Origin of the sequence: Roseibium sp. MMSF_3412 (assembly GCF_030733265.1) — a bacterium.
Classification (GTDB): Bacteria; Pseudomonadota; Alphaproteobacteria; order Rhizobiales; family Stappiaceae; genus Roseibium.
In genome coordinates this window covers 114,467-170,407 of sequence record NZ_JASHJI010000009.1, presented here as the reverse complement: position 1 = coordinate 170,407, position 55,941 = coordinate 114,467, and the positions used below count along the sequence as shown (strand labels likewise).

The following is a 55,941-nucleotide window of genomic DNA, read 5'->3' as shown; positions in this document are numbered from 1 at the left end:
AGTGCATTTAGAACTGACGCAAGGGCAGTTTTTACGGTCTCCAGACGGATGAACTGGCGGCCGTGGTCGGCAAACCAGCAATGAAAGTGCTGTGTCGGTTCACCTGTCGCAGCAACGGCGATATGAACGGTGCCGACCGGTTTGTGCTCGGACCCGCCGCCAGGTCCGGCGATGCCTGTCACGGAAACCGATATATCTCCATTCGATCGTTCCAGTGCACCTTCCGCCATGGCGATGGCAACTTCCTTGCTGACAGCGCCCTCACGCGTGATCAGACCCGCGGGAACACCGATGAGTTCTGTTTTCGCTTCGTTTGAGTAGGTTATGAAGCCCCGGTCGACCGCAACCGATGAACCTGCGATTTCCGTCAGGGCCGCACAGATCAGTCCGCCTGTGCACGATTCGGCCGTTGCGATCATTTTTCCCTGAGCCTTCAATTCTTCCAGAACATTGCCGGCGAGGGGAGCAAGGTCATCAAGGCTTTCCAGACGTCTGTCATTCATGGTCGACTACTCGTTTTCAGAAAGGGGCAACCGAATGGTTACGCTTGCAAGCGTGGCGATCCCCTCCTTGCGACCGGTGAAGCCGAGCCGCTCGGAAGTTGTTGCCTTGACGGATACGCGCGATGCGGGAATGTCGCAGATCTGAGCAACGTTCTGCCTGATCGCGTCCCGGTGCGGACCAATCTTGGGTTCTTCACAGATGATTGTGACGTCGATATGTGCAAGCCGTCCGCCCAGCTTTGTCACGCGCTCAACGGCATCAAACTGGAACATGTCCGATGATGCGCCTTTCCACTTCGGGTCGCTTGGAGGAAAATGGCTACCGATGTCACCATCGCCAATCGCTCCAAGCGTTGCATCGGTGATTGCATGCAGCACGACATCCGCATCGGAATGCCCCTTGAGCTTTCTGCCATGGGGAATTGCGACCCCTCCGAGGATGACGGCATCACCAGCCTCGAAGGCATGAACATCGTATCCAATACCGGTTCGGACATCCAAAAGTTCGGACAACGGTGGACGTGTGCGGTTTTGCTGGTTCATGGGTGCCTGTTTCACCTGTGTTTCGGCGCGGGACAAGTCCTGCCACGTGGTGATCTTGAAATTTCCTGGATCGCCTTCGCTTAATTTTACCGAAACGCCGGCCCATTCCGCCAGACCGGTATCATCGGTAAAGTCACTTCTTCTGGCTTCGGCAGCGCTCAGATGCGCGTCCAGAATCAGTTTGAACGGGAAGGCCTGCGGTGTCTGGGCTGCCCACAAACCGGATCGATCGATTGTCCTCAGCGGCTGGCCCGGCTCTTCGCAGTGTTTCAGCGTATCGACGACGGGAACGGCTGCAAGCACACCCTCTGCACCCGCGTCCAGTTGTAAGAGGAGACCGTTTATCACCGTTTCGGACACGAAGGGACGGGCGGCATCGTGAATGAGAACACATTCGCAGCCGGCATCCTCCAGGGCCTTCAGTCCGGCCAGTACGGATTGTTGACGCGTGTCTCCACCAAACGCCGTCAGGAGTTCCTTGTCCTTTACCGTGCACTCCGCCGCCGTAACGGCCGCGCCGTAAAGCGCGGTATCGTCGGGGTGTATCACGGTCATGATTTTCGAAATTCGAGGATGATTCAGGAAAGCGTCCAGTGTATGAGACAGGACAGGACGCCCGGCGATCAGCTTGTATTGCTTCGGTTGCCGATTTCCGGGGTCCGATAGGCGTGTTCCACGTCCTGCCGCGACGATCAATGCGGCGGCCGTTTTGTTCATTGTCGTCTCCTTGAAGGCGGCTGAGGCGAAAATCACTGACGGCCATTAACGATGAACCGTACCAATACGCAAATTTAGACTTGTTGCGATGCGCAAATTGGCTACAATATAGGCAATTAGCGTTTTGCACAGGTAATGAGCAGAAAAGAGAACTGTGTGTCGATATCGTCGAACTCTCTTTCCATAGGACCGCATACTCTTTCCAACAGGGCCGTTCTGGCGCCCATGTCAGGTGTGACCGATCTGCCGTTTCGCCGGCTTGCTGCGCGTTTCGGTGCCGGGATGGTCGTCAGCGAAATGATCGCAAGCGAAACCTTCGTGAAAGGGGACGCGGAAACGCAGATGCGAGCGGAGGCCCAGGACGAGGGTCTGCATGTCGTACAGCTTGCCGGCAGGGAAGCGCGCTGGATGGACGAGGCTGCAAGGGTCGTCGCCGGTCTGGGCGCTGATGTAATCGATATCAACATGGGATGCCCGGCAAAGAAGGTAACGTCGGGATACTCCGGTTCGGCATTGATGCGGGACCTCGATCATGCCCTCACGCTGATCGAGGCAACAGTCGCGGCAGTCGACATACCCGTCACTGTCAAGATGCGCCTCGGCTGGGACGACACGTCCTTGAACGCAGCCGAACTAGCGCGGCGGGCGGAAAACGCCGGTGTTCAGCTCGTAACGGTTCACGGCAGGACGCGGTGCCAGTTTTACAAGGGCACCGCCGACTGGAAAGCCATACGGGCCGTCAAGGAAGCCATCTCTGTTCCCCTGATTGCAAATGGCGACTGCAAGTCCATTGAGGATGCGGAGAAGATGCTGGCGGTGAGTGGATCCGATGGGATCATGATCGGGCGCGGTGCTTATGGCCGGCCCTGGTTGCCCGGCCATGTCGGGCACTATCTTGCGACCGGCGTTCGGCTTGCTGCCCCCGCAGGATCAGACCTCGCGGATCTTGTCGCCGGGCATTACGAAGACATTCTCGGCCACTACGGGGCAACGGCCGGCGTTCGTATCGCCCGGAAGCATCTGGGCTGGTATCTCGACGGTGCCATAGAGCGTGGTGCGGGCCAGATCCCGGCCAATGAGAGACGAACCCTGATGACGTCCAATTCTCCACCCGAGGTGCTGCGTTTGATCGCAGACTGGTTCTCAACGTCCAACGAACGGATAGCCGCGTGAGCGAAGTCACCGTTGAAAGCGGCCGTATTGCCATGCTTGCAAGCGACGGCCCGACCATTCTCGATGCGCTTCCGCACCCGGTTTTGCTTGTGGCGCCAGACGGCGTCATTGAGTCGGCAAACATGGCCGCCGAGATTTTCATGCGCTCCAGCGCTTCCGTCTTGCGACGGCATCCGATCAGCGACTTTGTCCCTTTCGGCAGCCCGTTGCTCACCTTGATCGAGCAGGTGCGCGAACGCGCGGCACCCGTCAACGAATACAAGGTGGATATCGGTTCGCCGCGAATCGGCGCGCCCAAGATGGTCGATATCAATGCGGCTCCGGTATCGGATCGGCCGGGGGCTGTCGTTCTGATGTTCCAAGAACGGACCATGGCCGAAAAGATCGACCGGCAACTGACGTCGCGGGGGGCGGCGCGAACCGTGACCGGGCTCGCGGCGATGCTGGCGCACGAAATCAAGAACCCGCTGTCTGGCATAAGGGGAGCGGCGCAGCTTCTGGAACAATCCGTGGTCGATGACGACCGGTCGCTGACGCGGCTCATCATGGACGAGACCGACAGGATCGTGAAACTTGTCGATCGCATGGAGGTTTTCTCCGACGAGAGACCGATCGAGCGTGAACCGGTCAACATCCACGTCGTTCTGGACAGGGTCAAAAGCCTGTCAGACAACGGGTTTGCGCGTAACAAGAGGATCGTGGAGATTTACGATCCATCCCTGCCGCCGGTCTTTGCCAACAAGGACCAGCTGATCCAGGTGTTTCTCAATCTGGTGAAGAACGCGAGTGAAGCGATCGGCGATGATCCCGATGGCGAAATCCGGATTTCAACCGCTTTTCGGCCGGGAGTCCGTCTGTCGGTGCCCGGTACAGAGCATCGCGTAAGCCTGCCGCTTGAATTCTGTGTGCAGGATAACGGTCCGGGTGTTCCCGATGATCTGCTGCCGCACCTGTTTGAACCCTTTATCACCACGAAGACCAACGGGTCGGGTCTTGGCCTGGCTCTCGTTGCAAAAATTATCGGCGATCATGGTGGCGTCATTGAGTGTGACAGCCAGCGTGAAAGAACCATTTTTCGCATCCTAATGCCTGCGTATACCGGTGACGCAAATCCGGATACCGACACGGCGAGCGAGGGAACTGAATAACGATGCCGACAGGTACGATCCTTGTTGCAGATGATGACGCGGCTATTCGCACCGTGCTCAACCAGGCTCTTTCCAGGGCCGGATACACGGTGCGGCTGACGTCGAATGCCTCTACGCTCTGGCGGTGGGTATCATCCGGTGATGGCGATCTTGTCATCACGGATGTCGTGATGCCGGATGAGAACATTTTTGATGTTCTGCCGCGCATGAAAAAGATGCGGCCTGAACTTCCGGTCCTCGTCATGAGTGCCCAGAACACGTTCATGACCGCGATCAAGGCTTCCGAAAAGGGAGCCTATGAATATCTGCCCAAGCCCTTCGATCTGAAGGAACTCACCAACATTGTGCAAAGAGCGCTGGAAGAGCCCAAGAAACGCCCGGCGCTTGATATCGAGGACGCCGGGGAGGGGATGCCGCTTGTTGGCCGCTCACCGGCCATGCAGGAAATCTATCGCATTCTCGCCCGGCTGATGCAGACCGATCTCACGGTCATGATCAACGGAGAATCGGGCACGGGCAAGGAACTCGTTGCACGTGCACTTCACGACTACGGCAAACGTCGAAACGGTCCATTTGTCGCCATCAACATGGCGGCGATCCCGCGGGACCTGATCGAGGCCGAGTTGTTCGGCCACGAAAAGGGAGCCTTCACCGGTGCGCAGAACCGGAGTTCGGGCCGTTTTGAGCAAGCTGACGGCGGAACGCTGTTCCTGGATGAAATCGGCGACATGCCGATGGAAGCGCAGACACGTTTGCTGCGCGTGCTGCAGCAAGGCGAGTATACCACTGTCGGCGGACGGACGCCGATCAAGACTGATGTTCGCATTGTCGCCGCGACCAACAAGGATCTCCGTCACCTGATCAACCAGGGACTTTTCCGGGAAGATCTCTATTTCAGGCTCAACGTCGTTCCAATCCGGTTGCCACCGCTGCGCGAGCGGGTGGAAGACATTCCGGACCTGGTCCGGCACTTCTTTTCTCTGGTGGAAAAGGAAGGCCTGCAGGCGAAACAGATCGACGTCGGTGCACTCAACATGCTGCGCCGTTACAGATGGCCGGGCAACGTGCGCGAACTGGAAAACCTCGTCCGGCGTCTCGCAGCGCTATATCCGCAGGACGTGATCAGCGAAAGCCTGCTCGATCAGGAACTCAGCCAGCCAAGTGCCGTTTCGGCCTCGGAGGACGTGAACGAGAACGTCAACCTGGGGGGCTCGGTGGAAAAATACCTGTCGGGTTACTTCGACACGTTCGGCGAAGCGCTTCCCCCTCCGGGGCTCTACCACCGCATTCTGCGGGAGGTCGAATACCCGCTGATCAGTGCTGCCCTTGCTGCGACAAGAGGCAATCAGATCAAGGCCGCAGAACTTCTCGGGGTCAATCGCAACACCTTGCGGAAGAAAATCAGAGACCTCGACATTCAGGTGATGCGCTCCGCCAGATGAGCGTTATCCTTCCGGTCGAAAGAAGACACGGTCGGCCGGGTCGTGCGGCGCTCCCCGGGACCGCGCTCCTGTCACCCTGCGTGATTTTTGCAAGGTCAAGATTCTGAATCTTCTGACGAATTTGGAACGAGACCAATCTCTTCCACTGTAAAATGTGGCGTCTGGACAGCTCTGTCGCAATTTCGCAACAATGTGTGATAAGTTTGCAGCAAATGGTCCAGCAAGCCGCAATTATTCCGTGGTTTGCCGTGTTTTAGAGGCTGCATGATACTGGAAACAGTTCAGCAATCCGTGGTGCAATCCAGCGCTTCGGGCAAGTTATGGCGTCGCGCCGGGCTTGCCGTCATGGTGGTTGCGCTGATTTCGATTGCGATCACATTTGTTATTCTCATGGGACTGACCTCCGTCGATCCCACACGGGAAGTCATCATGACGGCGATGGCCATCAATGGTGCTCTCGCGGCCGTATTGCTGGGCGTCGTCTCCGTTGAAATCTACAAGCTCTGGCAGGCGCGAAGGCGTGGGCGGGCAGCCGCGCGTCTTCACGTGCGTGTCGTTGCCCTGTTCAGCCTTGTTGCGGCTGTTCCTGCCGTCATGATGGCGGTTCTGGCTGCAGTCACGCTCGATCGGGGCCTGGATCGCTGGTTTGAAGACCGCACGCGGCAGATCATCGACAATGCCCTGACGGTTGCGCAGGCCTATCTTCAGGAACATGCGCGGGTTCTCAGGGGCGATCTGATCGCCATGACGAAGGATATCGATCGCGCCAAGGCGATCTATGAATTCGAGCCGACCCGGTTTGACCAGTTCTTTGCGACACAGGTTTCACTTCGCGGCATTCTCGGCGCGATGATCCTCGATGAGAATGGGGATGTCGTGACGCGCGTCATTCTCGATCCGAATGCGCAGATCCCGCTGCCGCCCGCCGACAGTTTTTTCAAGGCACAGTCGGGCGACCCGATCCTGATTGCCCCCGGCAGTTCGAATCTCGTCGGCGGTGTCATGAAGCTGTCGGCCTACGATAATTTTTATCTTTATGCCGTGCGGGTGATCGACCCCCGCGTCGTTGAGTATCTGCGCCTGGCGGAAACCGGCGCATCGCAGTATCAGCAGATGGAAAACAGCCGGTTCGGTGTCCAGGTCGCGTTTGCGCTGGTCTATCTGGGTGTCGCTCTCATCCTGCTCCTATCGGCTATCTGGATCGGCTTTGGCTTCGCAAACAGGCTGGTTTCGCCCATTCGCGTGCTGATATCGGCTGCCGACGAGGTCTCCAAGGGCAACCTTGCGGTCAAGGTGCAGACAGAAAAGTCGGGGGGAGACCTGACCAACCTCGGTCTGACATTCAACAAGATGACCGGCCAGTTGCTTGGACAGCGGGACGCCCTGCTGGCGGCCAACGAGCAGATCGACCGCCGCCGCAGGTTCAACGAGGCTGTCCTTTCCGGCGTGTCGACAGGCGTGATCGGAGTGGATGACGAGGCTTCCATCATGCTGATCAACCGGTCGGCGCTGGAACTGCTGCAACTCGATGAGGTGCAGATCCTCAACAGACCGCTGACGGAAGTTGTGCCCGAACTTGCCGACTGCATCGATGCCGTGCTTGAAAACTCGACGGATAAGCTCCCGGAAACCCAGATCGAGGTCACGCGAGCCGGCCGCCTGCGGACATTGAATGTGCGCATAACAAGCGAGCAGTCCACACGGCGCGAGCATGGTTTTGTCGTCACACTGGACGATATTACCGATCTCGTCTCCGCGCAGCGCAATTCCGCCTGGGCCGATGTCGCTCGCAGAATCGCGCACGAAATCAAGAATCCGCTGACACCGATCCAGCTGTCTGCGGAGCGCATTCGCCGGCGTTACGGCAAACGCATCGAGGAAGACCGGGAAGTCTTCGACCAGTGCATCGACACCATTGTCAGGCAGGTCGGCGATATCGGCCAGATGGTCGACGAGTTTTCCTCCTTTGCCCGGATGCGGAAACCGAACAAGATCAGTTCGGACCTGCGCGAAGCGGTCCGCGATGCCGCCTTCATGCAATCTGTCGCCAACCCGGAAATCTCGGTCACGGCCGATGTTCCCGATACGGCGGTAACGGCCGTGTTCGACCCGCGTCTCGTCGGTCAGGCACTTACCAACGTGGTCAAGAATGCCACCGAGGCGGTTGCAGCACGGACAGGTGACGACTTGCCGAAAGGCAAGGTTCTGGTCCGGCTGCGCGCAGAAAGTGATGAAACTCCGGGACGGATCGTCGTCGATGTGATCGACAACGGGGTCGGGCTGCCCGAGGAAAACCGCAGCCGGTTGCTGGAGCCCTACATGACGACGCGGGAAAAGGGCACGGGCCTTGGTCTTGCGATCGTGCGGAAGATTATGGAAGACCACGGCGGTGGCGTCGAATTGCTGGACGCGCCGAAATCAACCCCTGATGCAACAGGCACTCTGGTGCGGCTTACTCTGGCAGCTTCTGCCGAGGCCGAAACGGAGAGCGACGAACAAGAGCAAGCAGTGACAGCTCATGGCGCATGATATTCTAGTTGTAGATGACGAAACCGATATCCGGGAGATGATTGCAGGCATCCTGGATGACGATGGCTACGGGACGCGCACGGCGCATGATTCCGACAGTGCACTCGGCGCCGTCAAGGAACGCAAACCGTCTCTCGTGATCCTTGACATCTGGCTGCAGGGGAGCCGGCTCGACGGTCTTGCTCTGCTCGATGTCCTGAAGGAGACAGATCCCGATCTGCCGGTGGTGATCATCTCAGGTCACGGCAACATCGAAACAGCCGTATCCGCGATCAAGCGCGGTGCCTACGATTACATCGAGAAACCGTTCAAGGCCGACCGGCTCGTTCATATTGTCGAACGTGCGCTCGAGGCCTCCAGCCTCAAGCGCGAGATCCGAGATCTCAAGCAGCGCAGCGGTGAAACCAGCGAAGTCATCGGTGGGTCTTCAGCCGCGCATAATCTGCGCCAGACGATCCAGAAAATCTCCGGGACGAACAGCAGGATCCTGATTGTCGGTCCATCCGGTGCCGGCAAGGAACGTGCGGCGCGGATGATCCATGACCAGTCGCCACGAACCAAAAGTCCCTTTGTTGTTCTGAATGCCGCCACAATCACGCCCGCGCGCATGGAAGAGGAACTGTTCGGCATCGAGGACGAAAACGGCAATCTGAGAAAGATCGGCGCGCTTGAGGAAGCGCATGGCGGCACGCTCTATCTCGACGAAGTTGCAGACATGCCGGCAGAGACACAGGGGAAAATTCTCCGGGTTCTTGTTGAACAGAGCTTCGCGCGTGTCGGCGGAACCCAAAAAGTGCAGGTCGATATCCGGATCCTGTCCTCGACATCGAAGAACCTGGAAGAACATATCGCCTCCGGTCTCTTCCGCCAGGATCTCTATCACCGGCTCAGCGTTGTGCCGCTTCGGGTTCCGGGCCTTGCAGAACGGCGCGAGGACATACCTGTCCTGGTGCATCACTTCATGGAGCAGATATCCGCGGCCTCGGGCATTCCGCTTCGCCCCATCGGAGACGATGCCATGGCGGTTCTGCAGACCCACGACTGGCCAGGAAACGTGCGTCAGCTGCGCAACAATGTCGAACGGCTGATGATCCTGAGCCGCGGCGAACCGGATAGTACGATCACCGCCGACCTCTTGCCGTCCGAGATCGGCGAAACACTGCCGAACCTGCCGACATCGGGAACGGGCGAGCATCTGATGTCAGTGCCGCTTCGTGAGGCGCGCGAGATTTTTGAGCGGGAATATCTGCAGGCGCAGATAAAGCGATTTGACGGCAATATCTCAAGGACTGCAGAATTCGTCGGAATGGAACGGTCTGCCTTGCACCGCAAACTGAAAACACTGGGAATGACCTGAAAACGGCAAAGCCCATCAAGGGGAAAGAGGTCTTTCCATGAAAATCGTCATTTGCGGCGCCGGCCAGGTCGGGTACGGGATTGCAGAGCGGCTTGCCGCGGAGCAAAACGATGTTTCGGTCATCGATTCCTCACCTCAACTGATCAATGCGATCGGCGACCAGCTCGATGTGCGCGGCTTTGTCGGCCATGGCGCACATCCGGACATCCTGGCGCAGGCAGGCGCCGAAGAAGCGGACATGATCGTTGCGGTCACGCTTTACGACGAAGTCAACATGGTCGCCTGCCAGGTGGCGCATTCCCTCTTTAACGTGCCGACAAAGGTTGCCCGTATCCGGGCGCAATCCTACCTCCAGGGCCGTTGGCGCAATCTGTTCTCGCGCGACAACATGCCCATCGACGTGATCATCTCCCCGGAGATCGAAGTCGGAGAGATGGTGCTTCGGCGTCTGGCACTGCCGGGAGCGGTTGAAACCGTCCGGTTTGCGGACGATCATGTCGTCGTTGTCGGGATCATGTGCGAAGAGGACTGTCCGGTGGTCGACACGCCGCTCAGGCAGCTGACCGAGCTCTTTCCCGATCTTGGAGCCGTCGTTGTCGGCCTTTACCGGAACAACAGTCTGTTTGTGCCCAAGAGCAGCGACAGCATCCTGTCCGGCGACCTGGCCTACGTGGTCGCCCGGCGCGATCAGGTGCGCAGGACATTGAGCATATTCGGACATGAGGAACCGGAAGCCGCCAAGGTCGTCATCGCCGGAGGTGGCAATATCGGGCTCTATGTCGCCAAGGCGCTCGAACAACGTCAGAGCGGAACGAAAATCAAGCTCATTGAAGCGTCGCGTGAACGGGCAATGTCGGTTGCCGATGAACTCAAGCGATCGGTCATCCTGCACGGCAGCGCGCTTGATCAGATCATCTTGAACGAAGCCGATGCCGGTGATGCGGATACGATGGTCGCGCTCACCAACGAAGACGAAGTCAACATCCTGTCTTCCGTCATGGCCAAGAAACTCGGCTGTCGGCGTTCCCTGTCGCTGCTCAACAACCCGAGCTACCCTGCCTTCGCGAATGCGCTTGGTATCGACGCCTTCATCAATCCGAGGGCCGTCACGATTTCCAGGATACTTCAGCATGTGCGCCGCGGCAGAATTCGTGGCGTTCATTCGCTCCAGAACGGGGCTGCGGAGATTGTCGAAGCAGAAGCTCTCGACACGTCTCCGCTGGTCGGCAAGCCCTTGCGGGTCATTGATCTGCCCTCCGGAATTCGCGTCGGAGCCGTTTTCAGAGGTGGAGAAGTGCTCACGCCAAACGGGGAACTGCAGATCCAGGCGCAGGACCGTATCGTCATCTTCGCCGTTGCCAATCGCGTCCGGCAGGTCGAGCAAATGTTCCGCGTGAGCCTCGATTTCTTTTAGGCGATTTGCCTCTAATCTGAGCTTGCAATTATCTGACCGAACGTTCAAAAATGTGCCAAAGGCCCGTTTGACGGGCACGTTTCTTGTTTGCTTTGGAGTGTTCATGAGCCGGATTGCTTATGTCAACGGTCAGTACGTTCGTCATGGGGATGCCGCGGTGCATGTTGAAGACCGTGGGTATCAGTTTGCGGATGGTGTTTACGAGGTGTGCGAAGTCTGGCACGGCAAGATCGTGGACATGCCGAGGCATCTCGACCGTTTGAGCCGATCCTTGAGCGAACTCCAGATTGACTGGCCCATGAGCCGAAACGCGGTCGAGTTCGTGTTGAGGCAGGTAGTCCGCAGAAATCTGGTCAAAAACGGCCTGGTCTATATCCAGGTCACGCGCGGCGTTGCCAAACGGGACCACTTTTTCCCTTCAGACGACGTTGCACCGTCGATTGTCGTAACAGCCAAGTCAACCAATCCCGCCGCGGCGGAAGCCCAGGCCGAAAAGGGCATTTCCGTCGTCAGCTACCCGGAAAACCGGTGGCCGCGTGTCGACATCAAGACCGTCGCGCTGCTGCCGAACGTGCTGGCAAAGCAGCATGCGAAGGAAAATGGCGGCAAGGAAGCCTGGTACATCGATGCCGACGGTAATGTCACGGAAGGCGGATCGACCAATGCCTGGATCGTGACGAAGGATGGGGCATTGGTTACAAGACCGGCCGAGAACGGAATTCTCCGCGGGATCACGCGGGCGGTGGTGCTCGACCTTGTTGAAAGGGAAGGCCTGACGTTTGAAGAACGGCCCTTCAGCCTGGAAGAAGCGTTCGAGGCCAAGGAAGCGTTTGTTACCGCTGCGTCAACCCTGGTGATGCCCGTAACACGCGTTGACGGAAGGATTGTCGGCAACGGACATCCGGGTTCTGTTGCATTGCGATTGCGTGAACTGTTCCATACTGCTACTGATTTGCAGACGGCATGACTGAATTGGTCTTGTCTATGGATATAAATACGACGTAAAAGGAGCTGAGGCAGACAGCTCTTTGAGTGGGCAAAACAAAACGCGGGCAGAACTTCAAACCTTAATGTTTGAAATTCAATAGCTTTTTGACGGTAGGCTGCCGACAAAGCCGGATGCTCGGCCGCATCCGGGGGTAAAACAGGATAAAAACACTGATGGCTGAGCGCGCACAAAATCTCCAAGACACTTTCCTCAACCACGTTCGCAAACAAAAAACTCCCCTGACAATATTTCTCATCAACGGTGTGAAATTGCAGGGTGTCGTGACCTGGTTTGACAATTTTTGCGTCCTGCTTCGCCGCGACGGGCACTCTCAGCTCGTGTATAAGCACGCGATTTCCACAATTATGCCAAATGGCCCTGTTCAACTGTTCGATCAGGCTGAGGAAAACGCTGAAAAGGCTGGCTGATTGAAACCTAAGTCTCGCGCGGACGATTTTTCGAAATCAAACGGTCCCGAAGAACCGGGACACAAAACGCTCAGAATAAAGGATACTGGGGTGGATCGCCTGCCTCAGCCCTTCCGTGCGATGATTATCGAGCCGGTTCTGCAGCTGCGCGGCGACAGCGCGCAGACCGACCTGCGGGGGAACCGAAGCCCGGAAGCGCGCCTGGAAGAGGCGATTGGTCTGAGCGCAGCCATCAATCTTCAGATCATTCATTCCGGTGTGGTCAAGGTGAACAACCCGAAACCGGGTACCTTGTTCGGCGAAGGCAAGGTCGCCGAACTGGCGGGCATCGTTGCAAGCGAGGATTTTGATCTGGTGGTCATAGACCATCCTCTCTCACCCGTGCAGCAGCGAAACCTGGAGCGGCGCCTCAAGACCAAGGTTATCGACAGAACCGGCCTGATCCTGGAGATTTTCGGCGATCGGGCGCGCACGAAGGAAGGCCGCCTTCAGGTCGATCTTGCCCACCTGACCTGGCAGAAAAGCCGTCTTGTGCGCTCCTGGACGCACCTTGAACGGCAAAGGGGCGGGGCCGGTTTCATGGGCGGTCCGGGCGAAACCCAGATCGAAGCCGACCGGCGGCAGATCCAGGACCGCATCATCGCACTGCAGAAGCAACTGGAGAGCGTTCGCCGCACGCGCAATCTGCACCGCAAAAAGCGCAAGAAAATACCACAGCCGGTCGTCGCGCTTGTGGGCTATACCAATGCCGGCAAGTCAACGCTGTTCAATCGTCTGACCGAAGCCGATGTCTTCGCCAAGGATCTGCTTTTCGCCACGCTGGACCCCACGCTGCGCAAGGTGACCTTGCCGCACGGCAAGGAGGTCATTCTCTCGGACACGGTGGGGTTCATCTCGGACCTGCCGACGCATCTGGTCGCCGCCTTTCGCGCGACACTTGAAGAGGTCCTGGAAGCTGATCTGATCCTGCATGTGCGCGACATTTCACATCCGGACACCGATGCGCAGGCCGAGGACGTCAAGAAAACGCTTGATGAGCTTGGTGTCGATGCGCTGACCGGAGCGCCGGTTGTCGAGGTCTGGAACAAAATCGACTGCCTTGACGCTGCATACCGGGAAAAACTGCTTGCAGAGGCCGGAGAGGACGGACCAGTGTCCGTTTCTGCATTGACGGGCGCGGGCGTCGAGCAGCTTTCGTCCCGGATTGACCGTTTCATTGCCCAGCACGATGACATTCTGAATGTTCGTCTGCCTGTGGCGGAGGGCGCTCTTCTTGCCAAGCTTTACCAGATGTCCGAGGTTCTCAACCGGGTCGACAGCGAGGAAGCGGTGACCGCAGAGGTGCGTGTTTCCGACAAGCAGCGGGGACCTTTCCGCGATCTGTTTGCCGAATATGTTGAGGCCGACGGCTAAGGAACTTTCTTTAAGCGTCAGCGGAACCGGATGCGCTGCTGGTACTGCCTGATCGCGTCAGGAAGTAACTGAAAATCGCGGCACCGAAACTCGCCAGGGTTATGAACAGGATCGCCCAAGCCGTCTCGTGGAGATGGGCAACAGCGGCCAGTGTCGCCGAAAGACAGATCATCGCCACGCGCACAAACGATCTTGCAACCGCAATGCCATTCACGCGCTGTTCCTTGGGTGCAATGTCCATGTAATAGAGGCTTAGCACGGCCCCGATGCCTCTGACCGCGACGCTCACTGTGAATATGGCCACGGCATGTATCCTGACATCGTGATCAATATCCAGAAAATGCAAGGTGGCCAGGGTTGCTCCGGAAAAGCCGACCAGAACAGCGCAGGAAAACATCACCAGCCGGTGCGATATGTTGTTCAGGGTGCCCCAGAGCGGTCCGGCGACGATGTAACCCAGCGCATAGGAAATGATGAGGGCGGTCAATCCTTTGTCCGATGCATGGTGTGCTTCCGCGGAAATCAGCGAGAAGAACGGTACGGCCAGAATGACACTGGCAAAAACGATCCTCAGTGTCACGAACTTGCGGAACCAGTCGAATTTCAGCATTTGGATGGCATTTGAGACATAGGCCATCAGGGCTTTGTAAGGAGAAGATTTCGCCCGCTCCGGAAGCGCTGATTTTTCAGCGAAATCCCTTACCGCAAGGACGGCAAAAGCCGACAGGGCGAAGCACAGGACCCCGATCGCAACAATGATCGAGTGCCTGTGCAGCGGCGGCAGTTCCAGCGTCATCTCGTGCGCGAACCATGTCATTGCCACGGCGAAAATGCCCCCAAGTGCCATCTGTGCGTATTTCAGTTTCAAACGGGCGTGAGATTTCAGGTTGTCGCTTATGAAGTCCGTCAGCAGCAATTGCTGGAATTCATCGACGATCCCCATGATGAAGACGCAAATGACGAAAACGACCATCGCCTGTGACCTGTCACCAAACAGCACGACGACAATGGTTGCTCCAAAACAAAGCGCCAGTGTCAGATCGGTCACGGACAGCGCCCGCTTTCGGTTCTGGATCCTGGCAATCGCATTGAACAGAAAAACGTCCGTCAGCGAACTCGCCAGCTGCCGGATCGAGACCAATGCGCCGATCAGAAAGATCGGCATGTCCAGGGACACTGCCAGAAACGTGAGCACGATGGACGGGCTCGCCATCATCCAGGCAGCGGTCGCAAGCGTGCTCTGTCCGGTCAGAAGCGGAAGGTTTCGGTCATGTGAACTGTCGGCTTGGTGCGTCATTGATCTGCCAGGCGTCCTGTCGGGCGGTGTCCGGTTTTCATTGTTGTTTCAGCAACCGTTACTCAAAAGCTAAGGATCACCCAAAGTTAGTTTCATGCACTTGTGTTGAAATTGGTGCGCCAGAGAACAAAAAACACCGATCCGGTTCGAAACCGGGTATTCGGTATTCGATTCAGTTTCCGGATTTTCCAATGGATGATGAAAGACTTGATGGGTGCGATTCAACACCGTCTTGCACAAGGTGGCTTGATGCCCTGTTCAATCGGTCCTTGTTCGCAGGAGGTCATTGAGGCGCTCAAGCCGTTGCCGGTACCCGCCGGTTCTTGAGAATGCGAGCACAAGCGGGTGTTTTTCCAGCGTGTCTACGTCCGGGTCGATGCCGTTCAACTGAAGCTTGTCGGCAAGGTGCAACAGCACGGCGGGATCGCTCAGCGCTGCATCTATGCGTCCGGCCGCAAGCACACGCACGAGGTCTTCCTCGTTCTCAGAGCCGTCTTCAGGCTGATAGTGCTGGTAAATCAGTCGTTGGATCGGTGCCGGATAGACATGGCCGGCGACAAATCCCACGCGGTATTCTTGAAAGAGGCGATCGATACAGGATGTTGCGAGCGTCGTTTCCACGCGCTTGATGACGGCAATACGGGAAAAATCGACCGGATCTGAGGCCATGAAATGCTGGTTGACTTCGGTCGGCCAGGCCGGAAAGACGCCGATGTAATCCCTGGACATGGCAACGGCCCTTGCCCTTGACCAGGGCATGAAATCGACTTCAAGCGAAATACCCGCACGGTTCAGGACCGTCCGCAACTTGTTGATCGCGCGGCCGTTGTCCGGAAGATCCGACCCGGCATAGGGCGGCCATTCGGGGCTCGCGATTTTCCATGTCTCGGACTGCGCATGTTCGGCCGAAAAAATGGCCATCAGGAACCCGAGAATACAGGCTGCAAGACGTGTTTCAAAACGTGCGAACGTCAACATGCAACCACTATTGCATTCAACTAACGCTGCGGAAACTGATGTGCCAGGAAAAATTCAGGTTTTCAAAAATTTATTATTACTACCTGAACACATCTTTTGATTGTTTTGCGGCCTGCCAGGCTGCTTCCATCTCTTCAAGGGACATGGCAAGGAGCGTGGTTCCGGTCTTCTCGGCGTGATCTTCAATCGCGGCAAACCGCGACCGGAATTTGCGGTTGGTTTGACGCAACGCTTCTTCGGGATCAATGTCGAGATGCCGCGCCAGATTGGCGAGGGCGAAAAGCGTATCCCCGAGTTCATCTGCGATGCGCGTCTTGTCCGGTGCGCTTTGGGAGAGTTCCTCGTCGAGTTCGTGCGTTTCCTCGCGGATTTTTTCAAGCACGAGACGCGCATCGTTCCAGTCAAAGCCGACCTTGGAGGCCTTGCGCTGCAGTTTTTCCGCCTCCTGAAGCGCGGGGAAGGCGGTTGGCACCTCGTCCAGAAACCTTTGCCTGTGCTCTTCAAGCCCGTGCGCCTGCCTTTCGGCAAGCTTCTCAGCCTTTTCCTCGGCCTTGATCCGTTCCCAGATGCCCTTGACGTGTTCCGCCTTTTCGCCGTTTTCGTCGCCGAAAACATGCGGATGGCGGCGGATCATTTTCCTGGTGACGCCTTCAACGACGTCTCCAAAATCGAAGTGTTTTTCTTCCTCCGCCATGCGGGCGTGATAGACGACCTGAAGCAGCAGATCGCCCAGTTCCTCGCGTAAATCCAGCATGTCGTTCTTTGCGATCGCATCGGCGACCTCATAGGCTTCTTCAAGCGTATAGGGAGCAATCGTCGCGAAGGTCTGTTCCAGATCCCAGGGGCAGCCGGTGACAGGTGTGCGAAGCGCTGCCATGATTTCGATAAGGCGGGCAATGTCACGGCTGGGTGTCATGAGGGCGCTTTTCCCAATTGCTTCTCAATTCCTGCGAAAGCCCGAAACCAACGGGGCCGTGGTTCGGCAAGTATTACCGCCGCCGGCAGGTCGATTTGATCCCGGATGATGCCTTTTGGCATATCCGGGACGACAAGTGGAGAGGCAATCTATCCCCGAATGGACGGATGCCAGAAGGTGACGGCGCGTTCCAGGAGCGCGATGATGCCGTAGAAGAGCGATCCGGCCAGGGCGGCAATTGCGATCTCCGCCCAGACCATGTCCACATTCATGCGTCCGACTTCCGTGGAAATGCGGAAGCCCATGCCGACGATCGGCGTGCCGAAGAACTCGGCGACGATTGCACCGATCAGGGCGAGGGTGGAATTGATCTTCAGGGCATTGAAGATAAACGGCATGGCCATCGGCAGGCGCAGCTTGAAGAGGGTTTGCCAGTAGTTCGAGGCGTAGGTCCGCATCAGGTCGCGTTGCATCGCGTCGGAAGCGGCCAGTCCCGAGACCGTGTTAACCAGCATCGGGAAGAAGGTCATGATCACGACAACGGCGGCCTTGGACGGCCAGTCGAAGCCGAACCACATCACCATGATCGGTGCAACGCCGATGATTGGCAGCGCCGAGACGAGATTTCCGATGGGCAGCAGGCCACGGCGCAGAAACGGCACGCGATCCACGAGAATGGCGATGAGGAACGCGGAGCCGCAGCCCATGGCATATCCTGCCAGCACGGCTTTCAGGAAGGTCTGCTGGAAGTCCGCCCAGAGCGTCGGCACGGATGTGGCCAGACGCACCCAGATTTCGGACGGGGCCGGGAGCAGCACTTTCGGCACGCCTGCACCGGTGACGATAACTTCCCAGAGGAGCAGGATCGCAATTCCGAATAGCGCGGGAATGGCAAGGTTGACGAGGCGCGCTGCGGCGGGCGAAGCGGTCTTCCAGATCGCCAGCCTTTCAACAAACAGCCAGGACGCGGCCCAGGTGGCGGCCGTCAATGCCCAGAAACCGAGCGCGGCCTCGCCTTCGTAGCGTGTCGCAGCGCCGATCAACAGCCATGCGGAGATCGCAGTCACGAGCCCGAGGACCAGATCGCCAAACCGGTTGCGCATGAAGCCCAGTTCGTAGCGGACAGCGGCGATGCCCAGGATTACCAGGCAGATCGACAGGCGCGGAACGTCCATCACGCCGAGATCCGGTTCGAAGATGCGGCTGAAAAGACCGACGATGACCATGGCAACGATGAACCACGCCAGGATGGCAGGCATATCAAAACGCCGCTTGGAGACAGTTGCAGGTGTCATTGTGCCATCCCCATCCGCTTGAGCGCGACTTTTTCCATGATGCCGATCAGGGCCACGAGCGAGCCGGCGAGGATCGCCGCAACGATCAGCGCGGACCAGATCTGGATCGTCTGTCCGTAATAGGACCCGGCCAGCAGACGGGCTCCAAGACCCGCCACGGCACCGGTCGGCAGTTCACCGACAATGGCTCCGACCAGCGATGCCGCCATGCCGATCTTCATGGATGTGAACAGAAAGGGCACGGCGTAGGGCAGGCGCAGTTTCCAGAAGGCCTGGACCCTCGTTGCCGAATAGGTGTGCATGAGATCCATATGGATGACTTCCGGAGATCTCAGGCCCTTCACCATGCCGACAGTGACCGGAAAGAAAGACAGGTAGGTGGAAATCATCGCCTTGGGCAACAGTCCGGAAACGCCGATGGCGTTCAAAACCACAATGATCATCGGTGCAATCGCAAGGATCGGAATGGTCTGTGAAGAAATGATCCAGGGCATCAGGGACTTGTCGAGGACACGCGAGTGCACGATTCCGACGGCAAGCAATATGCCCAGCGTCGTGCCGATCAGGAAACCGAGCAGCGTCGAGGAAAGCGTGATGCTGCTGTGGTAGATCAGCGAGCGCTTGGAGGTGATCTTCTTTTCAACCGTTGTGTTCCAGATCTCGACAACGACCTGATGGGGGGCAGGCAGCACCGGCCGTTCCTGCGCCCAGGTATCGGCGATGAGCTGGGTGAATTGCACATGCTCCTGACCGGCGCGCTCGTACATATCCTGTTGGAACGGGGTGTTGAGTGCGGCTGCCGCGATGTACCAGATCGCGAGGATCGCCAGGACAACGACGGTCACCGGCCCGACCGTACCGGACATCAGCCCGGCGAAGGGGCTGAGATTGGTGCGGGGTGAGGAGAGGGTGGTGTCGGTCATGCGGCCACTCCTTCCGGTTGCCAGCTATAGAGTATGTCCGGCAGGTTTTCCTCGTTGTCTCCGTTCGTCCGGCGCTGTTCGGCAAAGCCCTCGCGCTCGTAGAACCTTTGCGCACCGGTATTGGCCACGAAGGTCCAGAGACCGAGACCCGACGGGTTCGCCTGTTTGACGCGGCTCAGCAATTTATGGCCAATTCCTTTGTTCCGGGCCTCCGGAGCGAGGTAGAACCCGGTGACGACGGCATCAGCGCTTGTGGCTGCAAAGCCCTGGACTTCGTTGCCATCGTTTTCCGCGACCAGGACAGCGCGATTATCAAAAACAAAGTCCGTGTGGTACCGGACAACGTCTTCAGGTGAATGGACGCGCGGCATCCAGGGCGTCTCGTCGATCCAGCCGTTCAGGATCTCGCCACATCTTGCCATGTCGCCACGGTTAGCGTTTCGGATCTTGATGGTATCTATCGGGTCAGTCTTCATAGGAATGCCCCGCGCGCAAGCCGTCGCGGACCCGGTGCGCAATCTTCAGGAATTCCGGGGACTCGCGGATGTCCAGGTTCCGATCGCGCGGCAGGTCGCTCTCGATAACGTCGTAGATGCGGCCCGGACGCGGGCAGAGCACGACGATCTTGGTGGAGAGGAACACGGCTTCCGGGATGGAGTGGGTGACAAAGACAACCGTCTTGTTGGTCTTGGCCCAGAGTTGCAGGAGCTGCTCGTTGAGGTGATCGCGGACAATCTCGTCTAGTGCGCCGAAGGGCTCATCCATCAGCAGAAGATCCGGCTCAACCGCCAGCGCGCGGGCAATTGACGCGCGTTGCTGCATGCCGCCGGAAAGCTGCCAGGGATATTTCTTTTCAAAGCCGGCGAGGTTCACAAGTTCCATGTTCCGCGCGATACGATCCTGCTGTTCTGCTCTGGACAGACCCATGATTTCCAGCGGCAACGCGACATTCTTGGCGATCGTGCGCCAGGGATAAAGTGCGGCCGCCTGGAAGACATAACCGTAGGCGCGGTTGAGGCGCGCCTCCTGCGGAGACACGCCATTGACGGTGATCGAGCCGGCCGTGGGCTGTTCCAGATCGGCAATGACGCGCAGGAGCGTCGTCTTTCCACAGCCGGACGGACCGATAAAAGATACAAAATCGCCCTCGTCGATCTTCAGATCGATATCGGACAGGGCATGGACGGGGCCATCATTCGTCTGGAAGGTCAGAGACAGCTTGTCGATGTCGATGACCCGCTTGACATGTTCCTTCATTGCATCGTCCAGTCCGTCTTCGATTTCTGCTGCTGTCAGCATTCTCTTATCCGTTGATTGTATTCAAACACACACACCACAAAGGTCCGGCGAAAGCACAAGTTCATTCACATATGGCCAAGGCAACGCCCTGAGTGTTCAAGCTCAGACCTATCCAACGTTACCTCTCCCGTCGGGAGAGGTCGGACCGCAGGTCCGGGTGAGGGGACAAGACTATCGGTCCCCACTCCCATTCGTTCCCTCACCCTAGCCCTCTCCCACGTGGAGAGGGAACAATTTGTGCCGGCAGAAGCTTCGTTCATTGGCAATCGCGGAGGACTTCCACCATCAGACCCCGCTGGCCGGGATGCCGGTGCGCTCCACCTTGCGGGGGGCGGTCAGTTCCTTCCAGGTGCTGAGCGCCTTGTTGACGGCGTGGAACGGCTCGCGGGATACGAACTCGCCGTGGCCCTGCTGGTGGTTGACCGTGCCGTCTTCCACGGCGACGCGGCCCCGGGTCAGCGTATAGCGCGGCAGGCCCTTGACCTTCTTGCCTTCGAACACGTTGTAGTCGATCGCCGACTGCTGGTTGCCCGCCGAAATCGTCTTTTCCTTTTCCGGGTCCCAGACCACGAGATCGGCATCCGCTCCGACAAAAACCGCACCTTTTTTCGGGTAGATATTGAGAATCTTTGCAATATTGGTTGAAGTGACGGCAACGAATTCGTTCGGCGTCAGGCGGCCCGTGTTGACGCCGTAGGTCCACAGCATAGGCAGCCTGTCCTCAAGACCGCCGGTGCCGTTCGGGATCTTGGTGAAGTCGCCGACGCCGGTGCGTTTTTGCTCCGTGGTGAAGGCGCAATGATCAGTTGCAACGACCTGGAGCGAGCCGGCTGCGAGACCCGCCCAGAGCGAGTCCTGATGCTTCTTGTCCCGGAAGGGCGGCGACATCACCCGGCGCGCCGAGTGGTCCCAGTCGTGATGGTAATACTCGCTGTCATCCAGTGTCAGGTGCTGGATGAGCGGTTCGCCATAGGCGCGGATGCCGTTCTGGCGCGCGCGGCGGATGGCCTCGTGCGCCTGTTCGGACGAGGTGTGGACGATATAGACCGGGACGCCGGCCATGTCGGCGATCATGATCGCGCGGTTGGTGGCTTCGCCTTCCACTTCCGGCGGGCGGGAATGGGCATGACCTTCCGGCCCGTTGTGGCCTTCGGCGAGCAGCTTCTGCTGAAGGCTGGCGACCACGTCGCCGTTTTCTGCGTGAACAAGGGGCAGGGCGCCGAGTTCGGCACAGCGCTGGAACGAGGCGTACATCTCGTCATCGTTCACCATCAGCGCGCCCTTGTAGGCCATGAAGTGCTTGAAGGTGTTGATGCCCTTTTTCTGGACGACTTCCTGCATGTCGTTGAAGACCTGCTCGCCCCACCAGGTGATCGCCATGTGGAAGGAATAGTCGCAATGGGCCATTGTCGACTTGTTGTCCCACATCTGCAGTGCTTCCAGCAGAGACTGGCCGGGCGAGGGCAGGGCGAAGTCGACAACCATGGTTGTGCCCCCGGCAAGGGCCGCGCGTGTGCCGCTGTCGAAATTGTCGGAGGAGAATGTGCCCATGAAGGGCATTTCCAGGTGGGTATGCGGATCGATCCCGCCCGGCATGATGTAACAGCCGGTGGCGTCCAGCGTTTCGTCACCGGAAAGGTTCGGCCCGATCTCGACGATCTTGCCCCCCTCGATCTTCACATCGGCTTCATAGGACAGGTCAGCGGTGACAACCGTGCCGCCCTTGATCACTTTGCTCGCCATCATCGTTCCCCTTTGTTTTTTGCCGCGTTCCGCAGTGTTTCAGGTCCCGATCTGAGATCGGGAAAGTTCTGTGTTCTGCTGTCCAGGTCCCGGCTCAGGGCCGGGACGGCAATTCTACTATCAGTTTTGCCGCTCTATTCAGGCTTCCAACGTTCATCTTGCGCCGTCCCGGACCTGATCCGGGACCCTTGCTCAAAAGATCCTCTAATACGGGATCTGATCACTCACATCTGTCCAGTCCGGATTGGCACTCTCAATCAACTGATCTTTCCAGGCCCGTCTCCATCTCTTCAATCTTCGCTCCTGGTGCACCGCGTCAATCGCTTCTTCATAGACCTCGAAATAAACAAGCGTCTTTATGTTGTATTTCTCGGTATGGCTGCCGCGTATACCAGCTCTGTGCTGCTCGATCCTGCTTCTCAAGTCTCGCGCTGAACCTATGTAGATCGCTCCTCTCGGCCTGTTGGCCAGTATGTAAACGAAATAGGCCAACGCTCTATTGTGGTCCCGGCTCGAGGCCGGGACGGCGGAGAGAGTTGGAGCCGAATTCCATCTTGTTTTTTTTCCCTTGTTTGCTCAGCGCTGTCCCGGACCTGATCCGGGACCATTGTTTGATCGTTACCCCACGATCTCAGCCGTCTCGACAACCGCGTGGAAGAGGACATCCGCGCCGGCCTTGGCCCAGTCGCGGGTGATTTCCTCGGCTTCGTTGTGCGACAGGCCGTCAACGCACGGGCACATGATCATGGCCGTCGGGGCGACCTTGTTGATCCAGCAGGCGTCGTGTCCGGCGCCCGAGATGATGTCCCGGTGGCTGTAGCCGAGACGCTCCGCGGCATTGCGCACGGCTTCGACGCAGCCCTTGTCGAACTCGACCGGATCGAATCCGCCGACTTTTTCAAACTCAACTGCAAGGCCCATGTCGTCGCAGATCTTCTTTGCGCCGGTCTTCAGCCGCTCTTCCATGTCCTGGATAACGGCCAGATCCGGGGAACGGAAATCGATCGTGAAGACCACCTTGCCGGGGATCACGTTGCGCGAATTGGGATGAACATCGATATGGCCGGCAGCGCCGACCGCATGCGGCGCGTGGGACCAGGCGATCTCGTCAACCAGTTCAAGGATCTTCGCCATGCCGAGGCCCGCATTCTTGCGCATCGGCATCGGCGTGGACCCGGTATGACTGTCCTTGCCGGTCACGGTGACTTGCGTCCAGGAAAGGCCCTGACCATGGGTGACGACGCCGATATCCTTGCCTTCGGCTTCGAGGATCGGTCCCTGTTCGATGTGCAGCTCGAACATGGCGTGCATCTTGTCCTTGCGGGCGCCGACTTCCTCGTCACCAACCCAGCCGATGCGTTTCAGCTCATCACCGAATGACTTGCCTTCCGCGTCTTCGCGGTCATAAGCCCAATCCTGGGTGTGGACACCTGCGAAAACACCGGAGGCCAGCATTGCAGGCGCGTAGCGCGTGCCTTCCTCGTTGGTCCAGTTGGTGACGACGATCGGATGCTTCGTCTTTACCCCGAGATCATTCATGGAGCGCACCAGTTCGAGACCGCCGAGGACACCGAGAACTCCGTCATATTTGCCGCCGGTGGGCTGGGTGTCGAGATGCGAACCCACATAAACGGGCAGGGCGTCCGGATCGGTTCCGGGACGGGTCATGAACATGTTGCCCATGGTGTCGACCGCCATGGTCATGCCGGCATCCTCACACCACTTCTGGAACAGCTTGCGGCCTTCGGAATCCTCGTCGGTCAGCGTTTGCCGGTTGTTGCCGCCGGCAACACCCGGACCGATCTTGGCCATCTCCATGAGGCTGTCCCAAAGACGGTCCGCGTTGATCCTCAGGTTTTCGCCCGGAGCTGCCATCTGAAATCTCCTATTTCAATTCGGTTTCGACGAAAGACATGAGCGCGTCTCCGCCGTTGATTACGTTGTGTTCGACGCCTTCATTGCGCCGGTAGACAGTTCCGGCCGGGACAAGAACCTCGCGACTCTCGCCGCCAGGCCCTTCCAGCAGCATCTGGCAGTCGGTCAGTGCGGTGATCACGTAGTCCATTTCGTGCCGGTGCCAGCCGGTTTCCGCGCCCGGCGCAAAATCGAAGCGCGTCACGCGGACCCTGTCGTCGTCAATCAGCTGCGTGGCTGTTGCCTGTTCACGTTTCATGAAACTCAGCCTTCGTTTCAGTCCGGTCAGTCGATCGCGCTCAACACCGCGCGCAGCTTCCCGAAGAGCTCATCAATCTGTTCCTTCGAAATGATCAGCGGCGGGGAGAGGGCGATGATATCACCGGTCGTGCGGATCAGAATGCCATCATCATAAGCTTTCAGGAAGGCCGAGAATGCGCGTTTTGTAGGCTCGCCCGCAATCGGTTCCAGTTCGACGGCACCAATCAGGCCGAGATTGCGGATGTCGATCACATACGGGCAATCCTTGAGTGCGTGCAGACCGTCTTCCCAGTATTGAGCCAGTTCTGCGGCACGCGTCAGCAGATCTTCCTCGTCATAGGTGTCGAGTGTTGCAAGGGCTGCCGCACAAGCGACTGGATGGCCGGAATAGGTGTAGCCGTGGAACAGCTCGATCATGTGTTCCGGGCCGGTCATGAAGGCCTGGTAGATATCGGAGGAACAGAACACCGCCCCCATCGGGATGACGCCCGACGTGAGGCCCTTGGCCGTTGTGACCAGATCCGGCGTCACGCCAAAGAAATCCGTCGCGAAGGGCGATCCGAGACGTCCGAACCCGGTGATGACCTCGTCGAAAATCAAAAGAATGCCGTTCTCGGTGCAGATCTGACGCAGCCGCTCCAGGTAGTTCTTCGGCGGGATCAGCACGCCAGTTGAACCAGCGACCGGCTCGACGATGACGGCAGCAATGGTCGACGGATCGTGCAGCTGAATGATGCGGATCAGGTCTTCTGCGTATTCAGCACCGTTTTCCGGCATGCCGCGCGAGAACGCGTTGCGCTCCGGGTCATGGGTGTGGCGCATGTGATCGACACCGGTCAGCATCGTACCGAAGGTTCTGCGGTTTGCGACGATGCCGCCGACCGAAATGCCGCCGAAGCCGGTGCCGTGATACCCGCGTTCGCGGCCGATCAGGCGCGTGCGTGTGCCCTGTCCGATTGAACGCTGATACGCGAGTGCGATCTTCAGGGCCGTGTCGACGCTTTCCGAACCGGAATTGGTGAAGAAGACATGGTCGAGCGGCGAGGGCATCATCGCTGACAGGCGGGCTGCCAGTTCGAAGGCCTTCGGATGGCCCATCTGGAACGCGGGTGCATAGTCCAGTTCCGCGATCTGCTTCTGGACCGCTTCGACGACTTTCGGGCGGGAGTGACCCGCGTTGCAGCACCACAGGCCCGCTGTCCCGTCGAGGACCTGGCGGCCGTCGGCAGTCGTGTAGTGCATGTCCTTGGCCGAAACGAACATGCGCGGCGATTTCTTGAACTGGCGATTCGCCGTATACGGCATCCAGAAGGCTTCAAGATTGTTGGTTGCTGCCTGTGCCGGCGCTGACATGCGTCCTCCTTGCAGCCCGGGTCACGGGGCTGGCGGTTCATCTGTTCGTGCTGGAGAAAACGCCCGCGATTTATCGGCGTGCCGGGTGCAAACGCCCGCCGATGCTGGTCCTCTCACCACACTGTTCCCGGTTCTTCTTCTGGAAAGATCCAAACAAGAAACACCGATCGATCTCTGGATGGCCGTTTCGGCCGTGTCCGGCATTCGCCGGTTCTGATTATGATGATCAGATAGGTGCGGCGCTTCAAAGGTTCCCCGTTGCAGGCAACCAGATGTTCGACTAGCCTTCTGACCACTTGGTCAATTTACCCTATGAGTAATTTGACCAAATGGTCAAGATGCAATTCCATTCGGCATGACCAATTTGTGGTCAATCAGCCTCAGAAGCAGACATGACCCCCGATAAATGGCCGGATTCAAAGGATTTGACCGGTCTCGACACATGCCCGGCGAGGGGCGGCCTGAAGGCTGGAAGCGGACGTATTTTATGACAAGTCTTGATGGGCAGGGATCGGTTTCTCAGAAAAATGGAGGCCTCAGCCGGATTCAGGAGCGAAACCGTTCGCTTATTCTGGATGCCGCGTTGAGTGAATTCTCAAGGAAGGGGTTTTCGGGCGCAACGGTCGAACGCATTGCGGCGGAAGCGGGGATGTCGAAGTCGAACCTGCTCTATTACTTCTCATCCAAGGAAGCGATCTACAAGGCAACACTCGCGCATATTCTGGAAGTCTGGCTTGCGCCCCTGAAAACGCTGGATGCGGAGGGTGAACCGGCGCGGGAACTGGCTGCCTATATCCGGCAGAAGATCCAGATGTCGGCGGACTATCCGGAAGCTTCCCGGCTGTTCGCCAATGAAGTGATGCAGGGCGCCCCCCAGATCCTGCCGATCCTGGAAGGCGAATTGAAGCGTCTCGTCGAAGAGAAAGCGCAGGTCATCGAGACATGGATCGAGACCGGTAGAATGCAACGCACAGACCCTGTGCACCTGATCTTCACGATCTGGGCGACAACGCAGCACTACGCCGATTTCTCCATTCAGGTCAAAGCGTTGACGGGCAGGGACCTGAACGATCCCGTGTTTTTTGAAGACACCGTCGCCTCGGTGACCGGGCTTGTGCTCAACGGGGTCGGCCTGACGGTTCCTCAGGACGGCGGCGCGTAGTCGTGGACGACAATCCGGCAGATCCCGCTTCCGCATCGTGCATTCCGGTTCTTGGGAAGATCCACATCAGGAAGGAGGACATTTCCGAGGACTTCATTCGCGCATCCGGACCTGGAGGCCAGAATGTCAACAAGGTCTCCACCGCCGTGCAGCTGCGGTTCAACCTTGCGGGCAATGAAACCCTGCCGGAAGACGTCAAGTCCCGTGCCGCACGGATCGCCGGTAGCCGTCTTACGCAGCACGGCGAGATCATTCTTCAGGCAGATCGTTACAGAACCCGCGAGCGCAATCGCGAAGATGCGCTCGAACGTTTGCTGGATCTGCTGCGCAAGGCGCTGGAAAAGCCGAAGCCGCGCAAGGCAACCAAGCCAACGCTCGGGTCAAAGAAACGCCGTCTCGACGCCAAGAAGCAGCGCGGTCAGATCAAGAAAATGCGCGGGCGAGGGGCACGCTACGACGACTAGTGCGGTGTTCCGGCCTGCTCGCTCATGTCAGGTCATCGAAAAGCTCAGGACCGTTATGCGTGCCCAGATACCCATTGTTGTCATTGCTGACGCACCTGCCGTGAAGCCGGGGCCGTTGACGTCCTGGCTGCTGAAAAGCGAGCCACCCATATTCACCGCACTGATGCTGCACAGGCCGTATCCGGCACCCGCACCTGCGCCCGCCGTTGTCAGCCGGCCATAGCAGCCGTCCAGATCGTTGGCGCTGAAAATGCGGTTGCAGTCGATGCGCGTATAGGAGTAATGGGCCGCTTCGCCGCCGAATTCGGGAAGCGAAACACTGCCGCCGCGGCCTCCGAAGCCCAGACCGCCGCCTGCAAAGCCATAAAGACCGGCATAGTTTGCAGCGCGGCTTCTGAAGATGAACGTCCAGTATCCGCCGGCGATACCTGCACCGACGCCGCCGTCCATGTAGCCGGAGACTTCCCAGTCAGATGCGTTATGCGTCGCGCTCATGAAAGTGTTCTCGCGTGTTTTTCGTCCATGGACCCGAAACCGGTCGGGCGCAGGCCTTACGTTGCTGCGATTCTAACATAGCTGAGCGGCAGCGTGTGTCCTGTGGTGTGAATCACACTCAGTTGTTTTGGCCAAAGCTGCCGCGTTCTGCCGGATCGATCAGGTCGATCTACCGAGACGCAGCGTGAAAATACCAGCCAGAAACAGGCAACTCGCGCCCGCACGATTGAGGATCTTTCGTGCCAGTGGTTTGTCAAACCAGGATCTCAGACCGGCAGCGAAGAAAAGCCACCCGAGGCTGTTCAGCGCGGCAACCACCAGGAACGTCGGGACGAGAATGACGAACTGTTCGAAAACGGGACCAGAAGTGCTGACAAACTGGGGTACGAATGCGACGTAGAAGGCTGGTCCCTTGGGATTGAGCACGCTTATCAGGAGCGATTGCCAGAACAGGGTCTTGAGTGTTTTTCGTTCCGTTGTGTTGCTCGTCGAGTGTTCGTCTGTCCGGGATGTCCAGAGCCCGTAGGCCAGCCAGACGAGATAGATTGCGCCGGCGATCTTCAGGAGCGTGAACAAGAATGCGGACGTCGCCAGCAACGCGCCAGCGCCCAGTAGCGAAACGGACATTGTCAGAAACGCTCCCAAGACAACGCCTGGAACGGTCGCGAAGCCGGATCGCTTGCCGTCGGTAATCGCGTAGTTCACCGTCAAAACGATGTTGGGGCCCGGGATCAGGACAACGATGAAGCTCGCAACAACAAAGGCGATCCATGTTTCGTAGGTCATTTTTCATCCTGCGCGTTGCCGGGGTCGCCAACTAAACGCAAAGCCTGGTGATCAGGAAAGCGAAAAGATGATTTCGCCAATGTCTTCGAATGCGCTCGTACCAGGTGCGGCTCGCTACGGAGGTCGGGTCGAGGCTCCCACAGACGGACGTTTGCTGGGGAGGCGTGTTTTGCGTAATCAGATCAGTGTCCATACATGCCAGCCTGTGCACCAATCCATAATTCGCATAATCAATATTATGGAACTTATTTATTTGGGTGAATTAGCGCGTGATTTCAGGCTCTTGGCGCGACGTTGCGCATTGCACACTTTATGGCGTCATGACTCATCATCGTCCGCTGCATCAATCACCCGCACCGCGATATCGAATGAAAAACCCGCGCGGCACATCGCAGCCAGGTCTCTTTCCCTGCGCGCCTGTCTGTCCGTGCTGTTTCGAAACGGACCAAGCCTGCGCCGACGCGCATAAACGCCGGCGGCATCTTCCTCGGACACGCTGACGCCATCCAGGACGGACCGGATCGTTTCACGGTCGACACCTTTATGCGCCAGCTGCGCCTCGATCTTCCGGCGCGAACCGCCACGGCGCCTGAGGCTTGCCGTCTTGGTTTCGGCATAGGTCCGGTCATCGACAAGGCCGGAACCGGTGCATTTCTGAACAACCGCATCGATCATGCCGGCGAAGTCTGCCGGATCGCGGTCGTGATGACGGCAGGCTTTCAGAACGCGCCGTTCCAGCACCTTGCGCAGATTGTTTTCAGACGAACTGTAACGTTCCAGATAGTGAACGGCCGACCGCGTCAGGCGTTCGATTGTCGGCAGTTTCGGGCTTGATTTACCCGCCATGTCTCACGGGACCGGTTGCGTCTTCCAGCGCTGTCAGATCGATCTGCAGCCCGTCATAGGCAGGCTGGATCGTTTCCGGCAGTTCGCGGCTCAACTCCGCATAGTCGAGATCGCAATGCAGGTTCGTGAAAACCGCATTTTTCGGCGCAATCCTCTCGGTCCATTCCAGCGAATCCTCGAGGCAGAAATGGCTTGGATGCGGTGTTCGACGGAGGCAGTCCAAAATGAGAAAATTCAAATTTTTCAGTCTATTGAGAGATGTTTCTGATATGTCAGATACATCTGGAATATACGCCGCGTCGTCTACCCTGTAACCGAGCGCATCTATGTCACCATGGGTGACTGCAATCGGCTCAAATGTCAGTGTGCCGCCGTCTCCGACGATTTCGACGGACGTGCCCTGTTCGACGGAACGACGCTCGAGTATCGGCGGATAGTTTGATCCGTCCGGCTTTTCGAAACAGTAGCGGAAGGCTTCCAGTGCGCGCTGGTACGTTTCATCGTCCATGTAGACCGGCGTCCGGCGGCGGCTGAGCAGCCAGAAGGCGCGCAGGTCATCGATCCCGTGCAAGTGGTCGGCGTGTGCATGTGTATAGAGCACCGCGTCGACGTGGCTGACATTCGTTTTCAGCATCTGTTCACGCAGGTCCGGCCCGGTGTCGATCAGGACGGTCGTACATCCGTATTCGCCCCGTTTTTCAACCAGCAGCGAGCAGCGCATCCTGCGGTTTCTTGGCTCATTCGGATCACAGACACCCCAGTCATTCCCGATGCGCGGCACGCCCGCGGAAGATCCGCAGCCGAGGATCGTCAGGCGGACGCTCATTGCGGTGCGGTCCTCTCGAATCCGGCCGGTCTTGGAACCTTCTGAAAGAGACGGAAGAAATTCTCTGTCGTTTGACGCGCCATCTCTTCTTCGGAAACGCCCCGTGTTTCGGCGAGAACCGCCGCTGTCATGGCCGTGTACGCCGGTTCGTTGCGTTTGCCGCGCCGGGGCTGCGGCGCCAGATAGGGCGCGTCGGTCTCAACCAGAAGCCTGTCTGCCGGCAAGTCCCGCGCGATTGCGCGCAGTTCCTCTGATTTCTTGAAAGTCAGGATGCCGGAAAAGGAAACATAAAGGCCGAGTTCAATGCCCGTAAGTGCCAGGTCTCGTCCGGATGAAAAACAGTGCAGGAGAGCAGGGAAGGCCCCCTTCCCCATTTCATCGCGCAGGATCGCGGCCATGTCGTCGTCGGCATCGCGCGCATGGATGACGAGAGGCAGGCCAGTCTGCCGCGCGGCCTCGATATGCGTGCGCAGCCCTTCGGCCTGTGCGTCGCGCGGAGCCTTGTCGTAGAAATAGTCCAGGCCGGCTTCGCCGATCGCAACGACTTTCGGATGTGCTGCCAGTGAAACGATCTCTTCGGCCGGAATACCGCGTTCAACGCCGGCATTGTGGGGATGCGTGCCAACGGAGCAGTAGACCTCGTCATAAGCCTCCGCGATCGCCCTGATCCGGTCGAACTTGCGGATATGGGTGCAGATCGTGACCATGAGATCGACGCCGGCAGCATGCGCCCGGGAGATCAGGTCATCCCGTTCGTTGTCGAAATCGGGAAAATCGAGGTGGCAATGACTGTCGACGAGCATAAAGGATCCTGGAAGCGAGACTGTTCGGCGCGCCTTGATAGCCGGAAACCGGTTATTTCCCAAGAGCGGATCCGCTCAGGCTGCGCGCAACGCAAAGAAAAAGTCGAGCACCACTTGTTTCCGGTCGAGATTGAGGGCGTCCGCATCCCGGATCGCGGTATTGGCCTTTTCCCAGAGTTCGACGTGGCGATAGGCTGACTGGACACCGGCCTGGACATCCCGTCGCATGCGCTCGTGACACAAACGCTCAAGAACATGCTGAAAATTCAGCCAGTTATCAGTCTGACCCCGTGCCGCTACCAGGTCCGCGAGCGCATGAACCGCGGAAAGATCCAACTGTGCGGCCTCGTCGGCCAGGCGCCGGAGCCCTTTTGCGATCGCGAGCCCGTCGCCGGACAAAAGTGATATGGCCGACCGCAAGCTTCCGTCGGCCGTGATTGCGAGTTCATTCAGGTCAGCGGATGCGGGCAGAGCATCCACGCCGAGCACACGCAGTCCCTCGGCAATCTCGTCCGGGGCAAGCGCGTCCATGCCGAGACGCCGGCATCTGGAACGTATGGTCGGCAGAAGGCGTCCCGGTGCGTGGCTCAGAACAAGAAACAGGCATCGCTCAGGCGGTTCCTCGAGTATCTTCAGGAGCGCGTTTGCGGAACTCGCATTCATGTCGTCAGCGGCATCCACGATGCAGATCCGCCAGGCTTTCGCCGAAGCTGTCGTTCCGAAGAAGGAAACCGTCCTTCGCACCTCGTCTACCGGGAGATCCGACTTGAACCGTTTCGATTTTTCGTCCCATGGCCTGCGCAGATGCAGAATGTTCGGGTGCCCGCCGGCGGCCACCTGCCGCAGCACCGGATGATCTTCCGCCACCGAGAGATCGTTTGCCGCGGCGACTTCCGGGCCGAACCGGTCCGGGTTGGCGACGATGAATTTCGCGAACCGGAATGCAAGGGTCGCCTTGCCGATTCCCTTGGCGCCCCCGAGGATCCAGGCGTGATGGAGGCGCTCCGAGCGGTAGGCATCCAGTAGAGACCGTTCGGTCGCCCTGTGCCCAACGAGACGCGTCTGTTCATTCGGCAGCGGATAACCGGGCAGTGCGTCGACTTCCGGCACCTCGACAGGCTCGTTCCTGCGCGCCATCAGAACGGCCTGTCCGCGGTTGCCATGTCGGCGGCGTCGATGTCGAATTCCTCCGGAAATGTGTTCAGCACCGCCTGGCGGACTTCGCGTTCGACAAAGTCCTCATCGCGCGAGCCATCAACGATCGTGAACCTGTAGGCTTCATCCAGGGCCAGTTGCAGAAACATCTTTCGGCGCCGTTCGTGGACGGCGACGGCTTCATCCTCAAACCGGTCGGGACCGCCGCTGTCGTCGGTCTCGGATCGTTTGGCGACACGGCTCAGGCCGATCTTTGGCGGCACATCGATCAGGAGGGTCATATCCGGCCGCAGACCCGCAACGGCGGCAAGTTCCAGAAGCTTCAGATAGTCCTGCTCAACGCCTGCTTCGCCCTGATAGACGCGGGTGGAGTCGGAGTATCTGTCGCACAGCACCCAGTCTCCTCTCTCAAGCGCGGGTTTGATCGTCGCATCGACATGATCCGCACGGGCTGCAGCGAACAGCATGGCTTCTGCGCGGGGCCCGTGCTCCTTTGCGCCGCCCGACAACAACAGGGACCGGATTTTTTCCGCGCCCGGCGATCCGCCCGGTTCGCGCGTGACGACAACCGACTTGCCGCTGCTTTCCAAAAACGCTTTCAGACGGGCGATCTGCGTCGACTTGCCCGCCCCCTCTCCGCCTTCGAAGGTTATGAAATGTCCTGACAAGCTCTTCCCGTCTCCTTCAGGCCGGCTTTTCCGGGGCCGCGCCCTTGTTCAGCAACTGTTACCCGGCATTCGCGATGCATTCAAACAGGGAATTGCCATCTGCCGCACGCTTCTGGGGACTTATCCGATCCAGCCGAACAACAGTTCCTGCAGACCGTCCATTGCACGGTTCATCAGTGTGCCTTCGGGGACATCAGCGCCCGTGACAAGCGGTGCCCGATAGACAACGCCTTCCTTGCCGATGACGCGCAGTTCCCCCGCCGGCATTCCCTTGGTAACCGGGGCGGCCAGCGGGCCGTCGTAGACAACACGCAGCCGGTAGTCGAGGCTGCCGCCGCGGGCTAGCAGAACGTCGACGTCCGACTTTGCCACAAGGGGCACCGTGCCTTCGACCCCACCATAAACGCGTCCGTCGGCGATCTTTTCGCCCGCCGGGTAGATCGTCTTGATGGCATAGAATTCCCAGGCGCCGCCGATGACCTCGTTGAGCGATTGCAGCCGGTGCTTGTCGGAGTTGAGACCGGCGACGGCCGCAATGATCCGGCGCCCGTTGCGGTCCACCGAGGCAAGGCCCGAAAAGCCATCCTCCGGGTGGTTGCCGCCACCCAGTCCGTCAAGATTCCTGATTTCACCCAGCAACGGGTTCTTGTTGCGCTGAAAGATCTTGTTCCAGGTAAATTCCGGAATAGAGAAAAGGTCGTAGAGATCCGGATGCTCTTCGACAACATATTCGGCAAGCCGCGCCTGGTCACGTACGGTTGTTGTATTGGGCGCATCGTCATAGCCGGTCGGGTTCGAGAACGTGCTGGCCGTCATTCCAAGAGACGCGGCATGCTCCGTCATCCGCTGCGCGAAGGCCTCTTCCGAGCCGTCTATGCACTCGGCAAGGACGATCGCCGCATCGTTGGCGTTGTGAACAAGTAAGCCTTTCAGAAGATCCTCTATCGCGATGTCCGACTTGATGGCCGCAAACATGGTCGACCTGCGCGAGGGAGCGCCGCCCGTACGCCAGGCGTGTTCGCTGACATTGCAGAGCTGGTCCGGCTGCGCCTCTCCGTCCTTGAGGAGCTGGAAGATGGTCGCCGCGGTCATGACCTTGACGAGTGAACCCGGAGTGAAAGGCTCGTCAGGTGCTTTCGAATAGAGAACGGTGCCGGATTCAGGCTCCAGCAAAAAGGCTTTTGGAGCCTTTGTGACAATGGATTCAACCGCGTGTGCCAGCCCGGGCATCCCGGCCGTTGCGGACATCAAGGCGGCAGAAACGAGTGCCGCTCTCACGCGATTGAACGATGCTGAAACGGGTTGACTGATCACCCTGCCGCTTCCTTTCAAAGGTCAACGGGCAAAGCGTTCAAATCATCCGGTTGCTAGTTGCCCGAAGGGATTGTAGCAGCCAGCTGACGCATGGAAAGGCCTTGTGACGCCGTTGTGGACAAGACCGCGTGAGCTCCTGAGACGCGCTGGTTCGCCGTGTAGGAAGAAATTGCGCTGCCGGCGAGGAAACTGTCTGCAGAACCCGGGAACGGAACGCGCATCGGCTTGTTTGCCGGCGCATAGCTGGACGAGAGTGACCCGGTCGTCCGCTGGAAACGATTGTTCGAAGCGACCTTGATGGTCGGGTTTCCGGCTTCAAACGCGATTGCCGGGTCATATGCGGCAACCGCGACACCGGCTTGACCGCGTTTTGCCGATGCAACCGTCGTTGCGGAAAGATAGGGCCGTGCCTTGGGTGCCGGCACCTTGCCGTAAATGAGTTCAGCCGGTACCTGGGCGATCAGGGTACCCGGACGCGATGCTCCCGGTGCGACCGAGCCCGGGCCGCTGAAGGACGCCATCAGGTATTCTTCGTCCTGACCGTGGAGCGGAGCACGGCCGACATATTCGACCTTGACCTTTCCGACACCGGCGGATTTCGTGCCCAGCATTGTCGCGACACGCTCAGACAGGTCGATGACGCGGTTGCCGTGGAACGGGCCGCGGTCGTTGACGCGTACAATCATGGAGCGACCGTTTGACGTATTCGTCACGCGGGCATAAGACGGCAGCGGCATGGTCGTATGCGCGGCTGTCAGGGCGTTGCGGTCGAAAATTTCGCCATTAGCCGTTTTCCGGCCATGGAACGTCGGGCCATACCAGGAGGCGAGACCCGTTTTCTTGTAGTTCGGATCGTGTTCGGGATAATACCATTTGCCGGCAATCTTGTATTTCTTGCCGATCACGTAACGACCGCCGCCCTTGGGCACGGGCTTACCGGCCGCAACCATGCGCGGGCTGGCTTTGACGCCGTATTTTTCCGGGCTGAACTTGGCCTTGGGTTTTTCAGGTGCGGAGCTGCAGGCAGCGACGAACGATACGGCTGCAAACGTGATCAAGGCCGCGCGAAGCTGCTTCCAGCTTCCCCCGGCTTCAAGATCCTTCGATCCGCTGCAATTCTTCCCCGAAGACGTTCCTGCCAACCGGCAAGTATCTACGCCCATCCCTTGCATCCTGCCGTCCTACTCATAAACGCGCTGGCGGCCCCGTAGCTCACGCGATACTCCGGCCCAACACTGGCCGGTTCCAGGCTACTTTTCTTGCCTGTCGGTTTTTATCCCGCTGACGCACTGCCCCCGCGGCACGTCTCAGACATCCAGCCTGTTTAATCGCAAGTGTCTTACTGCAAAGTAAACGTGCCGTCGAGGCTCCAGTCGCAACCTTTTGCTGCCCGCCACAGGTTTTGCCGTCGTGCTGGCCTTCTGATTGCATTCCGCTGCGGTAAGTTTCTGAAAAACATATGTTTTGCGCATCGCCGGAATTGTTGCAGACAAGTGACAGTCTACAAAAATTCGTCAAATGATCAGGTTGTGACGTAGGTCACATCGGCTGACTGCGGATCGTCCTAGTGTGTGTTCATTGCTGATGACCGCCCTGTCACAGCAATGCTGGATCCCACCTCCAGCTTTGGCCGCCGGTTCAAACCCTGCCCACGACACCGGACCGGCGGCCCCTCACTTTGGTTATGTTCCGGTGCCGTCGCGCACCCTGCCCTACCCAACCCAAGCGCCCGGCACCGGAACATGCCAAAGATACCCCTCCGCAGCCCTTCAGCGTTCCACACGATTTTTCCGAATTTGCCGCCGGGCGCCGAACCGGCTCTTGACTTTCCGTTCAAGACAAAGGAAACGGGGACCGTTGCGGTCGCGCTTACGCGCGCAGGCTGCATTGGTGAGGTGGCCGAGTGGTTTAAGGCAGCGGTCTTGAAAACCGCCGTGCGTGAGAGCGTACCGTGGGTTCGAATCCCACCCTCACCGCCATTTTATTTTTCAAGTGTATGTTGTTGCTAGTATATTTTCTTTCTTACGTTCCGCGCCCCACAAAACACCCATCAAAGTTGATTCTAGTTCGAACTTGCGACTCTGCGGTTCCAAACCAGACCAACTGCGCAGAAGCAGGTGCAAACCGGAGGAACTGACGGTGCACCGGATTTCTTCATGAACGGGAAAACCCAACGACAACGCAATCAGAACTCTCACGTTGTTCCCTGGCCTTCCTTTTTCATTGGCCGCCATTTCTGCGGCCCGAGGAAACAGACGAAAGCTGAGCCGGGCCAAGTCAGCTGACTTCGCCCGGCTGCTCCGGCCACCTTTGGCCTCGAAAAGGCGACCAAACAAGACTTTCGATGGCATCATTGATCGCGGCAAAAAGCCCGGGATGCGCCTAAATGGCCTTACACCATGACCTGACCGAATCCGGGTTCTTCACGAAGAGCCTCTTTGCCGACTGGCAAGGACCCTAGCGGCGGAAAGCGCCGCGTGACATGACTATGGTCAAGGGACCAACTTTCGAAACAGACTTTGATCAGGAGCAAATCGCGCGTTCCGTCTTTCTGCTAATTTGAGTTGCAAATCTGGGAGGGAGCGGGTTCACGCATTTGAATCCGGATACAAACGAAATGCCGAACGAACGCCGCCGCAAAATTGCGCAGACCTCGTTGCTGCTGCAGAGTTTTCCGCAAGACATACAGGAAACGCTGCTCGGTTTATCGAGCTGGCGCGAATATGATCGCGGCGAAACGCTGTTCCTTCAGGGCGAATCCGCCCACGCCATTCACATTGTCACCGATGGCTGGGTCAAGCTTTACAGGATTGCGCCGAATGGCGGTGAAGCCGTGGTGAATGTATTCGCAAAGGGTGAGAGCTTCGGTGAAGCCGTCGCCTTCCGCGGACATGCCTATCCGGTCTCCGCGGAAGCTGTGACGGCTTGCGAAGTCATGCGCATTCCGAGCGTCGCATTGCTGGAGGCGATGCGAAAGGATCCGGAAATCGCCGTGTCGGTGCTCGCCTCTACCTTCACGCACCTGCACTCGCTCGTTGCTCAACTGGAGCAACTGAAAGCGCAGACGGGGCCTCAGCGGGTTGCCGAGTTTCTTTTGGGTCTCTGTCATCAGGAAGAAGGCAGTTGTGTCGTGACCCTGCCCTATGACAAGTTTCTGATTGCAGGCCGCCTTGGCATGAAGCCCGAAAGCCTGTCCCGATCCTTTTCCAAGCTCAAAACGGTCGGTGTCCATATTAACAGGAACAACGCCGCCATCGAGAATATCGATCGTCTGCGTGAATATTCCGAAACCGACCCGGTCGAAGCATGGCACAAAGCACAGTGAGTTGCCTGAAGAGCGCCATATCGGCGATTGACGCGGCGAATTCAGCCGATCCCAACCTTGATGACGGCGAACCTGCCGCGTTGCTGTACGGAAAGCGCATGAGCGCCGAACTCGAACGGCTTTATCCAGATGCATCCGACCCGCTCAGGGTCGCCGCGCGGGGACAGCATATCGAGCGCTGGATCCTGCCGCGCGCGACCTACCCTGAAGGCAAGGCGGGGTACCATGCCTGGCGCCGCGAGCTTGCAAAACATCATGCACAGCGGGTTGGCACGATCATGGCAGAGGCCGGGTACGGCGATGCGGATATCGACGCCGCCGGCCGAATGCTCCGCAAGGAAGGCATCAAGCGCCACAACGACGTCCAATCGCTGGAAGACGTGATCTGCTTCGTGTTCCTGAAGTGGTATTTCACGCCATTTGCCGCCAAGCACAACGACGCGAAGGTGCTCGGGATCGTGCAAAAGACCGCACGCAAGATGTCGGACGAGGCGCGCCAGAGGGTCCTTGCCGAATTCGACCTGCCTGAGCCGCTTGCCGCAGCCTTCAGGCAATGACCTCAGGAGCCAGGTAAAGGCCGAGCAGCAGCAGACAGAGAAGACCGAGTGCCCAGTTGAAGCCGGACAGGATGCGCGGTACCTGGCAGAGGCCGAGATACCTGGAAAGCACGATGCGTGCCTTGATCCAGGCAAAAACGAGAACCAGCGCCCCTGTTCCCCAGGCCGCATGCATCTGCGCAGCTCCCGCCGCGACCATCACCGATGCACAGCTGATGATGAGAAGACTGAACCAGGCACGGGTTGTCGGGTTGAAACTCATTTCGTCGTCACGCCAAAAGATAGATCACGGGAAACAGCAGCACCCAGACAAGATCGACCATGTGCCAGAATGCTGTACCGACCTCCAAATTTCGGGGTGTGATCTTCCATGCGATCAGCGCAAGGATGAGGATGCCTGCCACAACATGCAGGACATGAAAACCGGTCAGGAGATAGTAGAACGTGAAAAACGGATGGGTTTCGGTCGAAATTCCCTTGGCAGCCACTTCGGCGTATTCATAGATCTTGATCACCAGGAAAAGGGCTCCGAGCCCCCCTGCTCCAAGAAGCGCAAGACGTGCAGCAGGTATCCTGCCGGCCAGGCAAAAATCAAGCGCACGGGCTGCCAGGAAACCGCTTGTGATCAAGACCAGCGTGTTGACCCCTGCAAGCGTCGGATGAAGATGGTCCCCGGCCGCGGAAAACCCCGCCGGATCGGTTGTCCTGACAGCGAGGAAGGCGGCAAGCCCGGCCACGAAGACCAGAAGTTCGCTCACGATCAGAACCCACATCATTAGATCGCCGGGCAGATCATCCGGCCCGCCGGTTCCGTCCAGTTGCCCCGCGGACATTCCGTTACCCTCCAACGAGCTGCCTGTAGATCTGCGGCAACGCCTGTGTCAGGCGGTCCGGATGCGGGATAACCGCAAACCCTCCCTGTCCGAACAGGCGCGGGAACCAGGATTTCGCCGATTTGTCGATGGTCACGCCAAAAACCGATTGCCCGGCCCGCCGGGCTTCGCGAACAGCCATCCGGGTGTCTTCGATCCCGTGCCGGCCCTCATAGTGATCAAGATCATTCGGTTTGCCGTCGGTGATCACCAGAAGCAGCCTGCGCTTGCGGGACTGGGTTTCCAATTCCTTGGATGTGTGGCGCATGGCAGCTCCCAACCGGGTGTAGAACCCCGGTTTCAGACCACGTATGCGATGTTCTACCGTCGCCGACATCGGTTCGTCGAAACGCTTGCAGCTTTGCAAATAGACGCGGTGCCGCTTCAACGAAGAAAAAGCGGAGATGGCAAAATCGTCGCCGCAGGCATTCAGCCCCCAGGCGAGTGCCGTCAGGGCTTCGCGCTCGATGTCAATGACTGCACGCCCGGTAACCGCACTCTCCGTCGACCGGGACACGTCCAGAAGAATGGAGACGGCAAGGTCACGTGCCTCCGGCCGCGTCTGCACCCAGATCCGCTCGTTGCCGATACCGCTGGCAATCCGTTCAACCTGGGACCTGACGGCCGCGTCCATGTCGAGGCCGTCGCCTTCAAGGTGCCCACGAGTCGTGACACGTCCGGGACGCAAGGCCTCGAACTGCCGCTTGACGGCCCGGATGCGCCTTGCGGCACCGGGATCTTCATCGGTGGTCTCCCGGTCCGGATCGGCATCGGCAACGCTTGTCAGAACACAGGCGTGTTCAGGCAGATACTTGCCGGTGCGCGTGTCCCACTCCGGATAGAGGACTTTCCCGGACAGTTTTTCCCTGTCGACATCTTCCGGTGCCAAATCAAGATGCAATTTCAATCGTGTTGCCGGTGCCTTGGAAATCTGACCAAGACCGATTTCCTCCTGATCCTTCGCAGCCTTCTTTGCATCGTCATTGTCATCGTCATCGACGCGGCGGTTCAGATTGAGGAACTCGGCCCAACTCAGAATGGCCTCGAACTTGTGCAGAATCAGGCTGTCCTTGCGTTCTGCCTGTTCGGCCTTTCGTCTCCTCGCCTTCAGGGTCTTGCCAGAAGCCTCTTCGGGCGTACCCTCAGTCTCGCGGTCTTCAACCGCGTCCCCCGTCGAGAACATGACCTCACGCACCTGCAGCCAGACCGGGACTGGCCGAAATGGCCGATAACCGCGCTGAGCGCAGATGTCCGAAAGGTCGCCCTCCCGAACCTTGGCCATCAGTTCCTCGACGTCCGCGGCAAGTCCGGTTGGGTCGCCAAGCATGTGACGCACAAGCTTTTCAATCCGAGCTTCCATGACAGGAAGGCCTGTCAATCTGCGGGTTGCGAGAACACCTCGGCTGAGTTCCCGGTACAGGGGGGCGAGCCCGGGAGCCGTTGCGAGCGTCTTGCGGATACTCGCCTCGACATGATGGAGCGTCCGCAAGTCTGCGCGCAGCGGATCGTCCTCCGGCTGAAAACGCGGCGCATGTGCGGCCATGGCCGTCAGCCAGACGTAGAGCGCAGCATTGGCCTCCCGGAAGGGAAAGACGGCCAACGTCTCCGGCAGACGGAAGGTCTCTCCATCGAAGCTTGCCTGCGGAACGGTTTCCGTTTCAGTCCCGAGCCGCCTCAGGAAGCCGAGGCGGTGGTGCGAAACTTCATCGGAGACCGGGCGCAAATCAACACTGTGACTTCCCCCCAGCCCCCGAAAAAGCACTGCAAGCCGCCCGCCGACCTCGGAGAGGCCGACCGCGGCTCCATGATGCACCTCAGGTGCATCCAGGCGGCTTGCAAATGCGTGCCACAGTTTCCCGACGGTTTCTTCGGGTTCCCATGGCTCGAAGTCGATCCTGCCCATCGGTCTGGCCTCACCCAAACACGGCCGTGGCAAGATCGAGGAGCCCGCGTTTCACGTCCTCGTCGTCGGTGAGCGGCTCGACCATCGCTGCAAGAACAACGCGGTCGACCGGCATACCCTGCGCGATCAGGGTGGCTGCGTAGACGACCAGCCGGGTTGAAACACCCTCTTCCAGATCCTGGCCTTTCAGGGCCCGCAGCTTTCCGGCCAGCCGAACAAGCGCACTCACCCGGTCCCTGTCCAAACCGCTTTCCTCCGCCACGATCTCGACTTCAAGACTGGGCGGTGGGAAATCGAATTCAAGCGAGATGAAACGCTGTCGTGTCGAGGGCTTCAGCGTCTTCAGGATGTTCTGGTAACCGGGATTGTAGGAGGCAACCAGCATGAAACCGGGCGCGGCTGCCAATTCTTCGCCGGTCCGGTCAATGGGAAGCGTTCTGCGATCATCGGTCAGCGGATGCAGCACGACGGTCACGTCCTTGCGTGCCTCCACGACTTCGTCCAGATAGCAGATCGCTCCTTCCCGCACCGCCCGCGTCAGAGGGCCGTCGACCCAGACCGTTTCCCCGCCCTTGAGCAGGTACCGGCCGATCAGGTCGGCGGCGGCAAGATCGTCATGGCAGGCTACGGTATAGAGCTTACGCCCCAGCGTTGCTGCCATATGGGCGACGAAGCGCGTCTTGCCACAGCCGGTCGGACCTTTCAGAAGAACCGGCAGGCTGTTGTTGTAAGCGGCTTCGAACACCGTGCGTTCGTCACCCTGAGGGAGGTAAAAAGGGACGCCTGCCGCCCCTTTTCCCAAGGATACGGATCCTTCCATCTCCATCACTCCGCAGGCATGCCGGCGGCTTTGCCGGGCTCGATGACCTCGCGTTTCGGCACCGCAATCGCGTAGATGAACAGGACTGCACCCAAGACGAACACCGCTCCGGATCCAAACCGCATCCAGTAGAACAGAGCCAACTGATCCTGGACGTCCATGAAATACTCGCCATTGACGCGTTGCAGATGGGTCTGGATGGTCCCGGCAAACGTCAGCACGAAGGTCATGAACGCCATGCCGCTCGACATGAGCCAGAAGGAGGCCATGTTGAGCACCTGGTTATAGGGCTCCCGGTTCCGCAGAAGCGGCATCGCATAAGTGATGATTGCCAGGTTCAGCGACACGTAAGCACCGAAGAAGGCCAGGTGCCCATGCGCGGCCGTGATCTGCGTGCCGTGCGTGTAGTAGTTGACGCCGTGCAGCGTGTGCAGAAAGCCCCAGACACCGGCACCGAAGAAGGCAAGTGTCGCGCAGCCGAGGGACCACAGGAGCGCAGCCTTGTTCGGATGGTCGCGCCGGCCCTTCCAGACCATGACGAATGCAAAGGCCATCATCGCGAAGAACGGGATAACTTCCAGGGCGGAGAAAATCGACCCGATCCACTGCCAATAGCCGGGCGTCCCGATCCAGTAGTAGTGGTGGCCCGTTCCCAGAATGCCCGAGAAGAGCGCTGCGGCGACAATGACGTAGAGCCATTTTTCGACGACTTCGCGATCGACACCGGTCAGCTTCAGCATGAGATAGGCCAGAATCGAGGCCATGATCAGCTCCCAGACACCTTCAACCCAAAGGTGGACGATGTACCACCAGTACTGCTTGTCCAGCGACAGGTTGCTCGGATTGTAGAAGCTGAACAGGAACAGCAGCGCCAGTCCCCACAAGCCCAGAAGAAGGATGTTCGTGATCGCGGTCTTCTTGCCCTTCAGCACCGTCATGGTGACGTTGTAGAGGAAGATCAGCGCGGCAACGACGATCCCGGCCTTGACCCATTTGGGCTGCTCGATGAACTCCCGGCCCTCCTTGCCGAGCAGGAAGTTGCCTTCGAACAGGTTGAAGACATAGGTAACAACCACGCCCAAGGTGCCGATCACGAGGATCGCCAATTGCAGGTATGCAAGCTTGGGCGAGTGAATTTCTCTTTCCGCCTCCTCGGGAATGAGAAAATATGCGGCTCCGAAGAACCCAAGGAGCAACCACACGATCAGGCTGTTCGTGTGCAGCATGCGAATGATGTTGAAGGGCAGGAGTTCGGACAGGAAGTTCGGCTGAACATAAACCCAGCCCGCCAGTAGTCCGCCGAGCACCTGAACTGCAAACAAGGCCAGGGCGACGGCGAAATACGCCATGGCGACCTTTTGTGATTCGTATTTCATCTTTCGTTCCTCTTGCTCTCGGATCAGCCGGCGTCGTTCGGCGGCCAGCCCTGGGCGTCGATCTTGTCGGTCCAGATCAGGAAGTTCGCGAGGTCGCGGATTTCCTCGTCGGTCAGGTTGAAATTGGGCATCTGCCTGCGCCCCTCGATGCCGGTCGGCATGGCCTCCATCCAGCCTTTCAGCGTCTCGAAGGCTGCGTCCGGGTCGTCAAGAACACCCCAGCGGGTCATCACGTTGCCCACTTCAGGCGCGAAGTACGCCCCCTCTCCCAGAATCGTGTGGCAGTTGATGCAGGCCTTGTCTTCCCAGACACGCTTGCCGGCAGCCACGCTTTCGGTGATGCCGGCGTGATTGGTCGATGTTCCGGTTATGTAGAGGTGACTGTGAATCGACAGCCCCAGGAAGATGATGATGAAGAAGAGTGACCCGCCATAAAAAATGTTTCGGGCCATGCTTTTGGTCATGACTTCGCGCATTACGCGCTCCTTTCCCCGAGTTGATCGTGGCCTTGAGGGTGACAGGGCGCGCACTCGTTTCCTTAACCAAAGTCAAGCCCGGCACAGGCCGGACGCAGTCGTTCGGGAGATGTTTCGATGTCTTGGGAAAGACCGGCTGCGTCTTCTTAACGAAAGTCAAGGAAGCCTTCCGGCGTTTACGCAAACTCGCGAGTGCCTCACCAGCATTTGGAGTTTGGAGAATGTCACATCCAAGGAAGAAAAAAGGGTCGGGTTACGCGTTAGCGACCTGTCTGGCGCTGCTGATGGGCAGCATGACGGCGCCTGCCCTTGCCGAAGGTCCGACCCTCAGCGAGGAGGCCTTCGAAAGTTCCAAGCAGCTCTATTTCGAAAGATGTGCGGGTTGCCACGGCGTCCTGCGCAAGGGCGCAACGGGGAAGAACCTGGAACCGGAATGGAAGAAGACCGCAGTTGACGGAACCGTCACCAAGGGTGGTACGCTGCAGCTGGGCCAGGAACGACTTGAAAAAATCATCTCCTGGGGCACCGAAGGCGGCATGAACAACTTCTCGGACATCATGACCGAGCAGGAAATCAAGGACATGGCCACCTACATCATGATGGAGGCGCCAACACCGCCGGAAATGTCGCTGGCGCAGATGGAAGCGACACGGAAGGTCTATGTCGAACCGGAGGACTATCCGAGCGAACCGCTGCACGGCAGGAACTGGGAGAACTTCTTCGTCGTCATCGAGCGTGACGTGGGCAAGGTCGCCGTTGTCGACGGCGACACCAAGGAAGTTCTTGCGCACATTCCGACCGGTTACGCGGTGCACGTCCTGAAAGCTTCCGAGCACCACAAACTGGAAGAACCGGAGCACCCGGGGCGCTTCTGGTACACGATGGGCCGTGACGGCAAGATGACCAAGATCGATCTCTGGCAGAACCCGGAGAACATGCTGGTTGCCGAAGTGAAGATCGCATACGACGCACGCGACGTAGCGGTTTCCGGCGACGGCAAGTATGTCATCGGCGGAGGTTACTGGCCGCCGCACTTTGCGATCGTCGATGCGGAAACCATGGAGCCGAAAAAAGTCGTTTCCACTCGCGGCGTGAACGTTGACGGTGAATATGTGGAAGAAAGCCGCGTTGCGGCCATCTACACCACTCCGAACGAGCCGACATGGATCGTCGCGGTCAAGGAACTCGGCCAACTCTGGCAGGTCGACTACAGCGATCTGGACAATTTGCGCATCGACAAGATCGATTCCGCGAAATTCCTGCATGACGGTTTCTTCGATCCGTCCGGCCGCTACTTCCAGATCGCCGCGAATGCGTCGAACAAGATGGTTGTCGTGGACACCAAGACCCACAAGCTCGAGGCCATGATCGACACGGCGCCGTTGCCGCACCCCGGCCCGGGCGCCAACTGGAATGACCCGAACTGTGGTCCGGTGGCAGGCACCACCCACCTTGGAGAAGGCACGGTTACAGTCTGGGGCAATGACCCGGAGAACCGTCCGGATGACGCCTGGAAGGTCTGCTACGAAGTCGAAACCGATGGTGCCGGCCTGTTCATCAGGACGCATCCGACCTCAGACTACATCTGGGCCGACCAGACCAAGCACCCGGAACCGGAAGTGCAACAGTCGGTGCAGGTCATCTCCAAGGAAACTGGAGAGATCGTCAAGACCATCCAGATCACCGAGGAAGAAGGCAACGTCGCCGTTCACTTCGAATTCAACCAGGATGGTTCGGAAGTCTGGGTCTCCAAGTGGAACCGCTCCACCTCCAAGGAGCCCAATGGTGAAATCGTGATCTTCGACGCCAAGACGCTGGAAGAGAAAACACGGGTCAAGGGCCTCTTCGCCCCGACCGGCAAGTTCAACGTCTACAACCGTTCGAACCACGTCACCTGATGTGAGCCAGCACTCCGGAAGGGCGGGCAAAGATCCCGCCCTTCCTCTTTGCCAGCGGTGAAGGGACTGCTTCGACCACCGGTCGCCTGAGTGAGGGCAAACGCTCCCCGCATCCGCATTGCGATCGCTTATGGCCCGGTCGAAAGGGCCTGCGGAGAAATCCAAAACGGAGCCTGGACATGTCCGAGAACAACCAAGGTGAAAAGAAGAAACCGATCTGGCGCAGATACCTGATATGGGGCATGCCCATTGGCGGTGTCGCGGCCGTCTTTGCCGGCGGTATCATTTTCTGGGGCGGCTTCAACACCGCGATGGAAGCTACCAATACCAAGCAATTCTGCATCTCCTGTCACGAGATGCGCGACTTCGTCTACGAGGAATACAAGGGCACTATCCACGACGTTAACCGCTCCGGTGTCGGTGCAACGTGTTCAGACTGCCATGTGCCGAAAGACTGGACCCACAAGATCATCCGCAAGGTCCAGGCCTCCAAGGAACTTTACGGCAAGGTTATGGGTACCATCAGCACGCCCGAAAAGTTCGAGGCCAAGCGTCTGACGCTCGCAATGAACGAGTGGGAGCGCATGAAGGCCAACGATTCGCGTGAGTGCCGGAACTGCCACGACTTCAATTCGATGATGCCGGAATTCCAGAAACCGCGCGCACGCCAGCAGCACCTCAATGCCATGTCGACTGGCCAGACCTGCATAGACTGCCACAAGGGTATTGCCCACTCGGATCTGCGTGACCGGGCGGACGAGGCATATCTGGAAGAGCTCGAAGCCCCTCACCCCGGATTCGTCCGGGACGTTCCGCAGGAATACATGGCAAGCCTTGCCCGCGTTGAAGCCCGGGAGGCGAGCGAGGCGGAAGCGGCCAAGGCTGAGCAGAAGGCCCGGCAGGAGGCTGTCCAAGCCCAGATTGCTGCCGCCGTTGACGCCGCGGTTGCCGAGGAGCGCGCCAAGGCGGAGGACAACGCGGCCGAGGCTGCGCCAACGTCGCCGGGAGGCGGAGGCAATGTCGCTCCCGATATCGACTGGAACGCGGTCCCCGCGACCGACCTGACCCTGTTCTATCCTGGTCAGGCTTCGTTTGAGTGGGTACAGAACGGCAAGACCCACGGCGGTGCCCGTCCGCTCACCAAGGGCGGCGATGCATGCACCACCTGTCACGCCAAGGAAGTGACCGCGATCGGCACCAAGATCGTCGCCGGCGGTGAGATCGAACCGACGCCGATTCCAGGAAAGCGCGGCACGATCGATGCAGCCATCCAGGCCGCCCATGACGATGAAAATCTTTATGTGCGATTGCAGTGGCCGGATGCCGGTCACAACCCCGCTCCGTTCATCGACGGCGGCAAGATGGATCCGGACAACCAGGTCAAGGTTGCCATGATGATCACCGGGACCGGCATCGAGATGGGAGAAACAACCGGGTGCTGGGCCTCGTGTCATGCGGACAATACCTACATGCCGTTCGATCCCGGCGCCGAAGCGATTGCCGCCAATGCCGATGTTGCGGGCAGACTGGAGGCGAAAGACACGATCACGAAATACCTGACCGAGAGCCGGACCAAGGTCGAAGTCAAGGGGCGTCGCGGCAAGGCTCAGGGCGGCTGGGACAAGCTGAAACCGGCCGAAGAGATCGATCAGCTTCTTGCAGACGGCACGTTTCTGGATCTGCTCAGGGTCTATGCGGACGGCTCGTCTTCAAACGGCTATCTGCTGGACCGCCGGGTTGCGAATGACGGCGAGATGGCGGCTGAGGCAAGCCTGTCGGGCGGCGTCTGGACCGTCGTGTTTTCGCGGCCACTCAAATCCGGTGCACCGGGTGACGTCCCGCTGGAACCGGGCAAGGTCTACACGGTCGGTTTTGCGATCCACGACGACTACGCGGCGGCGCGTTTCCACCACGTGACCTTCGACACCAGTCTCGCGCTCGATGACGAGACCGCACAGATCAACGTGTCCAAACAGTAGACGGCCGGCGGCCCGCTTGCCGGCCGTCGTTTCCGCATGAAAGGGAGAAATCTCATGTTCATGAGTGTTTTGCGTCTTGCCGCTGTCGTGTTGCCGATGACGGCCGCTCTTCCAGCCATCGCCGCCGAAGAAGACACGGCTGTGATCTGCGCCGAAGCGGAAGACCGTTATGTCGAGATGTTCGGGCAATCGTCGTCCGAAGAGAAAGGCGTCACTGTGGTCAAGATGTACAAGTACAGGTTCTGCCCGGAAGACCTCAGCGTTCCCGTGGGCACGACCGTCCGATGGGTAAATGTCGACAAGCGAACCAGCCATAGCGTCATTCTCTCAGACGAGGGCATCGCCGAGTCAGACCGGCTGTTTCCCGAAGAGACCTTCGAGTTCACGTTCCTGACCGCGGGACCACCGCAAAGCTACCTGTGCGGCCCGCATTGGGAAACCCAGGAAATGATCGGCAGAATTACCGTAACTCCTTGAATTAATTTACCTTAAAATCGGGAAAAAGCTGCCGGGCGCTTGACAATAATCAAGCAGACCGCGTGCGAAATAAGCAACCATAGGCCATCGAGGTTTCAGGCGAAGCGAGGGTTTTCATGACTGGAAAAGTCTTTCTCATCGGAGCGGGCCCAGGCGATCCTGAACTTCTGACCCTCAAGTCCGTGCGCATGCTGCAGGACGCTGATGTGGTCGTTTACGACCGGCTGGTGTCTCCGGAAATCCTGTCGCTGGCGCCGACGGGGGCACACCTGGTTTCGGTTGGCAAGTCGCCCGACAACCACCCGGTTCCGCAAGAACGCATCAACGAGATGCTCTGCAATTTCGCGCAGGACGGATTGACAGTGGCGCGCCTTAAGGGTGGCGATCCACTGATCTTTGGCCGCGGATCCGAAGAAGCCGCGTATCTGGTCGCGAACAATGTCCAAGTTGAGTACGCACCCGGCATTACGGCGGCACAAGGCGTTGCTTGCGTCAGCGGCGTTCCCCTCACTCACAGAGGCCTTGCCACCGGCGTTCGATATGTTACCGGACACCGAAAATCGAACGGGTCGCTCGATCTCGACTGGAGCGGTCTCGCCTGCGAGGACACCACGCTTGTTGTCTACATGGGTGTGGCAAATATCGGCCAGATCGCTCTACGTCTTGTCGCTGAGGGGTTGAGCGAAGAGACCCCGGTCATGGCGGTCGCACAGGCGACGACGCCCCGCGAAACCAGATTGTTTTCGAAACTCGGCACGGTTGCGCTTGATCTGCGGCAGGCCGGCCTCAAGGCCCCTGTCCTCTTCGTCATCGGCAAGGTTGTCACGCTGAGTGCCGACTGGACCGCACATGAGTTGGACATTCTAAAGCCGTTACCGGGCGTATCGGCAACCGGGCAGCAGGCCCATGCTTAGGCTTGTTTCCATCGCTGTCCTGCTTTGTGCGCCTGCAATGGCGGAAGAGAGTAGCGCGAAAACGGAACTGATCAATCTGGTGCATCAGGACTGCGGTTCCTGCCACGGACTGACGCTCAAGGGCGGCCTCGGACCGGATATCCGGCCGGAATCGTTGTCCCACTACGACATTGAAACCCTTGCCACCGTGGTGCTCGACGGCATCCCGGAAACCGCAATGCCGCCCTGGCGGCCGTTGCTCAGCGAAGCGGACGCAGATCGGATTGCGAAGTATCTCTTGCAGGGAGAATTGAAATGACGGCTCTGAAGGGCTTCGCTCTGGCACTTGCAATGGCTGCGGCGCTACTGGCAACCCCATTGAAATCCGAGACCATTGTCGCCACGGGCGACCTTGGCCTGGTTGTGGAGCGCGCAAACGGGTCTCTTCTGATTATCGACCAGTCCGAACGCGCTGCCATCGCCAGGATCGAGGGTCTCGGAGATCTTTCGCACGCCAGTCTCGTCTATTCGCCCGACCAGAGGTTCGCCTATGTCTTCGGACGAGACGGCGGTCTGACAAAAGTCGACATCACATCCGGAAAAATCGTCAAGCGCGTCGTCCAGTCCGGCAATGCCATCGGCGGCGCGATTTCCGATGATGGCAAACTGGTCGCCGTCTCCAACTATGAACCCGGCGGCGTCCGCATTTTTGATGCGGACTCGCTCGACCTTGTCGCCGACATTCCGACCGGCTCGAAAACGATCGGTCTTGTGGACGCACCCGGACGGAAATTCGTGTTTACCCTCTGGGATGAAGGTGAAACCTGGATCGCGGACCTGTCTACTGGGGAGCCATCGGTCACCAGGATCATGGATATCGGCGCCAACCCATACGACGCCCTGATCACCGGAGACGGCCGCCTCTACATCACCGGCCTGTTCGGTGAGGATGGATTGACCGCGATCGATCTTTGGGCAGTTGAACCGGAACCGATCCGGGTACTCCCGGAATACGGCCGCGGCCAGAAAGAGCTGCCGGTCTACAAGATGCCTCATCTTGAGGGCTGGGCCCGGGCCGGACAGGAATTCGTGCTTCCCGCAGTTGGACACCACCGGGTTCTCTGGATCGATGCCAGCGACCTCTCCGAAACAGGGCGAACGGAGACCCACGGGCAGCCGGTGTTTGCGATGTCGCGGCCGGACGGCCGGCAGGTTTGGGTGAACTTCGCCCACCCGCTCAACGACACCATTCAGATCATCGACACGGTTTCCAAGGAAGTCGTGCACGAACTCAAGCCCGGCAAAGCGGTCCTGCACATGGAGTTCACACCTCGCGGCCACGAGGTCTGGGTGTCCGTGCGGGATGCTGGGAAGGTCATGATCTACGACACGAGAACGTTCGAAAAGCGGGGCGAGATCGACGCGGAAAGCCCGTCGGGCATCTTCTTCACATCGAGGGCGCACAGAACGGGACTTTGAAAGATGGAACGTATAGGCGACCAACTTGATCTGAAGCTTCTGGATGACTGGCAACGCAATCTTCCCATCGAACCGCGCCCATTTGCGCGTATCGGCGAGGCACTGCGGTGCGGCGAAACGGAAGTCATTAGACGACTGGAGTTCCTGAGAGCGACCGGCCGTGTAACCAGGGTCGGCGCGACATGCGCGCCCAACACTGTTTCGGCAAGCACGCTTGCCGCAATCGCCGCACCCGCCGAAAGACTGGAAGATGTGGCGGCAATCGTCGGCAGCCAGCCCGGCGTCAATCATTCCTACGAGAGAGAGAGCCACTGGAACCTCTGGTTCGTCGCGACCGGCCCCAACCGAGCGCATGTCGACAACGTCCTGGAGGAAATACAGGTTCGCACAGGGCTTCGTGTCCTCGATCTTCCACTTGTCAGACCGTTCAACGTTGATCTCGGATTCAGACTGAACGGAGAGATGGACCGGCCACCCGCGCCCCGGCCGGTTCGTAAAGAGCACCTGCAGGAGGGTGACAACGATCTCCTGCAGGCGCTCGCTACCGGCATGCCTCTCACCGAACGGCCCTATCATGAGATCGCCTCGGACTTGGGCTGGCAGGAAGAAGATGTTCTGGACCGGATTGCGGTGCTGCAGGACGCAGGGATTATTTCGAGACTTGGTGTGATCGTGCGGCATAGGGCGCTTGGCTGGCGCTCCAACGCCATGGTTGTCTGGGATATCCGCCCGGAACTGGTAGACGCTGCCGGGCCTGCTCTGGCCGCCGTGCCGGGCGTGACCCTGTGCTACGAGCGCCGTCCCGTTGCCGGTGTCTGGCCCTACCGGCTTTACTGCATGATCCACGCGCGGAGCCGCAAGGATGCACTTGAGACCCTGACCAAAGCGTCGGCTCTTCCGGAGTTAGAGGACGTCGATCGACGCATCCTGTTTTCATGCCGGTGTTTCAAGCAGACCGGAGCGATGATCGCACCTCGGGGGGCTGCCGCATGACTGTGCAGCTAACCGACCTCGATCGCCGGCTGATCAATCGCCTCCAGGATGACCTGCCGCTGGTCCCGCATCCCTTCGCCTCGCTGGGAGAGGAACTCGGTTTGACAGAAGAGAATATTGTCGACCGGATTCGTCAACTGCGGGACGACGGCCTGCTAACGCGCTTCGGCCCCTTTTTCGACGCTGAGGCCCTCGGCGGTGCCTTTTGCCTTTGCGCCATGTCCGTTCCCGAAGACCGCTTCGAAGACGTCTTAACCAAAGTCAATGCTCATGCGGAAGTCGCGCATAACTATGAACGGGACCACGAGTTGAACATGTGGTTCGTGCTGGCGACCGAGCAGCGCGGCGACATCATGAGAACGGCCAAGGACATCGAGCACGACACGGGATTGGAAGTTCTTCTTTTTCCCAAGAAACGCGAGTTTTTCGTTGGCTTCCGGGTAGACGCATGACACTGGACCCAAAAGACAGGGCAATCATCGAGGCCACACAGGCTGGCCTGCCGCTCGTGCCGCAGCCGTTTGCGGTTGTCGCCGAAACGCTTGGCATCACCGAGGCCGAACTGCTGGACCGTCTGGATGCTCTCAAGAAGCAGGGCGTCGTGCGCCGCATCGGCGCCGCGCCGAACCACTATCGTCTCGGCATGACCGCAAACGGCATGTCCGTGTGGGACGTCGATGACACCGTTGTCGACAGTCTGGGTGAAATCATCGGTGCCCTCCCCTTCGTGACCCATTGCTACCGGCGTCCGCGTGTTCTTCCCGTGTGGCGCTACAACCTCTTCGCGATGGTCCACGGTTCCAGCCGCGGGGAGGTCCTCGTCAAGCGGGACAAGGTCGCAGACCTGCTCGGTGGTGCCTGCCAGGCCGGCGACATCCTGTTCTCAACCCGGATCCTGAAGAAAACGGGCATGCGGCTCGCCGCCAAGAGAGGTTGAACGATGTTTCGTCTGACGGAGTACATGCAGCAGATCACCAATCCGACACCGGTTCGCAGGCGGGCAAGCAATGGACCGGTGAAACCGGTCGTGATCTGGAACCTGACACGCCGCTGCAATCTCAGATGCCGGCATTGCTACACGGTGTCCGCCGATGTCGATTTTCCGGGTGAGCTGACACACGAACAGGCCATGGAAACGCTGGAAGATCTCGGCCGCTTCAAGATCCCCGCCCTGATCCTGTCAGGCGGCGAGCCACTCGACCGGCGCGATCTCTTCGAGATCGCAACGCGCGCACGCAAATTCGTGCGTATGCTTGCGCTCTCGACCAACGGCACAAAACTTAAAGGTGATGCGCTCGACCGCGTCGCGGAGATCGGCTTCGACTATGTCGGCATTTCAATTGACGGCATCGGCGCGACAAATGACTGGTTCCGTGGTGTTGAAGGCGCTTACGAGGCTGCTCTTCGCGGGGTTCGTGAATGCAGGGCCCGGAACATCAAGGTCGGGCTGCGTTTCACACTGACCGAAGGAAACCACAAGCATCTGCCAGATCTTCTGAAACTCTGCGACGACGAGGATGTCGACAAATTCTACCTGTCGCACCTTGTCTATGCCGGGCGCGGTGACAAGAACCGCGGAGAGGATGCGGAACACAAGCGGTCGCGCTGGGCAATGGACCTCTTGCTTGACCGCGCGTGGGCCGGCGTCAGCGGTGGGCGGAAACTCGATATCGTCACCGGCAACAATGACGCCGACGCGGTCTATTTCCTGCACTGGGTGCGCGCAAACTTCAGCAATAAAATCGCTGACCATGTCCGCAACCATTTAGCCGCCTGGGGCGGTAATGCGTCCGGACTCGGCGTCGCCAATATCGATACGCTCGGCAATGTCCATCCGGACACCTACTGGTCCGATTACACGGTCGGCAGCGTGAAGGACAAGCCTTTCTCCGAGCTCTGGTCCGGTGACGATCCCGTGTTGAAACAGCTCAGGACACGGCCGAGGCCCCTGAAAGGCAGGTGCGGCTCCTGCACGGTTAAGGACGTCTGCGGCGGCAACACGCGCATCCGCGCGCTGCAGCTGACGGGCGATCCCTGGGCAGAGGACCCGGCCTGCTATCTCGACGACAACGAGATCGGCCTCATCGGCGACCCGTGCGAACGCCTGGCCGTTACACCCTTCAGAGGAAAACGCCATGACCCGGCTCATCGTTTCGCTTAGCGCTCTTCTGATGACCGTGTCCGCCCCGTTCGCGGATCCGGTTGTGGACTATGCCGAAAACTGCCAGGAATGCCACGGCGTCAATCGCCTCGGCGGCATCGGCCCTGCCCTCATTCCGCAGACACTCGGGCGGATGCGCGGACCCAACCTTGTCTCCGTGATCCGGGACGGCCGCGCGGCAACGCAAATGCCGGCCTTCGGCGACCTCATGAGCGATAGCCGCATTGACGCACTTGCCGCCTTCCTGCAGGAGCCGCTGGTCGATGTCCCGCCTTGGGGGGCTGAAGAGATCATGGCCAGCCGCATTCTCAACGAAGACTATCAGCCGGCGAACAAGCCCGTCTGGTCTTCTGACCCGATGAACATCACGCTTGCCGTCGAAACCGGAGATCACCACGTCAGCGTGCTTGATGGCGACACGTTCGAGACACTTGACCGATTTCCGACTCCTTTCGCGGTGCATGGCGGGCCGAAATTCAGCCCCGAAGGCCGCTACGTCTTCATCATGTCCCGTGACGGCTGGGTCCAGAAATACGACCTCTATGCGCTCAAGGAAGTCGGGCGCATTCGCGCCGGGCTCAACAGCCGCAATATCGCCATGAGCCATGATGGCAAATGGATTGCCGTCGCCAACTATCTGCCAAACACCCTGACAATCCTTGCCGCCGAAAACCTGAGCGTCGCGGCGGTGCAAGAAATCAAGGGCAAGGACGGTACCCCAAGCAGGATCTCCGCGGTCTATCAGGCGCCACCACGCAAGAGCTTTGTTCTGGCGCTGAAGGATGTGCCAGAGATCTGGGAGGTTTTCTACGGCCCCAACCCGCCGCATTACGGCTTTGCCCATGACTGGCGGATAGAAGGCCCTGCCCCGCACACCAAGCCTTTTCCTGTTCGCAAGATCACAACGCCCGACTATCTTGACGATTTCTTTTTCGATCAGAGCTACGAATACGTCATGGGGGCTTCGCGCAGTGGTGCGGGCGGCCAGGTCATCGACCTGGTCATCGGGCAGAAAACCGCTGATCTCGACCTGCCGGGCATGCCGCATCTCGGGTCCGGAATCACCTGGCAACATGGCGACACGACCGTCATGGCGACCCCTCACCTCAAGGACAATGCTGTCTCCGTGATCGACATGCAGACCTGGAAGACGGTGAAACGCATCGAGACGCTGGGGCCGGGTTTTTTCATGCGCAGCCATGAAAACTCGCCCTACGTCTGGGTCGATGTCTTCTTCGGTCCGAACAGGGACGTCATGCATGTGATCGACAAGCAGAGCCTTGAGATCGTGAAAACCCTGCGGCCGGAGAAAGGCGCGACCGTCGCGCATGTCGAGTTCACCCGCAACGGCAGGCATGCCCTCGTCTCCATCTGGGAAGACGAAGGTGCCATGATCGTCTACGACGCGCAAACGCTTGAAGAAATAAGGCGTTTGCCGATGAAGAAACCTTCGGGAAAATACAATGTCTGGAACAAGATCACCTTTTCGGAGGGAACCAGTCACTGAAGCCCTGATCGTTTCGCACGGTCAGCCGTCTAGTCGGATGGCGGGCGAGTCGCAGCTTCAGCAACTGGCACAGCAGATAAAGCTGCGGCTTCCGGGTTGGGATGTCCGGTCCGCCACTCTGGCAACTCCGGGAACATTCGAACGGGAGTTGGCGGCATTTGGCAGCGTCCCGTTTCTTTATCCCGTCTTCATGGCAGACGGCTGGTTTACCAAAAAGGCGTTGCCGGAACGCACAGGTAGCCGTGAGGTCCGGCAGCTCAGCCCTCTCGGTCTTCATCCGATGTTGCCGCACAGGACCGTCAAACTGTTGAAACAGGCGGCAGAGCGACATGGCTGGTCGTTGAATTCCTGTGACGTCATGATTGCGGCACATGGCTCCGAAACCGGCTCGGCCGCAGCTGACTGCGCCCTTTATTTCGCAAAACGCGTGCGCGCCCTGATACCCTTCAAAAAGAAGATCCACACGGGTTTTCTCGCGCAGGAACCGTTTCTTTCAAGGGTTGCGCAGGTGAGCACTCCCCGAACGCTTCTCCTGCCGTTTCTGGCCGGAACCGGATCTCATCTGACGGAGGACATTCCCGATGCCCTCGCCGAAGGTGGTTTCAAGGGCGTGCTGCTCCCGGCTGTCGGAGAGGCTGATTTCATTGCGGAACTCATCGCTCACAGTCTGGGCACTGCCTGGCTGAAAGCGAATAATTTCGACCCGGTCAGCCAACACCGCACCGTGGAACATCAATCTGCCGGTGTGGAGATTGATGCGGAAACGGTCGCTCCGGGCATGACAAATCACGGAATTGAGCGGTGTGACGAGCCCAGTCGCGGCTCTCACAACAGGTTAAGAGTTGTCGCGTCACTGTTGAAAAAACTTCAAAATCTCCAATCCTCTATGAAGAGGCAAGCAGCATGACCGCAACAGACAGCACATGGTCGGTGAAAAAACTCGCCTTGCTGCTTTACCCGTTCACGGCGGCGGCGGTCGCAATCAATCTCTTTCTTCTGGGGCTGATCGGCATTTCACTCGGGTTGCCGGCGATTTCGCCACTAACGGCCATATGGATCAGCATTCCTTTGG

55 protein-coding genes, 1 tRNA gene and 1 pseudogene (2 of these 57 only partly in view) are annotated in these 55,941 nt (G+C 58.9%); 28 read left to right on the top strand and 29 right to left on the bottom strand.

Translation table 11 applies throughout. The annotated features are described in order from the left end of the window. Together RBB49_RS17160 and RBB49_RS17155 are read right to left on the bottom strand one after the other, a co-directional pair. On the bottom strand, window positions 1–503 hold the 5' portion of the coding sequence (locus RBB49_RS17160; RefSeq protein ID WP_306144069.1) for a CinA family protein. It extends 22 nt beyond the left edge of the window; the window shows 503 of its 525 coding nt (coding positions 1–503); its start codon is at window positions 501–503; its stop codon lies beyond the left edge, outside the window. Between the two features lie 6 nt (window positions 504–509). After that, on the bottom strand, window positions 510–1,763 hold the full coding sequence (locus RBB49_RS17155) for a bifunctional 2-C-methyl-D-erythritol 4-phosphate cytidylyltransferase/2-C-methyl-D-erythritol 2,4-cyclodiphosphate synthase (protein WP_306144068.1): 1,254 nt from the start codon (window positions 1,761–1,763) through the stop codon (window positions 510–512). A 225-nt stretch (window positions 1,764–1,988) separates the two neighbouring features. On the opposite strand from RBB49_RS17155, the gene dusB reads away from it, so the two are divergent. The 9 genes from dusB (at window position 1,989) to hflX (ending at window position 13,655) form a co-directional block, all read left to right on the top strand. Further along, complete coding sequence (dusB, locus tag RBB49_RS17150) at window positions 1,989–2,936, top strand: tRNA dihydrouridine synthase DusB (protein ID WP_306144132.1); 948 nt, start codon at window positions 1,989–1,991, stop codon at window positions 2,934–2,936. 32 nt (window positions 2,937–2,968) lie between these two features. Further along, on the top strand, window positions 2,969–4,084 hold the full coding sequence (locus RBB49_RS17145; protein WP_306144131.1) for a nitrogen regulation protein NR(II): 1,116 nt from the start codon (window positions 2,969–2,971) through the stop codon (window positions 4,082–4,084). Between the two features lie 2 nt (window positions 4,085–4,086). After that, window positions 4,087–5,526: a nitrogen regulation protein NR(I) gene (ntrC, locus tag RBB49_RS17140; protein WP_306144067.1), complete on the top strand. Its 1,440-nt coding sequence runs from the start codon at window positions 4,087–4,089 to the stop codon at window positions 5,524–5,526. A gap of 264 nt (window positions 5,527–5,790) precedes the next feature. After that, entirely contained in the window at window positions 5,791–8,055 is a 2,265-nt protein-coding gene (locus RBB49_RS17135; protein ID WP_306144066.1) for a PAS domain-containing sensor histidine kinase, read from the top strand. Continuing rightward, window positions 8,045–9,412: a sigma-54 dependent transcriptional regulator gene (locus RBB49_RS17130; protein ID WP_306144065.1), complete on the top strand. Its 1,368-nt coding sequence runs from the start codon at window positions 8,045–8,047 to the stop codon at window positions 9,410–9,412. The genes RBB49_RS17135 and RBB49_RS17130 overlap by 11 nt, the downstream gene beginning before the upstream one ends. 37 nt (window positions 9,413–9,449) lie before the next feature. Next, window positions 9,450–10,826 (top strand): Trk system potassium transporter TrkA, encoded by a 1,377-nt coding sequence (gene trkA / locus RBB49_RS17125; RefSeq protein ID WP_306144064.1) that lies wholly within the window; start codon window positions 9,450–9,452, stop codon window positions 10,824–10,826. A gap of 103 nt (window positions 10,827–10,929) precedes the next feature. Further along, complete coding sequence (locus RBB49_RS17120) at window positions 10,930–11,793, top strand: D-amino-acid transaminase (protein WP_306144063.1); 864 nt, start codon at window positions 10,930–10,932, stop codon at window positions 11,791–11,793. Between the two features lie 191 nt (window positions 11,794–11,984). Further along, window positions 11,985–12,242, top strand: coding sequence for an RNA chaperone Hfq (hfq, locus tag RBB49_RS17115; protein WP_172670818.1), 258 nt, complete (start codon window positions 11,985–11,987; stop codon window positions 12,240–12,242). A gap of 120 nt (window positions 12,243–12,362) precedes the next feature. Next, window positions 12,363–13,655 (top strand): GTPase HflX, encoded by a 1,293-nt coding sequence (gene hflX, locus RBB49_RS17110; protein ID WP_306144130.1) that lies wholly within the window; start codon window positions 12,363–12,365, stop codon window positions 13,653–13,655. Between the two features lie 10 nt (window positions 13,656–13,665). Here the strand turns inward: hflX and RBB49_RS17105 are convergent, their stop codons facing one another. The 12 genes from RBB49_RS17105 to RBB49_RS17050 all read right to left on the bottom strand — a co-directional run bounded on the left by RBB49_RS17105 (window position 13,666) and on the right by RBB49_RS17050 (window position 25,634). Beyond that, complete coding sequence (locus tag RBB49_RS17105) at window positions 13,666–14,952, bottom strand: MFS transporter (RefSeq protein WP_306144062.1); 1,287 nt, start codon at window positions 14,950–14,952, stop codon at window positions 13,666–13,668. Between the two features lie 258 nt (window positions 14,953–15,210). After that, the gene (locus RBB49_RS17100; RefSeq protein WP_306144061.1) at window positions 15,211–15,930 is read right to left on the bottom strand and encodes a hypothetical protein; all 720 of its coding nucleotides are present in this window, start codon (window positions 15,928–15,930) and stop codon (window positions 15,211–15,213) included. Window positions 15,931–16,009: 79 nt separating this feature from the next. Then, complete coding sequence (mazG, locus tag RBB49_RS17095; protein WP_306144060.1) at window positions 16,010–16,846, bottom strand: nucleoside triphosphate pyrophosphohydrolase; 837 nt, start codon at window positions 16,844–16,846, stop codon at window positions 16,010–16,012. Between the two features lie 149 nt (window positions 16,847–16,995). Then, window positions 16,996–18,141: an ABC transporter permease gene (locus tag RBB49_RS17090; protein ID WP_306144059.1), complete on the bottom strand. Its 1,146-nt coding sequence runs from the start codon at window positions 18,139–18,141 to the stop codon at window positions 16,996–16,998. Further along, on the bottom strand, window positions 18,138–19,007 hold the full coding sequence (locus RBB49_RS17085; protein WP_306144129.1) for an ABC transporter permease: 870 nt from the start codon (window positions 19,005–19,007) through the stop codon (window positions 18,138–18,140). Before RBB49_RS17085 ends, RBB49_RS17090 begins: the two co-directional genes overlap by 4 nt. Before the next feature lie 53 nt (window positions 19,008–19,060). Next, a complete protein-coding gene (locus tag RBB49_RS17080; RefSeq protein WP_306144058.1) occupies window positions 19,061–19,540 on the bottom strand; it encodes a GNAT family N-acetyltransferase in 480 nt (159 codons plus the stop codon). Continuing rightward, complete coding sequence (locus RBB49_RS17075) at window positions 19,530–20,321, bottom strand: ABC transporter ATP-binding protein (protein WP_306144128.1); 792 nt, start codon at window positions 20,319–20,321, stop codon at window positions 19,530–19,532. Before RBB49_RS17075 ends, RBB49_RS17080 begins: the two co-directional genes overlap by 11 nt. A 327-nt stretch (window positions 20,322–20,648) precedes the next feature. Then, window positions 20,649–22,106, bottom strand: a complete 1,458-nt coding sequence (gene hydA / locus RBB49_RS17070) for a dihydropyrimidinase (protein ID WP_306144057.1) — start codon at window positions 22,104–22,106, stop codon at window positions 20,649–20,651. Window positions 22,107–22,310: 204 nt separating this feature from the next. Beyond that, window positions 22,311–22,598: a GIY-YIG nuclease family protein gene (locus tag RBB49_RS17065; RefSeq protein WP_306144056.1), complete on the bottom strand. Its 288-nt coding sequence runs from the start codon at window positions 22,596–22,598 to the stop codon at window positions 22,311–22,313. Between the two features lie 126 nt (window positions 22,599–22,724). Continuing rightward, window positions 22,725–23,981 (bottom strand): Zn-dependent hydrolase, encoded by a 1,257-nt coding sequence (locus RBB49_RS17060; RefSeq protein WP_306144055.1) that lies wholly within the window; start codon window positions 23,979–23,981, stop codon window positions 22,725–22,727. 10 nt (window positions 23,982–23,991) lie between these two features. Then, on the bottom strand, window positions 23,992–24,279 hold the full coding sequence (locus RBB49_RS17055) for a cupin domain-containing protein (RefSeq protein ID WP_306144053.1): 288 nt from the start codon (window positions 24,277–24,279) through the stop codon (window positions 23,992–23,994). Between the two features lie 26 nt (window positions 24,280–24,305). Then, entirely contained in the window at window positions 24,306–25,634 is a 1,329-nt protein-coding gene (locus RBB49_RS17050; RefSeq protein WP_306144052.1) for an aspartate aminotransferase family protein, read from the bottom strand. A 487-nt stretch (window positions 25,635–26,121) separates the two neighbouring features. Here RBB49_RS17050 and rutR point away from each other — a divergent pair, with 487 nt between their 5' ends. Continuing rightward, window positions 26,122–26,796: an HTH-type transcriptional regulator RutR gene (rutR, locus tag RBB49_RS17045; protein WP_306144051.1), complete on the top strand. Its 675-nt coding sequence runs from the start codon at window positions 26,122–26,124 to the stop codon at window positions 26,794–26,796. Window positions 26,797–26,798: 2 nt separating this feature from the next. Beyond that, entirely contained in the window at window positions 26,799–27,260 is a 462-nt protein-coding gene (gene arfB / locus RBB49_RS17040; protein ID WP_306144050.1) for an alternative ribosome rescue aminoacyl-tRNA hydrolase ArfB, read from the top strand. 27 nt (window positions 27,261–27,287) lie between these two features. Here the strand turns inward: arfB and RBB49_RS17035 are convergent, their stop codons facing one another. From RBB49_RS17035 to RBB49_RS16995, 9 genes are all read right to left on the bottom strand, one after another. Continuing rightward, window positions 27,288–27,755, bottom strand: a complete 468-nt coding sequence (locus RBB49_RS17035) for a hypothetical protein (RefSeq protein ID WP_306144048.1) — start codon at window positions 27,753–27,755, stop codon at window positions 27,288–27,290. A gap of 159 nt (window positions 27,756–27,914) precedes the next feature. After that, window positions 27,915–28,541 (bottom strand): LysE family translocator, encoded by a 627-nt coding sequence (locus RBB49_RS17030; protein WP_306144047.1) that lies wholly within the window; start codon window positions 28,539–28,541, stop codon window positions 27,915–27,917. 318 nt (window positions 28,542–28,859) lie between these two features. Beyond that, window positions 28,860–29,387, bottom strand: a complete 528-nt coding sequence (locus RBB49_RS17025) for a regulatory protein RecX (RefSeq protein ID WP_306144046.1) — start codon at window positions 29,385–29,387, stop codon at window positions 28,860–28,862. Continuing rightward, a complete protein-coding gene (locus RBB49_RS17020) occupies window positions 29,377–30,213 on the bottom strand; it encodes an MBL fold metallo-hydrolase (protein ID WP_306144045.1) in 837 nt (278 codons plus the stop codon). The genes RBB49_RS17025 and RBB49_RS17020 overlap by 11 nt, the downstream gene beginning before the upstream one ends. Further along, complete coding sequence (locus RBB49_RS17015) at window positions 30,210–31,016, bottom strand: TatD family hydrolase (protein ID WP_306144044.1); 807 nt, start codon at window positions 31,014–31,016, stop codon at window positions 30,210–30,212. Before RBB49_RS17015 ends, RBB49_RS17020 begins: the two co-directional genes overlap by 4 nt. 75 nt (window positions 31,017–31,091) lie before the next feature. Further along, a complete protein-coding gene (locus RBB49_RS17010) occupies window positions 31,092–32,153 on the bottom strand; it encodes a DNA polymerase III subunit delta' (protein WP_306144043.1) in 1,062 nt (353 codons plus the stop codon). After that, complete coding sequence (tmk, locus tag RBB49_RS17005; protein WP_306144042.1) at window positions 32,153–32,839, bottom strand: dTMP kinase; 687 nt, start codon at window positions 32,837–32,839, stop codon at window positions 32,153–32,155. The genes RBB49_RS17010 and tmk overlap by 1 nt, the downstream gene beginning before the upstream one ends. Window positions 32,840–32,959: 120 nt before the next feature. Continuing rightward, on the bottom strand, window positions 32,960–34,153 hold the full coding sequence (locus RBB49_RS17000; RefSeq protein WP_306144041.1) for a D-alanyl-D-alanine carboxypeptidase family protein: 1,194 nt from the start codon (window positions 34,151–34,153) through the stop codon (window positions 32,960–32,962). 53 nt (window positions 34,154–34,206) lie between these two features. Beyond that, window positions 34,207–35,316 carry a septal ring lytic transglycosylase RlpA family protein gene (locus RBB49_RS16995; RefSeq protein ID WP_306144040.1) on the bottom strand — a complete coding sequence of 370 codons (1,110 nt, stop codon included), beginning with the start codon at window positions 35,314–35,316 and terminating at the stop codon, window positions 34,207–34,209. A gap of 726 nt (window positions 35,317–36,042) precedes the next feature. Here RBB49_RS16995 and RBB49_RS16990 point away from each other — a divergent pair. The 3 genes from RBB49_RS16990 to RBB49_RS16980 all read left to right on the top strand — a co-directional run bounded on the left by RBB49_RS16990 (window position 36,043) and on the right by RBB49_RS16980 (window position 38,035). Then, window positions 36,043–36,132, top strand: a tRNA-Ser gene (locus tag RBB49_RS16990). Window positions 36,133–36,770: 638 nt separating this feature from the next. After that, window positions 36,771–37,478, top strand: a complete 708-nt coding sequence (locus tag RBB49_RS16985; RefSeq protein ID WP_306144039.1) for a Crp/Fnr family transcriptional regulator — start codon at window positions 36,771–36,773, stop codon at window positions 37,476–37,478. Then, window positions 37,460–38,035, top strand: coding sequence for a DUF4202 domain-containing protein (locus RBB49_RS16980; RefSeq protein WP_306144038.1), 576 nt, complete (start codon window positions 37,460–37,462; stop codon window positions 38,033–38,035). The genes RBB49_RS16985 and RBB49_RS16980 overlap by 19 nt, the downstream gene beginning before the upstream one ends. Here the strand turns inward: RBB49_RS16980 and RBB49_RS16975 are convergent. The 6 genes from RBB49_RS16975 to RBB49_RS16950 are packed head-to-tail and all read right to left on the bottom strand — an operon-like array spanning window position 38,025 to window position 43,482. Then, complete coding sequence (locus RBB49_RS16975; protein WP_306144037.1) at window positions 38,025–38,297, bottom strand: hypothetical protein; 273 nt, start codon at window positions 38,295–38,297, stop codon at window positions 38,025–38,027. The two genes, RBB49_RS16980 and RBB49_RS16975, sit on opposite strands and share 11 nt — an antisense overlap. Window positions 38,298–38,304: 7 nt before the next feature. After that, window positions 38,305–38,868, bottom strand: a complete 564-nt coding sequence (locus RBB49_RS16970) for a cytochrome c oxidase subunit 3 (protein WP_306144036.1) — start codon at window positions 38,866–38,868, stop codon at window positions 38,305–38,307. A 4-nt stretch (window positions 38,869–38,872) separates the two neighbouring features. Then, window positions 38,873–40,810, bottom strand: coding sequence for a nitric oxide reductase activation protein NorD (locus RBB49_RS16965; RefSeq protein ID WP_306144035.1), 1,938 nt, complete (start codon window positions 40,808–40,810; stop codon window positions 38,873–38,875). A gap of 10 nt (window positions 40,811–40,820) precedes the next feature. Continuing rightward, window positions 40,821–41,636, bottom strand: a complete 816-nt coding sequence (locus RBB49_RS16960; protein WP_306144034.1) for a CbbQ/NirQ/NorQ/GpvN family protein — start codon at window positions 41,634–41,636, stop codon at window positions 40,821–40,823. Further along, a complete protein-coding gene (locus RBB49_RS16955; protein WP_306144033.1) occupies window positions 41,636–43,006 on the bottom strand; it encodes a cbb3-type cytochrome c oxidase subunit I in 1,371 nt (456 codons plus the stop codon). The genes RBB49_RS16960 and RBB49_RS16955 overlap by 1 nt, the downstream gene beginning before the upstream one ends. 23 nt (window positions 43,007–43,029) lie before the next feature. Beyond that, on the bottom strand, window positions 43,030–43,482 hold the full coding sequence (locus tag RBB49_RS16950) for a cytochrome c (protein ID WP_306144032.1): 453 nt from the start codon (window positions 43,480–43,482) through the stop codon (window positions 43,030–43,032). A gap of 221 nt (window positions 43,483–43,703) precedes the next feature. Between RBB49_RS16950 and RBB49_RS16945 the strand changes: the two genes are divergently transcribed. The 14 genes and pseudogenes from RBB49_RS16945 to RBB49_RS16880 all read left to right on the top strand — a co-directional run. After that, window positions 43,704–45,380 carry a cytochrome D1 domain-containing protein gene (locus RBB49_RS16945; protein ID WP_306144031.1) on the top strand — a complete coding sequence of 559 codons (1,677 nt, stop codon included), beginning with the start codon at window positions 43,704–43,706 and terminating at the stop codon, window positions 45,378–45,380. Window positions 45,381–45,622: 242 nt separating this feature from the next. After that, a pseudogene (locus RBB49_RS16940) lies at window positions 45,623–46,126 on the top strand (NapC/NirT family cytochrome c); the annotation flags it as partial. Window positions 46,127–46,204: 78 nt separating this feature from the next. Beyond that, window positions 46,205–47,359 carry an ethylbenzene dehydrogenase-related protein gene (locus tag RBB49_RS16935; protein WP_306144127.1) on the top strand — a complete coding sequence of 385 codons (1,155 nt, stop codon included), beginning with the start codon at window positions 46,205–46,207 and terminating at the stop codon, window positions 47,357–47,359. Window positions 47,360–47,419: 60 nt separating this feature from the next. Continuing rightward, window positions 47,420–47,836 (top strand): plastocyanin/azurin family copper-binding protein, encoded by a 417-nt coding sequence (locus RBB49_RS16930; protein ID WP_306144030.1) that lies wholly within the window; start codon window positions 47,420–47,422, stop codon window positions 47,834–47,836. Between the two features lie 116 nt (window positions 47,837–47,952). Further along, window positions 47,953–48,750, top strand: a complete 798-nt coding sequence (cobA, locus tag RBB49_RS16925) for a uroporphyrinogen-III C-methyltransferase (protein ID WP_306144029.1) — start codon at window positions 47,953–47,955, stop codon at window positions 48,748–48,750. Continuing rightward, entirely contained in the window at window positions 48,743–49,048 is a 306-nt protein-coding gene (locus RBB49_RS16920; RefSeq protein ID WP_306144028.1) for a cytochrome c, read from the top strand. Before cobA ends, RBB49_RS16920 begins: the two co-directional genes overlap by 8 nt. Then, on the top strand, window positions 49,045–50,208 hold the full coding sequence (locus RBB49_RS16915) for a cytochrome D1 domain-containing protein (RefSeq protein WP_306144027.1): 1,164 nt from the start codon (window positions 49,045–49,047) through the stop codon (window positions 50,206–50,208). The genes RBB49_RS16920 and RBB49_RS16915 overlap by 4 nt, the downstream gene beginning before the upstream one ends. A gap of 3 nt (window positions 50,209–50,211) precedes the next feature. Then, entirely contained in the window at window positions 50,212–51,201 is a 990-nt protein-coding gene (locus RBB49_RS16910; RefSeq protein WP_306144026.1) for an Lrp/AsnC family transcriptional regulator, read from the top strand. Then, window positions 51,198–51,653: an Lrp/AsnC family transcriptional regulator gene (locus tag RBB49_RS16905; RefSeq protein ID WP_306144025.1), complete on the top strand. Its 456-nt coding sequence runs from the start codon at window positions 51,198–51,200 to the stop codon at window positions 51,651–51,653. Before RBB49_RS16910 ends, RBB49_RS16905 begins: the two co-directional genes overlap by 4 nt. After that, on the top strand, window positions 51,650–52,138 hold the full coding sequence (locus RBB49_RS16900) for an Lrp/AsnC family transcriptional regulator (protein ID WP_306144024.1): 489 nt from the start codon (window positions 51,650–51,652) through the stop codon (window positions 52,136–52,138). The genes RBB49_RS16905 and RBB49_RS16900 overlap by 4 nt, the downstream gene beginning before the upstream one ends. A gap of 3 nt (window positions 52,139–52,141) precedes the next feature. Beyond that, window positions 52,142–53,362 carry a heme d1 biosynthesis radical SAM protein NirJ gene (gene nirJ / locus RBB49_RS16895; protein ID WP_306144023.1) on the top strand — a complete coding sequence of 407 codons (1,221 nt, stop codon included), beginning with the start codon at window positions 52,142–52,144 and terminating at the stop codon, window positions 53,360–53,362. Then, window positions 53,337–54,869 (top strand): nitrite reductase, encoded by a 1,533-nt coding sequence (locus RBB49_RS16890; RefSeq protein WP_306144022.1) that lies wholly within the window; start codon window positions 53,337–53,339, stop codon window positions 54,867–54,869. Before nirJ ends, RBB49_RS16890 begins: the two co-directional genes overlap by 26 nt. A 37-nt stretch (window positions 54,870–54,906) precedes the next feature. Further along, complete coding sequence (locus tag RBB49_RS16885) at window positions 54,907–55,776, top strand: CbiX/SirB N-terminal domain-containing protein (protein WP_306144021.1); 870 nt, start codon at window positions 54,907–54,909, stop codon at window positions 55,774–55,776. Beyond that, window positions 55,773–55,941 carry the 5' portion of a hypothetical protein gene (locus tag RBB49_RS16880; protein ID WP_306144020.1) on the top strand. The gene runs 80 nt beyond the window's last position, so only the first 169 of its 249 coding nucleotides appear in the window; its start codon is at window positions 55,773–55,775; its stop codon lies beyond the right edge, outside the window. The genes RBB49_RS16885 and RBB49_RS16880 overlap by 4 nt, the downstream gene beginning before the upstream one ends.

What these genes read in the sequence shown, in the direction of transcription:
- RBB49_RS16915 (WP_306144027.1), top strand. Translation starts at nt 49,045, where the DNA reads ATGACGGCTCTGAAGGGCTTCGCTCTGGCACTTGCAATGGCTGCGGCG.
- RBB49_RS17120 (WP_306144063.1), top strand. Translation starts at nt 10,930, where the DNA reads ATGAGCCGGATTGCTTATGTCAACGGTCAGTACGTTCGTCATGGGGAT.
- RBB49_RS16950 (WP_306144032.1), bottom strand. Translation starts at nt 43,482, where the DNA reads ATGCGCGAAGTCATGACCAAAAGCATGGCCCGAAACATTTTTTATGGC.
- RBB49_RS17030 (WP_306144047.1), bottom strand. Translation starts at nt 28,541, where the DNA reads ATGACCTACGAAACATGGATCGCCTTTGTTGTTGCGAGCTTCATCGTT.
- RBB49_RS16920 (WP_306144028.1), top strand. Translation starts at nt 48,743, where the DNA reads ATGCTTAGGCTTGTTTCCATCGCTGTCCTGCTTTGTGCGCCTGCAATG.
- RBB49_RS17145 (WP_306144131.1), top strand. Translation starts at nt 2,969, where the DNA reads ATGCTTGCAAGCGACGGCCCGACCATTCTCGATGCGCTTCCGCACCCG.
- RBB49_RS17105 (WP_306144062.1), bottom strand. Translation starts at nt 14,952, where the DNA reads ATGACGCACCAAGCCGACAGTTCACATGACCGAAACCTTCCGCTTCTG.
- RBB49_RS17090 (WP_306144059.1), bottom strand. Translation starts at nt 18,141, where the DNA reads ATGACACCTGCAACTGTCTCCAAGCGGCGTTTTGATATGCCTGCCATC.
- RBB49_RS17055 (WP_306144053.1), bottom strand. Translation starts at nt 24,279, where the DNA reads ATGAAACGTGAACAGGCAACAGCCACGCAGCTGATTGACGACGACAGG.
- RBB49_RS17080 (WP_306144058.1), bottom strand. Translation starts at nt 19,540, where the DNA reads ATGAAGACTGACCCGATAGATACCATCAAGATCCGAAACGCTAACCGT.
- RBB49_RS16975 (WP_306144037.1), bottom strand. Translation starts at nt 38,297, where the DNA reads ATGAGTTTCAACCCGACAACCCGTGCCTGGTTCAGTCTTCTCATCATC.
- RBB49_RS16965 (WP_306144035.1), bottom strand. Translation starts at nt 40,810, where the DNA reads ATGGGCAGGATCGACTTCGAGCCATGGGAACCCGAAGAAACCGTCGGG.
- RBB49_RS17010 (WP_306144043.1), bottom strand. Translation starts at nt 32,153, where the DNA reads ATGGCGCGCAGGAACGAGCCTGTCGAGGTGCCGGAAGTCGACGCACTG.
- hydA (WP_306144057.1), bottom strand. Translation starts at nt 22,106, where the DNA reads ATGGCGAGCAAAGTGATCAAGGGCGGCACGGTTGTCACCGCTGACCTG.
- RBB49_RS16960 (WP_306144034.1), bottom strand. Translation starts at nt 41,636, where the DNA reads ATGGAGATGGAAGGATCCGTATCCTTGGGAAAAGGGGCGGCAGGCGTC.
- RBB49_RS17085 (WP_306144129.1), bottom strand. Translation starts at nt 19,007, where the DNA reads ATGTCCGGTACGGTCGGGCCGGTGACCGTCGTTGTCCTGGCGATCCTC.
- RBB49_RS16970 (WP_306144036.1), bottom strand. Translation starts at nt 38,868, where the DNA reads ATGTCCGCGGGGCAACTGGACGGAACCGGCGGGCCGGATGATCTGCCC.
- dusB (WP_306144132.1), top strand. Translation starts at nt 1,989, where the DNA reads ATGTCAGGTGTGACCGATCTGCCGTTTCGCCGGCTTGCTGCGCGTTTC.
- nirJ (WP_306144023.1), top strand. Translation starts at nt 52,142, where the DNA reads ATGTTTCGTCTGACGGAGTACATGCAGCAGATCACCAATCCGACACCG.
- RBB49_RS17025 (WP_306144046.1), bottom strand. Translation starts at nt 29,387, where the DNA reads ATGGCGGGTAAATCAAGCCCGAAACTGCCGACAATCGAACGCCTGACG.
- RBB49_RS17130 (WP_306144065.1), top strand. Translation starts at nt 8,045, where the DNA reads ATGGCGCATGATATTCTAGTTGTAGATGACGAAACCGATATCCGGGAG.
- trkA (WP_306144064.1), top strand. Translation starts at nt 9,450, where the DNA reads ATGAAAATCGTCATTTGCGGCGCCGGCCAGGTCGGGTACGGGATTGCA.
- cobA (WP_306144029.1), top strand. Translation starts at nt 47,953, where the DNA reads ATGACTGGAAAAGTCTTTCTCATCGGAGCGGGCCCAGGCGATCCTGAA.
- RBB49_RS16985 (WP_306144039.1), top strand. Translation starts at nt 36,771, where the DNA reads ATGCCGAACGAACGCCGCCGCAAAATTGCGCAGACCTCGTTGCTGCTG.
- RBB49_RS16930 (WP_306144030.1), top strand. Translation starts at nt 47,420, where the DNA reads ATGAGTGTTTTGCGTCTTGCCGCTGTCGTGTTGCCGATGACGGCCGCT.
- RBB49_RS16995 (WP_306144040.1), bottom strand. Translation starts at nt 35,316, where the DNA reads ATGGGCGTAGATACTTGCCGGTTGGCAGGAACGTCTTCGGGGAAGAAT.
- RBB49_RS17075 (WP_306144128.1), bottom strand. Translation starts at nt 20,321, where the DNA reads ATGAAGGAACATGTCAAGCGGGTCATCGACATCGACAAGCTGTCTCTG.
- RBB49_RS17020 (WP_306144045.1), bottom strand. Translation starts at nt 30,213, where the DNA reads ATGAGCGTCCGCCTGACGATCCTCGGCTGCGGATCTTCCGCGGGCGTG.
- rutR (WP_306144051.1), top strand. Translation starts at nt 26,122, where the DNA reads ATGACAAGTCTTGATGGGCAGGGATCGGTTTCTCAGAAAAATGGAGGC.
- RBB49_RS17015 (WP_306144044.1), bottom strand. Translation starts at nt 31,016, where the DNA reads ATGCTCGTCGACAGTCATTGCCACCTCGATTTTCCCGATTTCGACAAC.
- RBB49_RS16900 (WP_306144024.1), top strand. Translation starts at nt 51,650, where the DNA reads ATGACACTGGACCCAAAAGACAGGGCAATCATCGAGGCCACACAGGCT.
- RBB49_RS16885 (WP_306144021.1), top strand. Translation starts at nt 54,907, where the DNA reads ATGGCGGGCGAGTCGCAGCTTCAGCAACTGGCACAGCAGATAAAGCTG.
- RBB49_RS16955 (WP_306144033.1), bottom strand. Translation starts at nt 43,006, where the DNA reads ATGAAATACGAATCACAAAAGGTCGCCATGGCGTATTTCGCCGTCGCC.
- RBB49_RS17035 (WP_306144048.1), bottom strand. Translation starts at nt 27,755, where the DNA reads ATGAGCGCGACGCATAACGCATCTGACTGGGAAGTCTCCGGCTACATG.
- RBB49_RS16980 (WP_306144038.1), top strand. Translation starts at nt 37,460, where the DNA reads ATGGCACAAAGCACAGTGAGTTGCCTGAAGAGCGCCATATCGGCGATT.
- mazG (WP_306144060.1), bottom strand. Translation starts at nt 16,846, where the DNA reads ATGACACCCAGCCGTGACATTGCCCGCCTTATCGAAATCATGGCAGCG.
- RBB49_RS16910 (WP_306144026.1), top strand. Translation starts at nt 50,212, where the DNA reads ATGGAACGTATAGGCGACCAACTTGATCTGAAGCTTCTGGATGACTGG.
- RBB49_RS16890 (WP_306144022.1), top strand. Translation starts at nt 53,337, where the DNA reads ATGACCCGGCTCATCGTTTCGCTTAGCGCTCTTCTGATGACCGTGTCC.
- RBB49_RS17100 (WP_306144061.1), bottom strand. Translation starts at nt 15,930, where the DNA reads ATGTTGACGTTCGCACGTTTTGAAACACGTCTTGCAGCCTGTATTCTC.
- hflX (WP_306144130.1), top strand. Translation starts at nt 12,363, where the DNA reads ATGATTATCGAGCCGGTTCTGCAGCTGCGCGGCGACAGCGCGCAGACC.
- RBB49_RS16905 (WP_306144025.1), top strand. Translation starts at nt 51,198, where the DNA reads ATGACTGTGCAGCTAACCGACCTCGATCGCCGGCTGATCAATCGCCTC.
- RBB49_RS17155 (WP_306144068.1), bottom strand. Translation starts at nt 1,763, where the DNA reads ATGAACAAAACGGCCGCCGCATTGATCGTCGCGGCAGGACGTGGAACA.
- RBB49_RS17135 (WP_306144066.1), top strand. Translation starts at nt 5,791, where the DNA reads ATGATACTGGAAACAGTTCAGCAATCCGTGGTGCAATCCAGCGCTTCG.
- RBB49_RS17050 (WP_306144052.1), bottom strand. Translation starts at nt 25,634, where the DNA reads ATGTCAGCGCCGGCACAGGCAGCAACCAACAATCTTGAAGCCTTCTGG.
- ntrC (WP_306144067.1), top strand. Translation starts at nt 4,087, where the DNA reads ATGCCGACAGGTACGATCCTTGTTGCAGATGATGACGCGGCTATTCGC.
- RBB49_RS16935 (WP_306144127.1), top strand. Translation starts at nt 46,205, where the DNA reads ATGGCAAGCCTTGCCCGCGTTGAAGCCCGGGAGGCGAGCGAGGCGGAA.
- RBB49_RS16945 (WP_306144031.1), top strand. Translation starts at nt 43,704, where the DNA reads ATGTCACATCCAAGGAAGAAAAAAGGGTCGGGTTACGCGTTAGCGACC.
- RBB49_RS17060 (WP_306144055.1), bottom strand. Translation starts at nt 23,981, where the DNA reads ATGGCAGCTCCGGGCGAAAACCTGAGGATCAACGCGGACCGTCTTTGG.